52 protein-coding genes, 1 tRNA gene and 1 pseudogene (1 of these 54 only partly in view) are annotated in these 57,042 nt (G+C 64.0%); 9 read left to right on the top strand and 45 right to left on the bottom strand.

Going from position 1 to position 57,042, the window contains the following annotated elements; all coding sequences use genetic code 11:
* The 5 genes from A2Z13_08150 to A2Z13_08130 form a co-directional block, all read right to left on the bottom strand.
* Window positions 1-1,054 carry the 5' portion of a hypothetical protein gene (locus tag A2Z13_08150; protein ID OGP81141.1) on the bottom strand. It extends 71 nt beyond the left edge of the window, so 1,054 of the gene's 1,125 nt are visible here — the first part of the coding sequence; it begins with the start codon at window positions 1,052-1,054; its stop codon lies beyond the left edge, outside the window.
* 47 nt (window positions 1,055-1,101) lie between these two features.
* Window positions 1,102-2,541, bottom strand: a complete 1,440-nt coding sequence (locus tag A2Z13_08145; protein ID OGP81140.1) for an aldehyde dehydrogenase — start codon at window positions 2,539-2,541, stop codon at window positions 1,102-1,104.
* Window positions 2,542-2,583: 42 nt separating this feature from the next.
* Complete coding sequence (locus tag A2Z13_08140) at window positions 2,584-3,558, bottom strand: 2-oxoisovalerate dehydrogenase (GenBank protein ID OGP81139.1); 975 nt, start codon at window positions 3,556-3,558, stop codon at window positions 2,584-2,586.
* 4 nt (window positions 3,559-3,562) lie between these two features.
* Window positions 3,563-4,537, bottom strand: coding sequence for a pyruvate dehydrogenase (acetyl-transferring) E1 component subunit alpha (locus A2Z13_08135; protein OGP81152.1), 975 nt, complete (start codon window positions 4,535-4,537; stop codon window positions 3,563-3,565).
* 333 nt (window positions 4,538-4,870) lie between these two features.
* Window positions 4,871-6,052 carry a hypothetical protein gene (locus tag A2Z13_08130; protein ID OGP81138.1) on the bottom strand — a complete coding sequence of 394 codons (1,182 nt, stop codon included), beginning with the start codon at window positions 6,050-6,052 and terminating at the stop codon, window positions 4,871-4,873.
* 47 nt (window positions 6,053-6,099) lie between these two features.
* Here A2Z13_08130 and A2Z13_08125 point away from each other — a divergent pair, with 47 nt between their 5' ends.
* Complete coding sequence (locus A2Z13_08125; GenBank protein OGP81137.1) at window positions 6,100-6,870, top strand: hypothetical protein; 771 nt, start codon at window positions 6,100-6,102, stop codon at window positions 6,868-6,870.
* A gap of 138 nt (window positions 6,871-7,008) precedes the next feature.
* Here A2Z13_08125 and A2Z13_08120 read toward each other — a convergent pair whose 3' ends face one another.
* The 7 genes from A2Z13_08120 to A2Z13_08090 form a co-directional block, all read right to left on the bottom strand.
* Window positions 7,009-7,464, bottom strand: coding sequence for a hypothetical protein (locus A2Z13_08120; GenBank protein ID OGP81136.1), 456 nt, complete (start codon window positions 7,462-7,464; stop codon window positions 7,009-7,011).
* Window positions 7,461-8,921, bottom strand: coding sequence for a hypothetical protein (locus tag A2Z13_08115; protein ID OGP81151.1), 1,461 nt, complete (start codon window positions 8,919-8,921; stop codon window positions 7,461-7,463). Before A2Z13_08115 ends, A2Z13_08120 begins: the two co-directional genes overlap by 4 nt.
* 779 nt (window positions 8,922-9,700) lie before the next feature.
* Complete coding sequence (locus A2Z13_08110) at window positions 9,701-10,366, bottom strand: pyrimidine 5'-nucleotidase (protein OGP81135.1); 666 nt, start codon at window positions 10,364-10,366, stop codon at window positions 9,701-9,703.
* A gap of 2 nt (window positions 10,367-10,368) precedes the next feature.
* Window positions 10,369-11,703 (bottom strand): hypothetical protein, encoded by a 1,335-nt coding sequence (locus tag A2Z13_08105; protein ID OGP81134.1) that lies wholly within the window; start codon window positions 11,701-11,703, stop codon window positions 10,369-10,371.
* Entirely contained in the window at window positions 11,696-12,166 is a 471-nt protein-coding gene (locus A2Z13_08100; GenBank protein ID OGP81133.1) for a GNAT family N-acetyltransferase, read from the bottom strand. Before A2Z13_08100 ends, A2Z13_08105 begins: the two co-directional genes overlap by 8 nt.
* On the bottom strand, window positions 12,163-13,842 hold the full coding sequence (locus A2Z13_08095) for a DNA repair protein RecN (GenBank protein OGP81132.1): 1,680 nt from the start codon (window positions 13,840-13,842) through the stop codon (window positions 12,163-12,165). Before A2Z13_08095 ends, A2Z13_08100 begins: the two co-directional genes overlap by 4 nt.
* 13 nt (window positions 13,843-13,855) lie before the next feature.
* Entirely contained in the window at window positions 13,856-14,710 is an 855-nt protein-coding gene (locus tag A2Z13_08090) for an NAD(+) kinase (protein ID OGP81131.1), read from the bottom strand.
* Between the two features lie 246 nt (window positions 14,711-14,956).
* Between A2Z13_08090 and A2Z13_08085 the strand changes: the two genes are divergently transcribed.
* Window positions 14,957-15,163 carry a hypothetical protein gene (locus A2Z13_08085; GenBank protein ID OGP81130.1) on the top strand — a complete coding sequence of 69 codons (207 nt, stop codon included), beginning with the start codon at window positions 14,957-14,959 and terminating at the stop codon, window positions 15,161-15,163.
* Window positions 15,164-15,417: 254 nt separating this feature from the next.
* Complete coding sequence (locus tag A2Z13_08080; protein OGP81129.1) at window positions 15,418-15,852, top strand: osmotically inducible protein OsmC; 435 nt, start codon at window positions 15,418-15,420, stop codon at window positions 15,850-15,852.
* 135 nt (window positions 15,853-15,987) lie between these two features.
* On the opposite strand, the gene A2Z13_08075 is transcribed toward A2Z13_08080, so the two are convergent.
* Complete coding sequence (locus tag A2Z13_08075; GenBank protein OGP81128.1) at window positions 15,988-16,380, bottom strand: hypothetical protein; 393 nt, start codon at window positions 16,378-16,380, stop codon at window positions 15,988-15,990.
* Between the two features lie 988 nt (window positions 16,381-17,368).
* On the opposite strand from A2Z13_08075, the gene A2Z13_08070 reads away from it, so the two are divergent.
* A complete protein-coding gene (locus tag A2Z13_08070; GenBank protein OGP81127.1) occupies window positions 17,369-18,703 on the top strand; it encodes an AAA family ATPase in 1,335 nt (444 codons plus the stop codon).
* Window positions 18,704-18,836: 133 nt separating this feature from the next.
* Here the strand turns inward: A2Z13_08070 and A2Z13_08065 are convergent, their stop codons facing one another.
* The 22 genes from A2Z13_08065 to A2Z13_07960 all read right to left on the bottom strand — a co-directional run bounded on the left by A2Z13_08065 (window position 18,837) and on the right by A2Z13_07960 (window position 40,405).
* Window positions 18,837-19,154: a hypothetical protein gene (locus tag A2Z13_08065; protein OGP81126.1), complete on the bottom strand. Its 318-nt coding sequence runs from the start codon at window positions 19,152-19,154 to the stop codon at window positions 18,837-18,839.
* Window positions 19,155-19,164: 10 nt separating this feature from the next.
* Complete coding sequence (locus tag A2Z13_08060; protein OGP81125.1) at window positions 19,165-20,127, bottom strand: hypothetical protein; 963 nt, start codon at window positions 20,125-20,127, stop codon at window positions 19,165-19,167.
* Complete coding sequence (locus tag A2Z13_08055; protein ID OGP81124.1) at window positions 20,124-20,855, bottom strand: hypothetical protein; 732 nt, start codon at window positions 20,853-20,855, stop codon at window positions 20,124-20,126. Before A2Z13_08055 ends, A2Z13_08060 begins: the two co-directional genes overlap by 4 nt.
* A gap of 76 nt (window positions 20,856-20,931) precedes the next feature.
* Window positions 20,932-21,123 (bottom strand): ferredoxin, encoded by a 192-nt coding sequence (locus A2Z13_08050; protein OGP81123.1) that lies wholly within the window; start codon window positions 21,121-21,123, stop codon window positions 20,932-20,934.
* Window positions 21,124-21,319: 196 nt separating this feature from the next.
* Window positions 21,320-22,807: a hypothetical protein gene (locus tag A2Z13_08045; GenBank protein ID OGP81122.1), complete on the bottom strand. Its 1,488-nt coding sequence runs from the start codon at window positions 22,805-22,807 to the stop codon at window positions 21,320-21,322.
* Window positions 22,808-22,957: 150 nt separating this feature from the next.
* A tRNA-Gln gene (locus A2Z13_08040) sits at window positions 22,958-23,031 on the bottom strand.
* Between the two features lie 87 nt (window positions 23,032-23,118).
* The gene (locus A2Z13_08035) at window positions 23,119-23,403 is read right to left on the bottom strand and encodes a septation protein SpoVG (GenBank protein ID OGP81121.1); all 285 of its coding nucleotides are present in this window, start codon (window positions 23,401-23,403) and stop codon (window positions 23,119-23,121) included.
* Between the two features lie 21 nt (window positions 23,404-23,424).
* The gene (locus A2Z13_08030) at window positions 23,425-24,222 is read right to left on the bottom strand and encodes a 4-(cytidine 5'-diphospho)-2-C-methyl-D-erythritol kinase (GenBank protein ID OGP81120.1); all 798 of its coding nucleotides are present in this window, start codon (window positions 24,220-24,222) and stop codon (window positions 23,425-23,427) included.
* Between the two features lie 207 nt (window positions 24,223-24,429).
* A complete protein-coding gene (locus A2Z13_08025) occupies window positions 24,430-27,021 on the bottom strand; it encodes an ATP-dependent chaperone ClpB (GenBank protein OGP81119.1) in 2,592 nt (863 codons plus the stop codon).
* Between the two features lie 59 nt (window positions 27,022-27,080).
* Entirely contained in the window at window positions 27,081-28,544 is a 1,464-nt protein-coding gene (locus A2Z13_08020; protein ID OGP81118.1) for a hypothetical protein, read from the bottom strand.
* Window positions 28,541-28,765 (bottom strand): hypothetical protein, encoded by a 225-nt coding sequence (locus A2Z13_08015; GenBank protein OGP81150.1) that lies wholly within the window; start codon window positions 28,763-28,765, stop codon window positions 28,541-28,543. Before A2Z13_08015 ends, A2Z13_08020 begins: the two co-directional genes overlap by 4 nt.
* A gap of 228 nt (window positions 28,766-28,993) precedes the next feature.
* Window positions 28,994-31,264, bottom strand: a complete 2,271-nt coding sequence (locus A2Z13_08010) for a hypothetical protein (protein ID OGP81117.1) — start codon at window positions 31,262-31,264, stop codon at window positions 28,994-28,996.
* 28 nt (window positions 31,265-31,292) lie between these two features.
* Window positions 31,293-32,156 carry a protease HtpX gene (locus tag A2Z13_08005; GenBank protein OGP81116.1) on the bottom strand — a complete coding sequence of 288 codons (864 nt, stop codon included), beginning with the start codon at window positions 32,154-32,156 and terminating at the stop codon, window positions 31,293-31,295.
* Between the two features lie 72 nt (window positions 32,157-32,228).
* Window positions 32,229-33,227: a hypothetical protein gene (locus A2Z13_08000; protein OGP81115.1), complete on the bottom strand. Its 999-nt coding sequence runs from the start codon at window positions 33,225-33,227 to the stop codon at window positions 32,229-32,231.
* A gap of 6 nt (window positions 33,228-33,233) precedes the next feature.
* Window positions 33,234-33,686: a molecular chaperone gene (locus A2Z13_07995; protein ID OGP81114.1), complete on the bottom strand. Its 453-nt coding sequence runs from the start codon at window positions 33,684-33,686 to the stop codon at window positions 33,234-33,236.
* A gap of 83 nt (window positions 33,687-33,769) precedes the next feature.
* The gene (locus A2Z13_07990) at window positions 33,770-34,222 is read right to left on the bottom strand and encodes a molecular chaperone (GenBank protein ID OGP81113.1); all 453 of its coding nucleotides are present in this window, start codon (window positions 34,220-34,222) and stop codon (window positions 33,770-33,772) included.
* A 56-nt stretch (window positions 34,223-34,278) separates the two neighbouring features.
* Window positions 34,279-36,189, bottom strand: a complete 1,911-nt coding sequence (locus A2Z13_07985) for a molecular chaperone DnaK (protein ID OGP81112.1) — start codon at window positions 36,187-36,189, stop codon at window positions 34,279-34,281.
* Between the two features lie 31 nt (window positions 36,190-36,220).
* A complete protein-coding gene (locus A2Z13_07980; protein OGP81111.1) occupies window positions 36,221-36,544 on the bottom strand; it encodes a hypothetical protein in 324 nt (107 codons plus the stop codon).
* 270 nt (window positions 36,545-36,814) lie between these two features.
* A complete protein-coding gene (locus tag A2Z13_07975; protein ID OGP81110.1) occupies window positions 36,815-38,179 on the bottom strand; it encodes a hypothetical protein in 1,365 nt (454 codons plus the stop codon).
* A complete protein-coding gene (locus A2Z13_07970; protein OGP81109.1) occupies window positions 38,176-38,943 on the bottom strand; it encodes a hypothetical protein in 768 nt (255 codons plus the stop codon). Before A2Z13_07970 ends, A2Z13_07975 begins: the two co-directional genes overlap by 4 nt.
* A gap of 64 nt (window positions 38,944-39,007) precedes the next feature.
* Window positions 39,008-39,646, bottom strand: coding sequence for a hypothetical protein (locus A2Z13_07965; GenBank protein OGP81108.1), 639 nt, complete (start codon window positions 39,644-39,646; stop codon window positions 39,008-39,010).
* A gap of 102 nt (window positions 39,647-39,748) precedes the next feature.
* Window positions 39,749-40,405 (bottom strand): hypothetical protein, encoded by a 657-nt coding sequence (locus tag A2Z13_07960; GenBank protein ID OGP81107.1) that lies wholly within the window; start codon window positions 40,403-40,405, stop codon window positions 39,749-39,751.
* Between the two features lie 119 nt (window positions 40,406-40,524).
* Here A2Z13_07960 and A2Z13_07955 point away from each other — a divergent pair, with 119 nt between their 5' ends.
* Window positions 40,525-42,546, top strand: a complete 2,022-nt coding sequence (locus tag A2Z13_07955) for a hypothetical protein (protein ID OGP81106.1) — start codon at window positions 40,525-40,527, stop codon at window positions 42,544-42,546.
* Window positions 42,547-42,549: 3 nt separating this feature from the next.
* Here A2Z13_07955 and A2Z13_07950 read toward each other — a convergent pair whose 3' ends face one another.
* The 6 genes and pseudogenes from A2Z13_07950 to A2Z13_07925 all read right to left on the bottom strand — a co-directional run bounded on the left by A2Z13_07950 (window position 42,550) and on the right by A2Z13_07925 (window position 50,289).
* A complete protein-coding gene (locus A2Z13_07950; GenBank protein ID OGP81105.1) occupies window positions 42,550-43,299 on the bottom strand; it encodes a hypothetical protein in 750 nt (249 codons plus the stop codon).
* A 13-nt stretch (window positions 43,300-43,312) separates the two neighbouring features.
* Window positions 43,313-44,760: pseudogene (locus A2Z13_07945) on the bottom strand (RNA-splicing ligase RtcB).
* A gap of 36 nt (window positions 44,761-44,796) precedes the next feature.
* Window positions 44,797-45,216 carry a hypothetical protein gene (locus A2Z13_07940; protein OGP81104.1) on the bottom strand — a complete coding sequence of 140 codons (420 nt, stop codon included), beginning with the start codon at window positions 45,214-45,216 and terminating at the stop codon, window positions 44,797-44,799.
* On the bottom strand, window positions 45,213-45,950 hold the full coding sequence (locus A2Z13_07935) for a hypothetical protein (GenBank protein OGP81103.1): 738 nt from the start codon (window positions 45,948-45,950) through the stop codon (window positions 45,213-45,215). Before A2Z13_07935 ends, A2Z13_07940 begins: the two co-directional genes overlap by 4 nt.
* Window positions 45,947-47,257, bottom strand: a complete 1,311-nt coding sequence (locus tag A2Z13_07930; GenBank protein ID OGP81102.1) for a hypothetical protein — start codon at window positions 47,255-47,257, stop codon at window positions 45,947-45,949. The genes A2Z13_07935 and A2Z13_07930 overlap by 4 nt, the downstream gene beginning before the upstream one ends.
* Window positions 47,242-50,289, bottom strand: coding sequence for a hypothetical protein (locus tag A2Z13_07925; GenBank protein OGP81101.1), 3,048 nt, complete (start codon window positions 50,287-50,289; stop codon window positions 47,242-47,244). The genes A2Z13_07930 and A2Z13_07925 overlap by 16 nt, the downstream gene beginning before the upstream one ends.
* A gap of 228 nt (window positions 50,290-50,517) precedes the next feature.
* Between A2Z13_07925 and A2Z13_07920 the strand changes: the two genes are divergently transcribed.
* The 4 genes from A2Z13_07920 to A2Z13_07905 are packed head-to-tail and all read left to right on the top strand — an operon-like array spanning window position 50,518 to window position 53,339.
* Entirely contained in the window at window positions 50,518-50,751 is a 234-nt protein-coding gene (locus tag A2Z13_07920) for a twin arginine-targeting protein translocase TatB (protein ID OGP81100.1), read from the top strand.
* A 22-nt stretch (window positions 50,752-50,773) separates the two neighbouring features.
* Window positions 50,774-51,544, top strand: a complete 771-nt coding sequence (locus A2Z13_07915) for a twin arginine-targeting protein translocase TatC (GenBank protein ID OGP81099.1) — start codon at window positions 50,774-50,776, stop codon at window positions 51,542-51,544.
* 20 nt (window positions 51,545-51,564) lie between these two features.
* Window positions 51,565-52,119, top strand: coding sequence for a hypoxanthine phosphoribosyltransferase (locus A2Z13_07910; protein ID OGP81149.1), 555 nt, complete (start codon window positions 51,565-51,567; stop codon window positions 52,117-52,119).
* Window positions 52,116-53,339 carry a hypothetical protein gene (locus tag A2Z13_07905; GenBank protein OGP81098.1) on the top strand — a complete coding sequence of 408 codons (1,224 nt, stop codon included), beginning with the start codon at window positions 52,116-52,118 and terminating at the stop codon, window positions 53,337-53,339. Before A2Z13_07910 ends, A2Z13_07905 begins: the two co-directional genes overlap by 4 nt.
* 33 nt (window positions 53,340-53,372) lie before the next feature.
* Here A2Z13_07905 and A2Z13_07900 read toward each other — a convergent pair whose 3' ends face one another.
* The 4 genes from A2Z13_07900 to A2Z13_07885 form a co-directional block, all read right to left on the bottom strand.
* On the bottom strand, window positions 53,373-53,558 hold the full coding sequence (locus A2Z13_07900; protein OGP81097.1) for a preprotein translocase subunit TatA: 186 nt from the start codon (window positions 53,556-53,558) through the stop codon (window positions 53,373-53,375).
* A gap of 64 nt (window positions 53,559-53,622) precedes the next feature.
* A complete protein-coding gene (locus A2Z13_07895) occupies window positions 53,623-54,621 on the bottom strand; it encodes a hypothetical protein (GenBank protein ID OGP81096.1) in 999 nt (332 codons plus the stop codon).
* Window positions 54,621-55,424: a fructose-bisphosphate aldolase gene (locus A2Z13_07890; protein ID OGP81095.1), complete on the bottom strand. Its 804-nt coding sequence runs from the start codon at window positions 55,422-55,424 to the stop codon at window positions 54,621-54,623. The genes A2Z13_07895 and A2Z13_07890 overlap by 1 nt, the downstream gene beginning before the upstream one ends.
* Before the next feature lie 46 nt (window positions 55,425-55,470).
* On the bottom strand, window positions 55,471-56,532 hold the full coding sequence (locus A2Z13_07885) for a hypothetical protein (protein OGP81148.1): 1,062 nt from the start codon (window positions 56,530-56,532) through the stop codon (window positions 55,471-55,473).
* Window positions 56,533-57,042 lie beyond the last annotated feature (510 nt).

Below are 57,042 nucleotides of genomic sequence, written 5' to 3'. Positions count from 1 at the left end.
TCAGCCGGTGGTCGAAGGACAGGCTCAGGTACATCATGTCCCTCTCGACGATTTCGCCTCCTCGCACCACCGGCCGCCGGACGATCTTGTGCAGGCCGAGGATGGCCGCCTCCGGGGGATGGATCACCGGGTAGCTGAAGAGCCCGCCGATCGACCCGATGCTGGTGACGGTGAAGGTGCCGCCGGAAAGGTCGAAAATCGAAAGCTTCCCCGTGCGGGCCCCTTCCGACAGATGCTCGATTTCGCGGGCGAGTTCCACAATCGTCTTCTCGCCGGCATCCCGGATGACGGGGACGACCAGCCCGTCCTCGGCGTCCACGGCCATCCCAATGTTGAAATATCTTTTCAGGACGATTTCCCCCCTCTCCTCGTCGAGGGAGGCGTTCATCGCGGGGTGGACGCGCAAGGCGGTCACGACCGCCTGGATGAGGAACGGCAGGATCGTGATTTTCACCCCTTCGCGCTGCCCGATTTCCCGCAGGGACTCGCGCATCGCCAAAAGATTCGTGGTGTCGGCTTCATCGACCAGGAGCGCGTGGGGGATGGTGGACTTGGAGAGGACCATCTTCTTCGCCGCCATCCTGCGCTTGCCGCGGAAGGGGACTCGCTCCTCCAGCGGTTTTGCCCCCGCGGCGGGAACGGCGGCTGCGGCGGCCGTGCCGACATCCTCCTCGGTCACCCTCCCGCCGGGACCGGTGCCCGTGACCTTCGACAGGTCCACTCCGAGGTCTTTCGCGAGCTTCCGGACGACGGGGGTGGCCAGCAGCGCGCCTGCGGGTGCGCGGGACGGAGTCGCAGGCGATGTGGGGATGGCGCCGGCAGCCTCGATGAGGGCGATGACCTCCCCCACCTTCACGATCTGGCCGGGCTTCGCCAGGATCCTCGCGAGCACACCGTTGAGGGGGGAGGGGATTTCGATGTTCGCCTTGTCCGTCAGAACCTCGACCAGGAGGTCGTCCTCCTTGACCGATGCGCCTTCGGCCACCAGCCAGCGGACGATCTCCCCCTCGGCAACCCCTTCCCCGATGTCGGGCAGCCGAAGCTCAAAGGCCATTCCGGTCGCTATCCTCCTGGAGGGATCGGCAGCTATTCATAATAGCCCTACGGCTTGATCATCACCATCTTGATGTTCGTCATCTCCTCGACGGCGAACCGGACCCCTTCCCGGCCCAGGCCGCTCATCTTGTTGCCGCCGTACGGCATGTGGTCGACCCGGAAGATCGACGTGTCGTTGATCATCACTCCGCCGACGTTGATCCGCTCCACCGCGTACAGCGCCTTCCGCAGGTCGTTCGTGTAGACCCCCGCCTGGAGCCCGTAGGGGGAATCCTCCACCATCCGTACCGCGTCCTCGAACTTTTCGTATTCGTAAAGGGAAACCAGCGGGGCGAACGCCTCCTGACACATCACCTTCATCTCGGCGCGGACGTTGGTCAGGATGGCCGGGTACAGGACCCTCCCTTCGCGCTTCCCTCCGATCAGGAGCTTCGCCCCTTCCGCGATCGCCTCCTTGATCCAGGCCTCCGCGCGCTTCGCCTCGGCCTCTTCGATCATCGGGCCGACGTCGCAATCCTTCTCCAGGGGATTGCAGACCTTCAGCTTCGAGGTGGCGTCGACGAATCGCATCGTGAATTCCTTCGCTATCGATCGATGGACATAGAGCCGCTGCAGGGAGATGCACACCTGGCCGGAATTGGCGAAGGCGCTGACCACGCAGCGCGGCACCGCCGCATCGAGATCGGCGTCGGGCTCGATGATCGTGCCGGAGTTGTTTCCGAGCTCCATCGTCACTTTTTTAAGGCCTGCCTTCCGAATGATCGCCTCCCCGACCGGAGGGCTCCCGGTAAAGGAGATCTTGGCGACCCGCGGGTCGGTGGTGATCCAGTCCCCGACGGTGCCGCCGGAGCCGACGATGACGTTGAACACCCCTGCGGGCACCCCCGCCTCCTCGAGGATCTCCGCGAGGCGGATCGCGGTCAGGGGGGTTGTAGACGCGGGTTTCAGGACCAAGGTGTTCCCCGCCGCCAGCCCCGGGCCGACCTTGTGTGCGACGAGGTTCAAGGGAAAGTTGAACGGCGTGATGGCAGCCACGACCCCCACCGGGCAGCGCAGGTAGAACCCCATCCGCCCCTCCCCCGCGGTGCTGGCGTCCATCGGCACGGTCTCCCCGTGGATCCGCTTGGCCTCCTCGGCGGAGAACTGGTACGTTTCCACGGCCCGCGAAACCTCGCCCACCGAGTATTTCCAGGCCTTTCCCGCCTCCCGGCAGATGATCGCCGCGATCTCCTCCTGGTGCTTCGCCAGCAGGTTGCTCGCCTTTTCGAGGATCCGGAAACGCCGGTGGGCGGGTGTCCGCGACCAGTCGGGAAAGGCGGCGTGGGCGGCGCCGATGGCGCGGTCCACCGTCTCCCGGGAGGCCGCCGGGACGATCCCGATCGTCTCCCCCGTGTACTTGTCGATCACCGGCATGGTCTCCTTGTCGCCCACCCATTTCCCCCCGACGAACAGCCGGTACGGCCTTGCCGTCACTTTTTTCGCCATGGTTTCCTCCTTGGCTCCGGATTGCGATTTCCCTGTTTTCGGTCAGAAATTTACCGTCGCGCGGATCGCCCCGATCACGCGCAGGGCATCGGGGAGGTAGAGCTTTTCCAGCGAATACGGGAACGGCGTGTCGAATCCGGTCACCCTGGCGACCGGGGCTTTCAGGTGAAGGAACGCTTTCTCCTGGATCAGGGCGGCAAGCTCCGCACCGAAACCGCACGTCCGTGGCGCCTCGTGGAGGACGACCGCCCGGCCCGTCATCTCCACCGACTGGACGACCGCCTCGACGTCCAGGGGCCAAAGGGTCCGAAGGTCGATCACCTCCACGTGGATCCCCTCCTCCTCGGCCATCGCCGCGGCCTCCTCTGCTACGTGCACGGTTGCGCCATAGGTGATCAGCGAAACGTCCTCCCCTTCTCTCACTACGCGCGCCTTGCCCAGGGGAACGGTGTAGTCCCCTTCCGGCACTTCCCCCTTTGCGGTCCGGTAGAGCGCCTTCGGCTCCAGGAAGATCACCGGGTCAGGGTCGCGCATCGCTGCGGCGAGCAGCCCCTTGCCGTCCGCAGGCGTCGATGGCATGACCACTTTAAGCCCCGCGGTGTGGATGAAGTAGGCCTCCGGGCTCTGCGAATGGTAGTGCCCCCCCTTGATCCCTCCCCCCGAGGGGGTCCGGATAACGACCGGGGCGGTAAACTGGCCCGCAGACCGGTACCGGAACTTCGCCAGCTCCGACACGATCTGGTCGAAAGCGGGGTAGATGAAATCGACGAACTGGATCTCGGCGACGGGGCGCAGGCCGGAAAGCGACATCCCGATCGCCATTCCGACGATTCCCGCCTCCGCCAGCGGGGTGTCGATCACTCGGTCCGATCCGAACCGCGCCCATAGCCCTTCGGTCGCCCGGAAGACGCCCCCGTTCTTCCCGATGTCCTCTCCCAGAAGGACGACACGGGGGTCGCGTTCCATCTCGAGGGCCAGCGCGTCGTGGATCGCCTGGACCAGCGTCATCGTCGCCACGGGATCACCCCTTCACCGGTATCCGGATCCACTCCTGCTGCTCCTTGAGGTGCCACGGCATCTCCGCGTAGACGTCCTCGACCAGGCTCTCCGGGGGCACCGGGGGGGCCGCCTCGCACGCCGCAACCGCCCGCTGCACCTCCTCGCGGGCCTCCTCCGCGACCGCGGCTTCGGCCTGGTCGGTGAGCACCCCTTCCTTCTTGAGATAGGCGGCGAACCGGCGGATGGGGTCTTTCCGTCGCCACGCCTCGACCTCTTCCTCGGACCGGTAATGCGTCGGATCGTCGGAGGTGGAGTGGGCGCCCATCCGGTAGGTCAGCGCCTCGACCAGGGTCGGCCCCTCCCCCGCTCTCGCCCGCTCCAGGGCATCGCGGGTCACCCGGACGACCGCCAGGATGTCGTTGCCGTCCACCCGGACGCCCTGAAACCCGTATGCCGCAGCCTTGACCGCGATCGACCCGGCCGCGGTCTGCTTCGCGAAAGGAAGCGAGATGGCGTACTGGTTGTTGCTGCAGAAGAAGACGTTCGGGGTCTTGAAGACCCCGGCAAAGTTCATCGCGACGTGGAACTCCCCCGTGGAGCTGCCGCCGTCACCGAAGTACGCGATGACCGCCGACTTCTCCCCGCCCAGCTTGGCGGCGTAGGCGACCCCCACCGCCTGGGGGAGCTGGGTGGCCACAGGGGAGGACACAGAGACCACGCGCGCCGAGCGGTCGCACCAGTGGTTGGGCATCTGCCTGCCCTTCGTGGCGTCCGCGGAGTTGCCGAAGAGCTGTCCGACGAGGGAGGAAAGGGGGTATCCGTGCATGAGGGCCGCCCCATGCTCCCGATAGGAGGGGAACATCCAGTCGCCCTTCCGCAGGGCGAACCCGGATCCGATCTCCGCCGCCTCCTGCCCGGCGGCGCCGATGTAGAAGCCGATTCGCCCCGCCCGCTGGAGATGCTGCGCCTTCTCGTCCAGCGCCCTTAAGAAAACCATTTTATTGAAAAGAAAAAGGAGGGTATCCCCGTCGAATCCGGGGTCCAGGTCCGGGTCGACGGACCCGTCGTCGCGAAGCGCCACCAACAACGGCAGTTCCATGCCGGCCTCCGTGCCTGGGATCGTCCGCGCCTCTTCTTATCCGATGAATCTTCCCGCGGGAGGATTCACCCGTCCTCTTTCTCCTCGGTCACCTTCCTGCGGCAGGCTGCCTTGCTCGCCGACTTTTTCGGGTCCGGGATCACCCGACCCGGCTTCGGCATGATTCCCCGCTCCTTGACCTTGGGAAGGGGAATGACGATCTTCTTTTTCGCCTTCGACATCCCTTGCGGCTCACTTCCCCCGGATCACGCCCTTTGCCCGGAGATCCCCGATCTGCGCCGCCGTGTACCCGATCCCCGTTAGGATTTCCTCGTCGTGCTCCCCCAGGAGGGGAGAACGGCGGGGGGTCGCCTCCCCTCCCCCGGCGGCTTTGATCGGCATCCCCAGCTGCCGCTCCTTTCCCCCCAGGGGCGATTCCACCTCGATCACCATCCGCCGCGCCTGCGCGTTGGGATGCGCAAGCGCTTCAGGGAGGGAGAGAACGGGGGAGAGGCAGACGTCGTGTTCCCGGAAGAACCGGACCCACTCATCCCGGCCCTTCGCCGCGAAGAGCTTTCCCAGTTCGGCCCGCGCGCGATCCGCCTCCTCGCCGTCGGCGTACTGGCAGCTTAGCAGGTCCTCCCGGCCCAGCGCCCGGATCATTCTCTCCCAGAACCAGGCCTCCAGGGGGCCGATACTCACGTACCGTCCATCGGCGCACCGGTAGGTTTCATAGCAGGGGAATTTTCCCGTGAGGGGCATCGTCCCGCGCTCCGGCGAAATCCCGTCCGAAAAATAGGCCGCGGCGTGGATCGAGAGCATGGCCATCGCCCCGTCGGTCATCGAGAGGTCCAGCCACTTCCCATTCCCCGAAGACTGCCGTGCGAGGAGCGCCATCAGGATTCCCGACAGCGCCATCATGGCCCCCCCGAAGAGGTCGCCGATCTGGACCGGCGGAAGCACGGGGGGAGAACCCTTGCGGCCGGAAAGTCCCAGGACTCCCGCATGGGAGATGTAATTGATGTCGTGGCCGGCGATTTCGCGCATCGGGCCGGTCTGCCCGTAACCGGAGATCGAGCAGTACACCAGGCGGGGATTTTCCGCCGAGAGGATCGAGTAGTTCACGCCGAGCCGCGCGGTGACGCCGGGCCGGAACCCTTCCACGACGACGTCGGCGCCGGAGGCCAATCGCAGGAAGGCCTCCCGCCCTTCCCCCGACTTGAGGTCGAGCGTGAGGCTGCGCTTCCCCCGGTTCAGGTACCGGTCGGCCGGGGAGATCCCCGGCTCCTCCGCCGAGAAGGGGTTCCGGACGCGAGGGTTGGGCTCGTCCACCTTGATCACGTCCGCCCCGTGGTCGGCCATCATCATCGTGCAGAAGGGCCCTGGAAGCTGCAGCGACAGGTCCAGCACGCGGATCCCGGAAAGCATCAACATCCCTTGCACCTCCCCGCCGGCGAATCTTGTGCTATCGTATTCAACGTATGGAAAAGGGGTCCCCGATCTCCCCGGAGCGTGCGGTCTTCCTGTCCGACGCCCACCTGAACCAAGACGACATCCATTCCCGCAATTTCGTCGCCCTCGCCGAAAAAGCCGCTGCCGAAAACGTTGCCCTGTTCCTGTTGGGCGACGTGTTCGACCTGTGGTTCGGCAGTCCCGACCTCACCTTCGGGTTCCAGAAGCCGGTCATCTCGCGCCTGCGGGAACTGCGCCGCGGAGGACTACGTTTATATTATGTGGAGGGGAACCGGGATTTCTATCTGAAAAAGTACCACGAAGGACAAACGTTCGACTCGGTGGCCGAGGTGGAAATGAGAGCGGCCGTCGGAGGGAAGAGGCTCTACCTTTCCCACGGGGACACGGTCAACCGCGCCGACATCGCCTATCGGTTCTGGAAGGCCATCTCGAAGAACCGCCTCGCCTTCGGAGCCGTCTCCGCGCTTCCCTCCTCGGTCGTCCTTCCGCTCGCCGACCGGTTGGAGAGGAAGCTCAAGCGGACCAACCACCGCTTCCGTGGATCGTTCCCGGAAAAGGATTGCCGCGAGTTCGCGTTGCGGCAGTTCACGGCAGGCGTGGATTTCGTAATCCTCGGCCATTTCCATTCGGAGCGTCTCCTGCGATTCGCTCAAGGAGAGGCGGGAAAGGTGCTCGCTGTGCTGCCCTCGTGGCGGGAGGAGTGGCGGCACTTCTTCCTGACGGCGGAGGGCGAGTACGGCTTCCGGACCTATCATCCGTCGGAGAGGCTTCTGCCGTAGTCGCTATTTCCCGCCGATCGTCTTCCCGATCAGGCGTTCCTGAAAACTTTTGTCTGGGGACGTTCTTAAACTTTTTAATCCCTGGGCAAGGGGACATTAAAAAGTTTAAGAACGTCCCCGAACTTCAGACAAAAGTTTTCAGGAACGGCCCTGGATCGTTTTTCCCATCAGGGCCGCGAAGAGAATCCCTGCGGCGGCTTCGACGAGCCCGAAGAGGACGGAGATCCGGTCCAGCCCCAGGCCCACCGGCATCATGGCACCGACCAGCATGCCCGCCAGCCCGACGTTGGCCAGCCAGAACTGGACTTCCGCCCAGCCGATGGAGGCGACCCGGGGCAGACCGAAGAACATCGTGGGGATCAGCTTGAACCCGATGCCGTAGATCAGGAAGAGGACGAACCCGATGAGCAGCATGTGGGTGTGGACGAACTGGAAGTTGTCGTTGCCGAAGGCGAGCATCCCCGCGCCCAGGAGCAGGCCCAGGGCAAGGTAGAAAAAGGCCACCCGGATGTACCGGCGGCAGAGGCGGTGCAGCCGATCCTGCGTGGCGCGGTCCTGGACGGAGGGGTCCACCCTGTCCTTCCGTTCGATCATGTCGTCCCTTCGCCCACGGAATAAGACCCGGGGGGGAGAGAGGCGTCCACCTCGAAGACGACGCGGGCCCCGCACATTTTCTCCAGGGAGGTGACCTCCTCGCGCTTCTGGTTCAGCAGCGCCTCCAGGAGCTGCGGCGACACGCGGACCGCCAGGTCTTTCGCAGGGTCGCGCGACAGCTCGCTGTGGACCCGCCGCAGGAAACGCACCATCACGGCGTCCGGCGTGGGATGGGAGCCCGTGCCGAAGCACACGTCGCATCCCTTCATCACGACGTCGTAGAAGGAGATCCCCATCCGCTGCCGGCTGATCCCCACCAGACCGAATTTCCCCATGTTGGAGACGTCGCTTTTCGCCTTGTCCTTTTTCAGGGTGTCCTTGAGGGTCTTCTCGACGTCCTTGATATGGTTCCGGTTCTCCATGTCGATGAAATCGACGACAATCAAGCCTCCCATATCGCGGATCCGGAGCTGCCGCGCCACCTCCGATGCCGCTTCCTTGTTGGTCCGGTAGGCCGTGTCCTCGATGTCCCGGTCCTTGGCCGACCGGCCGGAGTTGACGTCGATCGACCACAGCGCCTCGGTCCTGTCGATCACGATGTGCCCGCCGGAGGGAAGCGCCACCTTGCGGGCGCAGGCCCTCTCCAGCTGCTCCTCGAGGTTGAACTTGAAGAACAGGGGCCGTTTCTGCCGGACCAGCCTGAGCTTCTGCATCTGCTTCGGATAGTAGACGTCGAAAAACGCCTGCGCCTTGCGGTACGAGTCGGCCGAGTTCATCAGGACTTCCGAGACGTCGGACGAGTACCTGTCCCGCAGCGTCCGGATGACGATGTCCTGCTCCTCGTAGAGAAGCGCCGGCGCCTTCTGCGTGCGCGCCCCCTCCACCGTCCGGTCCCACAGCTTGAGCAGGTTCTCGAGGTCCGCCTTGAGATCTTTCAGGGGCTGCCCCGCCCCCACCGTCCGGACGATGAACCCCAGGTGATCCGGGTAGGTCAGCTTCTCCATGTTCTTCCGGATCCGCTCCCGCTCCTTCTCGTTCGAGATCTTCTTCGAGATCCCGTACCGTTTCATCCCCAGCATCATCACGAGGTACCGCCCCGCGATGCTGATGTACGAGGTGAGGGCGGCCCCTTTGATGGAGGACTCCTCCTTGGTCACCTGGACAAGGATCTCCACCCCGGGCCGCAGGTGGGGGCGCTTGTCCCCCTCGTTCCACGTCCCGAGGTTCTCCATCAGCGCGCCGCCGCAGTATTCGTTCAGAGGGAGGAAGCCGTGCCGCCCGCCTCCGAACTCGACGAAGGCCGCCTCGATCGCATGGGCGACGTTGACCACTTTGCCCTTGTAGATGTTCCCCTTGAACTGCTTCCTGCGCTGGTTCTCCACCTCGAAGTAGTCGAGATTTCCGTCGCTGACGAATGCCACCCGGATCTCTTCCGGGTGGATCCCGTCGATCAGCATCACCTTCCGCGGCCCCTTGCCGGCGGTTTCGGCGGAGGCTTCCTCCCCGTACTCCTCCTCGTCCTGCCGCGCCTCGATCTCCTCGACGGCCTCTCGCGCCGCGACGGGCTCCTCGGAGGAGGTCCCTTCCGCCCCGCCGTTGAACTCTCCCTGTGCGGGAGCACCTTCGGGAACGGGTTCCCCTTCGGGCGTCTGCGGCAATCCTTTCCCGCGATGCCGTCCCCGGCGGCGACTGCGCCGCCTTCCCTTCTTCGGCTCGCCTCCGGGTTCCCCCGCCTGCGCCCCTTTCGTGTCTTGCGGATCCGCCGCGGTTTCCTCCCACCCCTCCGTTGGAAAACCCTCCGGGATCGCCGGGGTCGCACCGTATTCCTGCGGCGTTTCCTCCCCCGCGCCGGTCGCCCCCTCGGAGGAAGAACCCCCAAACGGCTGCGTCGCTTGCTCTCCCTGCGGCTGGTCCGGGGGGCTTGCCTGCGCTCCCTTGCTTCCCCGCCGGCGCGACCGGCGGCGGCGCCCCTTCGGCGCAGCGGTTGCGCCCTCGACCGTTTTTGCGACTTCCTGGATTTCCGGCCGCGTCAGCGCCTCCTGCGATTCCTCCGGCGCTTGGACCTTGTCCCCTCCTGGAAGTACGTCTTCTCCCTCAACAGACGCCCCGCTCGAGGATTCCCCCTCGCCGGGAAACTGGCCGGACTGAGGCGAAGCGGGAGGCGCGGATTCCGCTGCCTCTCCATCCTTGCGCCGGGGGCGTCGCCTCCAGTACCTGCGCTTTCCTTTCTTTTCCGTCATCGATTTCCTCCTGAAATTTTCGGCTCCAGGAACCTCGGCAGGATCCCCGGAAGTTCGCACACGTCGCTCACCACGGCATGGGCGGGAGATGCCTCTTCCCTGCCCCCCACCCAGACGGTGAACATGCCGAGCTCTCGGGCCGGAAGCAGGTTCTCGCGGACGTCCTCGCAGAACAGGGAGGCCTCCGCGCGGGCCCCGGTCGCCTGCAGGAGCTTGGCATACGGGTAGGGCGACGGCTTGGCGATGTACTCCATGAATTCGATCCCGTAGATTCCTTCCATCATGTCCGAAACGTCCAGGGCCTTGAGAACCCGGCGGGCATACGACTCCGAGCCGTTGGTGAATACCACGCTCCTCCCCGGGAGCCCGGAGAGCATGCTCCGGAGGTCGGGCCGCGGGGGGACGATCTCCGGGATCGGCACGTCATGGACGTATTCGAGATATTCTCCCGGCGGAACATCATGATAGTGCATGAGGCCGCGCAGGGTGGTCCCGAACTCCTGCAGGAAGTCCTTGCGGACACGCCGGGCGGCCTCCGGGTTCACGCCGAGCCTCTCCTGGACGTAGCGCTCGATTCGGGCGTCCACGATCCGCCAGAGGCTCACCTCCGGCGGATAAAGCGTGTTGTCGAGGTCGAAGATGAACAGCGGCTCCGCCGCCATCGCTACTCCCCTCCCACTGCGATCTCGGATACCGCCAGGGACGGCGAGCCTACGTTCCCGAACCACCGGAAGTCGGAGCCGACCTCCGTCACCTGCCGGAGAAGGGAAAGGACGTTCCCGGAGACGGCGAACCCGCGAACCGGTTCCTTCTCTTCGCCCCTCTCGAAACGGATCCCCGCCGCGCCGACGGAAAAATCCCCCGAGATCGGGTCGGCGGTGTGGATTCCCAGAAACTCCGTCAGCAGGATCCCAGACCCGGCCCGTCGCAGCATCTCTGCGGGCGTCTTGTCGCCGGGTGCGATGAGGAGGTTGGAGATCCCGACCGTCGGCGCTGTCTTGGATCCCGGGCGCCGGCAACTGGCGGTCGTCCCTGTCCCCAGCTTTCTCCCCCAGAAGGCGTCGGCCAGGTACCCTTTCAGCACTCCTTCCTCCACCAGGACGTTCCGGCGGCACGGAGACCCTTCGCCGTCGAATGCCTGCGAACCGCTCCCTTGCGCATCCAGGGGATCGTCGGAGATGTCCACCATCGGGGAAGCAATCGTCCGCCCCCTCTTTCCCGCAAGCATCGACTTCCCCTTTGCCACCTGGGAGGCGAGGAAGGAAGGGATCAGCACTTCGAGGAGATCGGCGGCGGCGCCGTTCTCCAGGACCGCGGCGTAGTGTCCGGTCGGCAGACGGCGGGCCCCGAGCATCCGGACCGCCCGCAGGCCGGCCTCCTTCGCCACCGTGTCCACCTCCAGGTCGGCGAACCGCCGGCCGAACCCGAACCCGTAGCCGATCTGCCCCTCATTCCCCTGTTCGGCCACCGACTCCACGGAAGCGAAGTAGTGCGACGCCCGCCAGCTGCCCCCGCGGCCGGCCGAATTCCAAAACCTCGCCTCGGTGACCGTCTCCTTGAGGGAAGCGGAGCGGACCCGCTTCATCCGCGGGTCGAAGGCCAGGGTCCTGCGCTCCAGGTCGGCGGCGAACCCCGCCTTTGCGGAATCCCCGACGCTCTCCCACGCAGGATCGTAGAGGGCGGGCTCCGGGAATTCGCCATCCGCATCGGGAAGGCCGTAGGCCGGATCGGGGTCCGAGGCATCGGCGCAGAAGAGCGCCGCCTCGACCATCCGGGCGATCTCGTCGCCGCTCTCGCGAAATCCGTAGGAAAATCCCATCCGGCCGTTGCGGAAGATGCGGACGCCGAGGGAGAGAGCATCGGCGATGGAAATGGAATCGATCCCCCCCCCCCGAGCGTCATACCGTCGTGCACGCTCCCTCACGAGGTACAGCTCGGCCTGTCCCCCGCCGCGCTGCGCGACTTCCCGCTCGACGAGGCCGAAAAGCTCCTCAGGCATGCCGCGTCCCGGAGAAATCGGCCACCAGCGCGACTTCGTCGCAATCGGGGAACTTGGAACACTTCAGGCAGTCGGACCAGATCTTGTGCGGAAGCTCCGATTTGTCCACCTGCTTGAACCCCAGCTTCTCGAAGAATACGGGCTTGTAGGTGAGGGCGAACACGCGCGTGATCCCCAGGACGATCGCCTCGGAGATACATGCCTCGACCAGCTGCGTGCCGATGCCGCGGCCCATCCGGTCGTCGCGCACCGCGAGCGATCGAACCTCGGCCAGATCCTCCCACATGAGGTGGACTGCCGCCGACCCGATCACCTCCTCTCCGTCCTCCTCGTACACGAAGTAGTCCCGGAGGTTCTCGTAGATCTCGCTGAGCGACCGCGGCAGCATGTCTCCCTTGCGGGCGTACTCGGCGATCAGCTTCTGGATCGCCTTGACGTCCCCCATCCTGGCCTTCCGGATCATCCGCCTGCAGCCCTCTCGATCAGCTCCCTGGCATGCGCGTGCGCCTCTCCGGTGACCTCCGACCCGGAGATCATGCGCGCCAGTTCCGTTATCCTATCCTGTTTCGCGAGCGGTTTCACGCTGGTGGTCACGGATCCCCTCCCGGAGACCTTGCTCACCAGGAGGTGGCAGTCCGCAAAGGCCGCCACCTGGGGAAGATGCGTCACGCAGACCACCTGCGCGGTCCCCGCTAGCTCTTTCAGGCGCGCACCCACCCTCTCCGCCACCCGCCCTCCGATCCCCGCGTCGATCTCGTCGAAGACGATCGTCCTTCCGCTCTGCCCGCGGGAGGAGGCGTTCCGCAGGGCCAGCATCACGCGCGAAAGCTCCCCGCCCGACGCCGTCTGCGACAGGGGACGCAGGTCCTGTCCCGGATTGGCGCTGAACAGGAGCTCCGCCTCGTCGAGCCCCGCCGCGGAAAGGGACGCGGCCGTGGGGCTCCGGGAGGCGATCTCGGCCCGGAACTTCGCGCCGGCAAGGGCCACGCGCGCCAGCTCCTTTTCCACGGAGGCGGCCATTTTCTTCGCCCCTCCCTGTCTCCCCCGGCTCAATGCCGAAGCGGCGGCGACGCACGACTCTTCCTCCGCCGCCAATGCGGCGTGCACCCTGCGCCCCTCCTCGAGGGTCGCGTCGAGGGCGCCCCGTTCCACCCGGAGGTCGTCCAGGTGGGCGATCAACTCCGGGACCTCCTTCGCGTACTTCCGTTTCAGGCGGCGGATCTCGGTCAGGCGCTCTTCGATGTGCTCGCGACGGTCGGCGTCAAGGGTCACCCTCCCCGCCCGGGAAACCAGCTCGCGCGCCAGGTCCGTAAGCTCGCTCTGGAGCCCACGGATACGCTCGCCCAGCTCCGCCAGGCGCGGATCGGCGGCGGCCGCCTCCCGCACCCTGGCGGCCGCAAACGAAACCGACGATGACGCGGAATGTTCCGCCGAGGACAGGGCCCCCTCTGCGTCCCGCAACGCCGCCTGGACCTTCGAGGCGTTCCGCAGGACGGAATGGGCCGCGGCCAGCTCCTCCTCCTCCCCCGGGACGAGGACGGCCCGTGCAAGCTCCGCGACCTGGAAATCCAGCGATTCGATCCGCCCTCGCGCGCTCTCTCCCCGTGCGCCGGCTTCCTCCGCCTGCCTCCGCAGCGCGGAAACGCGCCGGTACAGCCGGCGAACCTCCCTCGCCAAGGGAGCGGTCCCGGAGAACTCGTCGATCGAGGCCAGCGCCGCCGCCTTCGAGAGCAGGAAGGGGACGCTGTGCTGGCTCACCATCTCCACGAGCACGGGGGCGAGCTCCGTCAGCGCGGACTGTGCGACCGCACGACCGTTGAAGTAGGCGCGGCTTCTTCCGGCGGAGGGAATGACCCTGCGCAGCACGAGCTCCTCCTCCCACGGGAAGCCTGCTTCCTCCCAAGCCTCCTTCAGGTCCTCCCTGCGGGACAGGTCGAGCAGCGCGGAGACCTCCGCCTCCGGCTCGCCGCTTCGCACCGTCACCGGGTCCGCCTTCTCGCCCAGCGCAAGGCGGATCGCCTCCACGAGGATCGACTTGCCGGCTCCCGTCTCCCCGGTGACGATGTTCAGGCCCGGTGCGAAGGGGACGCGGACGTCTTCGAAGATGGCGAGGTTGCGGACGGACAGCTCGATCAGCATCGCGGGAACGGAATCACCGCTCTCCCCACTTGAGCTTGGTGCGCAGGACGGTGAAGTAGTCCTTGGAGGGGGAACGGAAGAACCGCAGGGGGGCCTCCGCCTTCTTCACCTCCACCACGTCCCTCTCGCGGAGCCCGAACCCCACCTGGCCGTCGAGCGTCAGGAACACGTCGGTCTCCCGGGAGCGCAGCTCCGCGCGGACCACCATGTCGTCCGGGATGACGAGCGGCCGGTTGGTGAGCGTGTGCGGGCAGATCGGGGTGATCAGTATCGTGCGCAGCATCGGGTAGACGATGGGGCCCTGCGCCGAGAGGGAGTACCCCGTCGATCCGGTGGGCGTCGAGATGATGAGGCCGTCGGCCTTGAAGGTGGACAGGTACATCTCTCCCGCAGTCGTCTCGATGTCGATGATCTTGGCGAGCGCCCCCTTGTTGATGACCACGTCATTCAGGACCGTGTAGTTGGCCACGCGCTCGCCCAACCGGTGGACGTGGGCGACCAGCAACATCCGCTCGTCGTAGTCGAAGTCGTAGTTGAAGATCTTTTCCAGGACGGGGTACAGCTCGTCCAGCGTGATCGCGGTGAGGAACCCCAGCGCCCCGAGGTTCACGCCCAGGATCGGCTTCCCGGAGGTCCCAACCACCCGCGCGGCGGAAAGGAGCGTGCCGTCCCCGCCGAGGACGATGAGGAAGTCGCATTTCTCTGGCAGCTTGGAGCGGACGACGGCGTCGCCGCGGGGGACGAGGGCAGCGGTCTCCCGGTCGAGGACCACCCGCCGACCGCGGGCGATGATCCATTCGCAAAGGTCGGAGACGATCTTTCCCGCCCGGGGGTCGGTGTGCTTGGCGATGATCCCGGCGCACTTCATCGGGGATTAGGATAATATATCGGAAGGAAAAGAGAAAGACCTGTAACTCCCACGCAAACCAACCCTTCAGTGCGAATGATTCACTTTCTCCGACCGTTTTCGGTGTCGCTTGAAAAGCGATTGCCGAATGATCCGGTTACGGGGATACTATAGCATCCCTGCGGATCGCCGGGATCCGTGGATTTTAGCGTGGGAGGAGCGACCACACAAGGCGGACCGGGGCCCTTTTCCTGCAAGGGGGATAGGATGAGTTCCAGGTTCGTCGTTACGGAGACCACCACCAAGGATGATATTGCGACAGCCGGATTGCCCGACCCCCTCTACTGCAAACGTAGTTTGGTCGATCATGCCCGCCTCCTTGCGGATCTTATCGATGCCGAGATGGGCGGCCAGACCAGCTGCGGTGGCGGCGGGACTGGATATGTTCCAGATGTCGTAGAGATCGAGGAATGAGGAATCGTGTAAAGAGGGGGACGACGGTTCCCTTGAGCTCTCGAAGAAGGAAGGATGGCGACCGAAAAACACGGTCTGGTGAATCGCGTTGTGCCTGACGATCCATCTGTTCGCCACCCTCTGCGCCAAGGAAGATGCCGTGGAAGGGGTGCAGGCATTCCTGGGAAAAAGAAGACCGGAGTGGAAGGAACGCCGACGCACCATTCCATTTTAGAAAAGACCTGTTTTGGACAGATACGACGGGAGGTATGAAAATGGAAGTCCGTGGCAAAGTCTACTCCTATCGTACGGCGGTGAAATGGACCGGGCAAAAGATGGGAGTGGCCTCGTCGCCGGGGAAACCCGACATCCAGGTGGCGACTCCGCCGGAGTTCAAGGGGCACGAGGGCATTTGGTCACCGGAGGATCTGTATGTTGCCTCTGTGAATGTTTGTGTCCTGTCTACGTTTCTGGCTTTTGCCGAACGGGCTGGCTTGTCCTTTACGGACTACGAGTGCGATGCCGAAGGCCGCCTGGAACTGGTTGACGGCAAGTTTCAGGTGACTTCGGTCACGCTGAGACCGAAGGTGACCTTGAAGAACAGTGAGGATGCCGGAAAGGCCAAAGAGATAATGGCCAAGGTGGAAGCCAACTGTCTGATTTCCAATTCGATAAAGACAAAGGTCATGGTCGAGGGGTTCTTTCGATAGGTGCGTGAAAGGGTCCCGATGAACCGGTCACAGGATGAACCGGTCCATTCCGTTCCGGGCCCGCACGATCTCCACGAGGCCTGAATACTTTCCTTTCCGCGGACAATGACGCATTGTTAAATCGTGTGTCTTCGGTTACTTTCTCCCCATACGCTCCGCAAGCTTATCGAGTTGTTCTTTCGTAAGAGGTTTACCAAATGCGGGATAATGATAAATCGGTTTGGAAGGATTTTTGATCGGAATCCATTTTCCTTCCTTGAAATCTTGATAGACACATTGGTAGTCCACTCCATCCACTACCGGAATAACCCCCTTTAAATTCATTACTTTTCCTTCTTCAAGCCAGGTTAAAGAAACATTCCCCTTCTGAACCTGTCTCATGGTTTCTGTGCCGTGACAATCTTCACATTTCCTGCCCATTTTCATCACAGAGTGACTCATCTGCGGGGCAAACATGAAAAATGTCTTGTCGCCTTTTACCAAGAAGGTCTGCATGTTCGCCGAAGTTACCTTTCCGCCGTAGTTCATGAGGAATACCCATCCGGAAACCGGAATGGAGACACGCTTTCCTTCTTTGACAAGGGTTTCAAAGTGACAATTCGTACAACTGACGACATGTCGAACATGGCATGATTTACAATCCAGTTTTTCCTTATGTACAGCATGAGAATCGGTTGGTTTGGTGGAGTTATGGCATTTCTCGCATTTTGTATCCATGGCCCCAGTTTGTTTCATGGAGACATATTCGATCCCATCCCCATGCACCTCTCTTTGGGAATGACAGTCCATACAAGCCATTCCCAGAGCAAAATGGACATCCTCCTGTTTCGATGCCCTGTCAATTTTAAGGATCGCCTGCTCACGGGCATGGCATTCAAGACACATCTCTTGTTTCTTTGCTGCTTTGGTGGAATAGGCTGCTTTCCCATCCTTTTCAACTTTATGGCACCGATCACACCCCGGGGTATGGCAATTCTTACACCCGAGGTTTGAATAAGGGACACCTGTAAGGATTTCCAATCCACCATTGGTCTTGTCGTACCAATAAGCCATCCCTTTCGCGGTATAATGGAGACTGGAGAAGAAAAAGCAGTCTTTCCTTGGCTCCTGACAGAATCCCTTTCCCTGTAATCCGATGACAAACAAACCCACCAGAACCAGATGGACGGTCAGCGCTTTTTTCATAGACTCCCCTTAATGGTTCTGAATTTTCAACGGAATCATATCCTGATCCGATTTCTGCCGGCGAGCTGACTGCACTACCGGAAAGATATCGCTCGCATCCATCTCCAAGATGCGTCCCAATTCCCCGGCATGTTCCCGGAGGCAGTTTAAATTTTTCCGAGGGCACTTTCAATCGCGATCTTTTCTAATTCGCGGAGAGTCCGGCGGCTCCTGATTTCACCCGCTTTGCAAATACGTTGTAAATACGAAACGTCGCCGGGGTAATCATGCTCCGACATCGCCTGCATCGCCACTTCCGACAATCCGGAATATAATGAAAAAGAGAAAGCCCATGACCGAGCCCCGGCCGCCATTTTCGCTGTTTCCCGGCGCGCAGCCGCCCCGCGCTCCCCTTGCCGACCGGATGCGCCCCAGGACGCTCCTCGAATTCGTCGGGCAGGAGGAGATCCTGGGGGAGGGGAGGTTCCTCTCCTCTGTGCTCTCGGCCCGTCCCCTTCCCTCGCTGATCTTCTGGGGCCCCCCCGGATCGGGGAAGACGACGCTCGCCCGGATCATCGCCACGGAGACGAAGGCGGTCTTTCTCCCCTATTCGGCCGTCCTCTCCGGGATCAAGGAAATCAAGGACGCGCTCTCCGAGTTGAAACGGAGCGGACGCTCCGCGGGCCGACCCGCGATCCTCTTCATCGACGAGATCCACCGGTTCAACAAGGCCCAGCAGGACGCGCTGCTCCCATTCGTCGAGGACGGCACCGTCACTCTCTTCGGAACCACGACGGAGAATCCTTCGTTCGAGATCCGCAACGCGCTTCTTTCCCGTTGTCGCGTTCTCGTCCTCACTCCCCTGGCTCCGGCCGAGGTGGAAATCATCGCGCGGCGGGCATTGACCGAAGCGGAAAGGGGACTGGGAAAGAAGGAATCGTTCCTCTCCCCCGACGCCCTACGGCACATCGTGGAGATCTCGGACGGGGACGCGCGCGTCGCCCTGAACGCGCTGGAGGCAGCGGTAGCGATCGCGGAGCACCGGAACCTCGAGCAGGTCGACGTGCCCGTGGCCGAGGAGGCGCTCCGGAGGAAGGCGCTGCTCTATGACAAGGACGGGGAGGAGCACTACAATCTCATCTCGGCATTCCACAAGAGCCTGCGGGGGTCCGACCCCGACGCCGCCCTCTACTGGCTGGCGCGGATGCTTTCGGCGGGCGAGGACCCCCTCTACATCGCCCGCCGGATGATCCGCTTCGCGTCGGAGGACGTCGGGAATGCGGCCCCGGGAGCCCTCCAGCTCACCCTTGCGGCGGCAGAGGCGTACCGCACGCTGGGGAGCCCCGAAGGCGAGCTGGCACTGGCCCAGGCGGTCGTCTATCTCGCCACCGCGCCCAAGAGCAACCGGGTCTACACGGCGTTCGGCCGTGCCATGAAGGACGTGCAGGGCGGGGGGAGCCACCCGGTGCCGATGCACCTGCGCAACGCCCCCACCCGCCTGATGAAGGAGCTGGGATACGGCGAGAAGTACCAGTACCCCCACGACTTCGCGGAGGCCTTCGTCCCGGAGAACTACTTCCCCGAGACGCTCGGCCGGCGCAAATATTACGAGCCCTCGGAAGCGGGCTACGAAAAGACGATCTCGGATCGTCTCAAGGCCTGGTGGGGAGCCGTCCGGAAAAAGTAAAGGGCGTTTGATATTGGGGACGTTCTTGTAATAAAGTTGGGGACGTTCTTGAACTTTTTATGAAGGGATGTTGTAAAAGTTCAAGAACGTCCCCAACTTTTCCAAAAGTTCAAGAACGTCCCCGATTTTCCCTTTACTCTTTCCGGACCAGCGTCGTTTCGATCCGCAGCAGGGAATTCGACACGTAGAGTTCCCGGTTGTACGTCTCGAAGCCGGCGAGCCGAATCTCCAGCTTGTGGGTTCCACTGGCCACTTTGAGATACCTCTCCTCGGTGAACTCCGAAGCCTTTCCCTGGATGACGCCATCCAGCACGACCTCGGCGTCCGGTGGGTTCACCGCGAAGATCAGTCCCCCCTCGTTGCCCACGCCGTAAATCTGCCCCCTGGGGTAGCAGCCGGCAAGGAGGGCGATCGTCAGCAGGCCGAATACGGGAAAAAGGATCCTTCTCATAGTGCGCCTCCTATCTCGCCAGCTTCACGATGTCGTTGACGGCGATCCCCTCGCCGCGATCCCGCCGGCACACCGCCGCATCCTCCCCGAAGAAGTCGGTCACGGTGATCTCTCCCTTCTCCTGGCCCGGCTTGCGCCCCAGGGACACCTTCGTGTCGGGGTCGATCACCTCGCGTCCCTCTCCGAACACCCGCAGCCGGTCGCCGACGGCAAGCCCCGTCTTCCGCCCGGCGTTGACGGTGATCTCCTCCGCATCGACGGCAGCGACTTTCCCGCTCCACTCCATCGCCTCCATCCGCTGGATCAGGTTATCGATGAACTTGGAGATCGCGGCGCGGAGCGCCTTCCCTTCCAGGGTCTCGTCGTACCCCTTGGTCCCGCCCATGCCGAGGACCTGGGTCGAGCTCTCCTCATACACGCCGTTCCCGCTGTCGGCAAAGACGACCTGGCCGGTCGTGGCGTCGATGAGCCGCACGTCGACGGTCGCCTCCGCCGTCTGCGTCTTGCTCGCCCCGACAAGGTAAGTGGCTGACTTCTGCTTCACTCCGAACTGTGAAATCACGCCTGTTACGATGGCGTTCAACCCGAGGATCTCCCCGGACTTCGCGCCGGTTCCTGCCTTGATCGTGCCGGACTTGGCGAGGTCCTGCTCGTCCAGGATCAGGTCCATGTCGGCGCCGCGCGACACCAGGATGAACAGACCGGACTTCGACAGCTCGGTGATCAGGATGTCCTGGACCGCCCCGCCCAGTCGGCCGCGTCCGTAAGGGCTCTTGTCCTGGAACTTGATGACGGCGACCCGTTTTTTGGGGCCTTTCGTCACGATGGCCCCAGGAGGCGCCTCGGCGCGGCGAAGGGTAGCGGCAGGAGCGGACGCCCGGTCCGCCGGCCCGGTGATGGGGGGCGAGGTGGCGCACCCGGCGACCGCGAAGGCCGCCGTAAGCGACAGAATTCCCAGAAAGATTCTCTTCATTTGGACCCTCCTGTGTCTTCTCCGGTGATACTCGTATTGTCAGGCAGCCCCCCCGGCGGGACGGAATTGTCCTTATGACAGGGGATTTCGGCTTTTATGAGGGCGCCAGCGGGCAGTTTCACCGCGAGATTCCGGCCTACCGTCTTTCCAACGGGCGTCATCGGTTTCAGCAGCAGGTTCGCGAGTGCGTGGCCGATGATCTCGCCGCCGATCTCCCTGCCTCCGCCGCGCGGCATATGCATCTGGAACTGGCGGTCGCTCTCCTCCCATGCCAGGGCGCCGTCGGTCCGGTAAAGTTTGAAGGCCGCGATGACGGACAGGCTGTTGTAGAGCCCGATCGTCGTCTTGTTCCACTCCTGGACTTCCCCGTAGAACACCCCCTCCACCTTGAGCGCCCGGCAGACCTCCTCCGGCGTGGATGCTTTCAGCTGCCCCCCATAGCTGATCCCCAGGCTCTCCCGCAGCAGGCGGTCGCTCTCCGCAACGGGCATCACATTCCACCCCTGCCGCGCGATCTGCTCGACAAAGGCGCCCCGGATGATTTCGGAGGCGTCCAGGTCGTTGCTCCGGTTTTCCATGGGCGCAACCGCAACTTTCGGCCCCGCAGGCGGGAGAGGCGCCTCGGGCTCTCGAACGGCGCTCTTCCTGCCCGCGCACCCCCCCACGAGGAGGAGAAATACGAGGAGACCCCGCAGGGAGATCCGGTTATGCCGTTTCGCGCCACGCATTTTCCTCTCCCGTTTTGACGATCGACAAACGGGGATCATTCAGGGGATCATTCCATGGAGGGATCCGACGTTGCGGCTATTCCTTCCAGAGGATGCACGCCACGGGGCACAGGTCCATCGCTTCCTGGATCGCCTGCTCGGTGTCCCCTGCCGGATCGAACACTTCGGCCTTCGTCTCGTCGTCGAGCTGGAATACGGTGGGGAGGGTGTCCACACAGACGCCGCAGCAGGTGCATTCTTCCTTCACCACATAGGGGATTCTGGCCATTCCTCTTCCTCCAGGTAGGTTTTTTTCTCACCGGATCTCTGCATTCCGCCGCGGGCCGTGAAATTGCCTGACGGCGGCAACGCAGGATAATTATACGACGATCGGAGGAAAATCTCCCCCAGGACCCCCCATCCAATCGGCGGATCGATAGTGGAAGTCCGTTCTCCCTCCTGGAAGTAAAAGGGACCGATGGAGATCAGCAGGCCGGGGCGAGAATGCCCACTTCGGGGTTCTCATTCAGGTAGGCGATGAAGGCGTCCACGCACTGCGGGTCGAACTGGGTCTCCCTGCAGCGGATCAGTTCTTCCATGGCGTCTTCCCGGGTCCGGGACGGCTTGTAGGCACGGGCCGAGATCATCGCGTCGAAGCAGTCTGCGACCGAGAGGATGCGCGCGGCCAAGGGGATCTCCTCACCCTTCAGGCCGTCCGGGTACCCTTTCCCGTCGTACCGCTCGTGGTGGTGACGTACGATCGGGCAGAGGCGTGCGAGGGAGCCGACCGGCCTCAGGATATTCTCGCCCCCGATGGGGTGGCCGAGGACGATCGAGACCCCGTCCGGAGGGAGCGCCCCCCTGTTGTGGAGGATATGGTCCGGCATCCCGATCTTGCCGATGTCGTGGAGGAGCGCCGCCGATTCCAGGTCCTTCACGAACCACTCGGTAAGGTTCAGCTTCCAGGCGATCTCCACGGAAAACTCCGTCACGCGCTTGGAGTGGCCCCTCGTGTACTTGTCGCGCGCTTCCACCGCCGTCGCCAGCGCCGCGACCGTCTCGACGTACGTCATCTCCATTCGGCTCTTCAGATCCGCGTTCTCCAAGGCGACCGCCACCTGGGTGGCCAGGTTCTGGATCATCAGCAGGTCGTCCCCCGTGATCTCCTTTTGACCTTCCCGGAGCCCGATACTGATGACGCCGCGGGTCTTTCCGGCGGCGCCCATGGGAACGTGGATCGCCCACGGCATGCTCTTTTCGAGCTCCGTGAGACCCCCCGGCCTCCCCCACGGCATCGACTCCGAGGTGGTCACCATCTGTCCATGGGAGGCGACCCATCCAACGACCCCTTCCCCCATCGGGATCACAGTGGACTTCATTTTCTCGCTCAGCCCCGCCGAGACGCGCACCCTCAACGCCTTCCCGTCGGAAGACACAAGAAAAATCGCCCCGACATTGAGCCCGGCCAGGGAGAGCAGCGTGTTCAGGAACACGTTGAACATGTCCGACATGTCGTGGGGCTGGCCGGTGCTGGCACAGACCTGCGCGAGTAAGGTTTGCATCTGCTTCTTGGAGGCCTGGAGGTTGTCGACCGTCTGCTGGAGCCGGCTGGTGATCCGGTTGAAGTTCTTCGCGAGCTCGCTGATCTCGGACGCCATGTTGGTGTTCAGCCGGCGGGTGATGTCCCCCTCCGCGATCGCCGCGGCGTCTTTTGCCGTGCGCAGGAGGGTATGGATGACAGACCGGGTCACGAAAAAACCCGCAATCCCGAGCAGGAGCACGAAGGCGACCAGCGCCACGATCTGGGTCGTGTCTTTGATCCAGGCGGGGGCGTATTCGGTGAACAGGTAGATCGCTAGGAGAAGAGGGATGATGAACATCGCCGAGAACGCGACGATGAACTTCCTTGCCAGCGTTTCGGTCTTCGGGCCGGTATTCGCCGGCCGGGTCTCTTTCGGTTCAACGTCGGACAATGCGTTTCATCCCCTTCGAGTCAAACCAACCGTCCCTGAACTCCTTCATTCCGTCGTTCCCTATAAGAGGTATCGACGGGCCTGGAGAAGAACTTTAGCGGGGGCCGCGAGAAGATGCGCACCGGGCGCGGGAAGGCATTCGGGGAAAGAGGGCTGGGAGGGAAGGGGTCGAACCTTCATTAGAGGCTCCAAAGGCCCCTGTCCTGCCGTTAGACGACCTCCCAGCGCAAAGCCATCCGGAGGAGTCGACCGTCATCTCCCCCCGGTGAGGGGGCTCACGCAGGCTGTCCGGTGGACGGCTCCGGAGAATCTTATCGGGCTGCCACCATGCCGTCAAGCTTGCGCATCTCGAGTTCGTACTCCGAAAGGACTGCATTCTCGATTCTGTCGCGGGTCTCGTTGTTGAGCGGGTGGGCAGTGTCCCGGTAGGTGCCGTCCTTTTTCTTCTTGCTGGGCATCGCGATGAACAGCCCGCTGTTGCCGTCGATGATCTTCAGGTCCCGCACCACGAAGCAGTTGTCGAAAATGATCGTCGCATACCCTTTGAGCTTCTCGTTGCCGGACACCGGATAAACCTTGACCTCGGTGATTTCCATCTCCCCCCTCCTTCCCCTTCCTCAGATGTTTCGGGCGACCAACAGCTTCCGCCCGTCTTCCAGCGAAAGCATCCCCCGCGCACCGCGCACGCCTTCCGCGCTCTCGAACAGCCCGAATACCGCCGAGCCGCTGCCGCACAGCCCCGCCGCCCTGGCGCCGGCGGACAACAGCTCCCCCTTGATCGCACGGATCTCCGGCCGGACGCCCTCCCACGCACTCTCGAAGTCGTTGTTGACGGCGGGAACCAGATCCTCCCAGGTCCGGAAGGCGGGAATTTCCGCCGCCACCGGGGGATCTCCCGTTCCGCGCCGAAGATTTGCGTACCCTTCCCTCGTGGAAAGCCCGAACGGCGGCTTGACGATCAGCGCGTGGAACGGGACGCCCCACTCGACCGGCGTAAGGCGTTCGCCGATGCCTTCCGCCATCGCCGGTGCTCCCAGCGTGAAGAAGGGGACATCCGCCCCGACCCGGGCCGCCATCCCCAGGAGCGTTTCCCGCTCGGGAATTCGCCCCGTGAGGGCCATCAGCCCCTTGAAGGTCGCGGCGGCGTCCGAGCTGCCGCCCCCCAGGCCCGCCTCGGCCGGAATCCTCTTCCGGATTCGTATCCGGACTCCTTTTGGTGCACCCGCCCAATTCATGAACAGCGCGGCCGCGCGATGGCAGGTGTTCGCACTGTCGGTAGGGACAACAGGGTCGTCGGTCTCTACCTGGATTCCCGCATCCGTCTCCTCCACAATGACCTCGTCATGGAGGGATACGGGGACCATGACCGACCGTATGTGGTGAAACCCGTCGGGACGCTTGCCGAACACTTTCATGGAAATATTGAGCTTGGCGGGAGCAAGAAAGGAGAATCCACTGGATGCGTTCACACGGTGCCCATATCAAACGTTGTTTTTAAAGCAACATACCCGGGTCATCGGCATTTGTCAAGCATGTGGGCGGGACCGTCGATTTCGGCAGGATCTTGTAAAAAAACCTTTACAGTACCTACTGGTTACGAGAGCCGGCGCCTTCTCTGGAATTCAACCATGCTTTTGAAACCGGAAACCCGTTTTCGCGTCGGCGTCGACCCGGACGGTATCGCCCTCGCGGAACTCTCCCTGCAGGATTTTCACCGCCAGGGGATCCTGGATCTGCTTCTGGATAGCCCGCCGCAGGGGCCTTGCCCCGTACGCCGGGTCGTATCCGATGTCCGCGAGCCGCTCCCTGGCCTTCGAGGTCAGGGTCACGGCCAGCTTCCGGTCGGCCAGCCGGAGGTTCACCTCGTGGAACATAAGGTCGACGATCGCAGACAGTTGCTCCTTCCCCAATGCCCGGAAGAGGAGGATCTCGTCCAGGCGGTTCAGAAATTCGGGCCGAAACGCCCGACGGAGCTCCTCCATCACGCGGTCGCGGATGACCTCCTCCCCCTTCCCGGCCATTTCCTGGATCCAGTGCGATCCGATGTTGGAGGTCAGGACCAGCACGGCGTTCCGGAAGTCGACGGTGCGCCCCTTCCCGTCGGTCAGCCGACCGTCCTCGAGGATCTGCAGGAGGATGTTGAAAACGTCGGGGTGGGCCTTCTCCACCTCGTCGAACAGAATCACCGTGTACGGCTTCCGGCGCACGGCCTCGGTCAGCGCACCACCCTCCTCGTAGCCCACGTACCCCGGCGGGGCGCCGATCATCCGGGCCACGGAGTGCTTCTCCATGTACTCCGACATGTCGAGCCGAACCATGGCGGACTCGTCGTCGAACAGGAACTGCGCCAGCGCCCGGGCAAGCTCCGTCTTCCCCACTCCGGTGGGCCCCAGGAACAGGAACGACCCGATGGGCCGGCGGGGATCCTTCAGCCCCGACTTGGCTCTCCGGACCGCGCTGGACACCATCCGGACGGCCTCCTCCTGCCCCACGACCCGTTTTCCCAGGCGTTCCTCCATCTTGAGGAGCTTTTGCACCTCCCCCTCGACCAGCCTCGAAACCGGGATCCCCGTCCACCGGGAGACGACCTGCGCGATATCCTCCTCGTCCACCTCTTCCTTGAGGAGCCTGCCTTCCTCCCCCGGTTCGGAGACGGCCCGGGAGATCTCCTCCGCCTCGCGCGCAAGCGCCGGGATCGTCCCGTACTTGAGCTCCGACGCCTTCTCGAGGTTCCCCTCGCGCTCCGCCCGTTGCATTCCGGAGACCGCTTGCTCGATGCGTTCCTTGACCGCCCGGCCCCTGGCGATCGACTCCTTCTCCTCCCCCCACCGGGCTCGGAGCCGCGACGCCGCATGCGACAGGGACAAAAGTTCCTCGTCGATCCGCGCACGCCGCTCCCTCGACGCCGCGTCGGTTTCCTTCGAGAGCGCCTGCTTCTCCATTTCGAGCTGGATCTTCTTCCTTTCCACCTCGTCGATCACGGTGGGGACGGAGTCGATTTCAATCTTGAGCTTGGACGCCGCCTCGTCCATCAAGTCGATCGCCTTGTCGGGGAGGAACCGGTCGGTGATGTACCGGTGGGAGAGCGTCGCCGCTGCGACCAGCGCCGAATCCATGATCCGGACGCCGTGATGCACCTCGTATCGCCCCTTGAGCCCCCGGAGGATCGCGATCGTGTCCTCCACCGAAGGCTCGTCCACGAGCACCGGCTGGAACCGCCGCTCGAGCGCGGCATCCTTTTCCACGGTTTTCCGGTATTCGTCCACCGTCGTCGCGCCGACGCACCGCAGCTCCCCCCGCGCCAGCGCGGGCTTGAGCATGTTGGAGGCGTCCATCGCCCCTTCCGCCTTGCCCGCCCCGACCAGCGTGTGGAGCTCGTCGATGAACAGGATCACGCGCCCTTCGGCGGCATCGATCTCCTTCAGCACGGCCTTGAGCCGGTCCTCGAACTCCCCGCGGTACTTCGCCCCGGCGATCAGCGCGCCCATGTCCAGCGCCAGCACCCGCTTGTCCTTCAGCCCTTCCGGGACGTCGCCGGTGACGACGCGCTGGGCCAGCCCCTCCGCGATCGCTGTCTTGCCGACGCCCGGGTCGCCGATCAGGACCGGGTTGTTTTTCGTCCGACGCGAGAGAACCTGGATCACCCGCCGGATCACATCGTCCCGGCCGATCACCGGGTCGAGCTTCTCCCGCCGGGCCATCTCGGTCAGATCCCGGCAGTATTTCTCGAGCGCCTGGTATTTGTCTTCCGGATTCTCGTCCGTGATCCGCTGGCTCCCCCGGATCGACGCGAGGGCGGAAAGGAGCGACTCGCGGGTGATCCCGTGCTTCCGGAGCAGGTCGGCTGCCTGGCCTCCGGCTTCCGCTGCGAACGCCAGGAAAAAGTGTTCGGCGGACAGGTACTCGTCCTTGAAGGCGTCCGCCTCGGAGAGGGCGCGGCTGAAGAGAGGCTCCATGCGGGGGGAGAGCCCACGGGTCACGACTCCCGAGACCTTCGGAAATGCGGCCAGAAGAGAATCCGCGGCGGCGAGAAGACGCGGGAGCGTGACGCCGGCCCGGGCGAAGAGGTCGTCCGCGATTCCGCCCTCCTGCCGCAGGAGGGCGGCAAAGAGGTGCTCCGGCTCCACCTGCGCGTGCCCACGCTCGGAAGCCATGCGGATCGAGTCCTGAAGCGCCTCCTGGGACTTGATTGTGAGCTTGTCCAGGGAAATCATCGGGTCCCCGTAAAGCGGCCCGCCCCGAGAAAGAGACCGGGCGGGCCTTAAGGGAAGATCTACTTGTTCTTCACGGCGAGGAAGATCCGCGCGTCCCCCCGCTCTACCAGGAACAGCACGGTCCTTTCGCCCATTACCTGCTTCAGCCGCTTCTGGAACTCAGCGGTGCTGGCAACCGCCTGCCGGTTGATTTGCCGGACGATGTCCCCTTCCTGGAACCCGGCTTCGTCTGCGGGACTCCCGCGATCGACGGAGGTGACCAGCACGCCCTTCCGGTTCTCGATTTCAAGATGCCTGGCGATTTCGGGGGTGATTTCCTGAACCGTCAGCCCCAGCCCCTTGGTGAGATCCGGCGCACCGGCGCGTCGCCCGGGCTCTCCCTCCATCTCGCTGATGGTCACGGGGAGCGAGAGCTCCTTGCCCTCCCGGATCACCTTGACGTCGACCTTTTTCCCAGGCTGGATGGACGCGACGATTTGGGGAAGCTCATGCTCGTCGGCAACGGGCTTCCCGTTGAACGCCACGATCACGTCCCCCGAGCGGATCCCCGCTTTTTCGGCGGGCCCGTCCTTGGTCACGTCCGCCACCAGGGCCCCTTTCTTTCCGGGGACGGCAAGTGACTCCGCCATGTCGGGGGTGAGCCGCTGGATGTAGACCCCCAGCCATCCCCGGGTGACCTTCCCCTTCTCCTTGAGCTGCCCGAGAATCGATTTTGCGAGGTGAATCGGGGTGGCGAAGCCGATCCCCTGCCCCCCCTGGATGATCGCCGTATTGATCCCTACGACCTCCCCTCTCAGGTTGAAGAGGGGGCCGCCGGAATTCCCGGGGTTGATCGACGCGTCGGTCTGGATGAAGTCGTCATAAGGGCCCGAGCCGATGATCCGCCCCTTGGCGCTCACGATCCCCGTTGTGACGGTGTGACCCAGGCCGAAGGGGTTCCCGATCGCGAGGACCCACTCCCCGATCTCCAGCTTCTCCGAATCGCCGAGCCGGACGAAGGGAAGCTTCTTGGTGGTCTTGATCTTGATGAGCGCGATATCGGTCTTGGGATCGGTTCCCACCACCTCCGCCTTGAACTCCTCCTTGTCCAGGAGAGTCACCGCGATCTCGTCGGCCTTCTCCACCACGTGATTGTTGGTGAGGATGTACCCGTCCTCCGAAACGATGAACCCGGAGCCCAGGCTCCTGCGCTTCTGCTCCCTGGGCATATGACCGAAGAAGTTGTTCCAGAACTCCTCGAAGGGGTCCTGCTGCCCGAAGGGCGCGCGCATCCGCGGCCGGTTGAACCGGACCACCTGCGTGGTGCTGATGTTGACGACTGCCGGGGAGACCTCCTTGAACAGCGTCGGGATGTCCACCGGGAGCATCCGGACCGACGGCGAGGTCGGGACCGCGGAGTCCTTGTCCTTGTTCCCCAGGAACAACGCGTTGCTGATCGGCGACAGGTTGAACGCCGCCGAAATCACGAGCCCGGCGGCCACCGCCGCCAGCACGAGGATGACGACCTTGCTCTTCCGGATCACTTCTCCTTCCCTCCTGCGCCCTGCCCCGCGTTCAGCACCGCGAGATACGCCATCCGGAGATGGTACAGTCCCTCGCCCATCACCTCGTTTTCCTCGGACGTCAGGTTTCCCTTCGTCTTCTCCTGAAGGATCACGAGGATGTCGATCGAGTCCTTGGCGGCCGGCAGGTTGACCGGCGATCGCTTGCCGTCCGGTGTCTGGATCATCCCCAGGTGGGCCATCGCACCAAACTGCAGCGTTCCCACCAGGTCCAGGAACGTGGGACCGCCCACCGCGGCGGGTTCGTCCACAGGGCTTTTCTTTCCTTCGACACCCTCGGGCTCCGGCCGGTTCCCGGTTTCCTTCGGGGGTACGGGGGGTGGTGGAGCCACGGAGGGTTTTCCTTCTCCCTCGTCGGCCATCCCCCGCTTGTCGACGATCTTGAATCCCCTCGGTTCCTGTTCAGACATCTAGGCGGGCACCTTTTGAGTGATGACGGCCACTTCCCCCCCGACCTCCTCGACGAAAAAGCGATCGGATTCCTTCCAGCGCAGGGTGATCGGCATCTTCACCTTATCGTCGATGAATCGCTTGAGGAACCGTGCGCCGTACTTCACGCTGAAGCCGGCACGCGTCAGGGCGGAGAGGGCGGCGTCGCTCACGTCCACCGTCTTCCCGTGCCCGGCCATCGTGGCCCGGATCTGGGCGACGTACAACGCGGCGATCGCCTTGACCTCCTCGAAGGAGAGCGGGGAAAAGACGATGACGTCGTCGAGCCGGTTGATGAACTCCGGCGCAAACCGGTTTTCGACCGCCTTCAGCACGCTCTTCCTGACCGGTTCGAAGTCCTCAGGGCCATGCGCGAACCCCAGCGGCCGGGTCAGTTTCGCCAGCTCCTCGGCCCCCAGGTTGCTCGTCATGAGGATGATCGCGTCGGAGAAGTAGACCTTTTTCCCCCGTCCGTCGGTCAGCCACCCCTCGTCGAACACCTGGAGGAAGAGGCTGTGCACGTACGGGTCGGCCTTCTCGATCTCGTCGAGCAGGACCACCGTGTAGGGGTTGTCCCGCACCTGGTTGGTGAGGATCCCCCCCCTCTCGGAGCCGACGATCCCCCGCGGCATCCCGATCAGCTTGTCGACGGCAAGCGTCCCGTCGCGGTACTCGGACATGTCGACGCGCACCATGTGGCGCTCGTCGCCGAAGAGGTACTCCGCCAGCGCCTTGGCCATTTCCGTCTTACCGACGCCGGTGGGCCCCAGGAACAGCAGCACGCCGTCGGGTCGGTAGACATTCGGTTTGAGCGGCCCCTTGTTGAGCCGCAGCGCCTTGGCGACCGCTGCGATGGCCTCCGTTTGTCCGACCACCCGCCGGGAGAGCTTCTCCTCGATGTCCCGGAAGCGGTCGATGACGTCCCGCTTCACGATGTCCACGGGGGTCTTCGTCTCCCCCGAGATGACGTCCAGGACATCCTTGGCCGAGACGGTCTTCTCCTCGCCCCCGCGGATCTCCACGCGGACGCAGGCCGTGTCGATCCAGTTGATGACCTTGTCGGGCAGCCGCAAGGACCGCGCATACCGGTCGGACATGGAGAGCGCGCGGTCGATCGCGTCGTCCTCGATCTCCACCCCGTAGTTGGCCTCGAGCCTCGGCTTGAGGCCGAAAAGGATCTCCCGGGTCTCGTCGATCGTGGGCTCCTCGATCTTGACCACGCGGAACCGCCTCGAAAGCGCCTCGTCCTCCTGGATGATCTCCTTGTACTCGGTGACCGTGGTGGCGCCGATGATCTGCACTTCGCCGCGGGCCAGGCTCGACTTGAAGATGTTGGCCGCGTCGGAAGGGACCCCCATCGCGGACCCCGCCCCGATCAGGGTGTGGGCCTCGTCGATGAACAGGATGATGTTCCGGCGCTCCTTGACCTCGGCGATCACCTTTTCGATCCGGTCCTCGAACATCCCCCGGAAGACGGTCCCCGCCACGACCGTGTTCATCTGCAGGTTGATGATCTGGCTCTCCCGCAGACGCTCCGGGATCCGGTGCGGCTCGTACTCCAGCCGCATCGCCAGCCCTTCCGCCACGGCGGTCTTGCCGACGCCGGGGTCGCCGATGATCATCACCGAGTTGCTGCGGTCCTTGTGGCAAAGGTACTCGACGATCTGGTCGATCTCCCGCTCGCGCCCGATGATCGGGGGGATCTTCCCCTCCCGGGCGAGCAGGTTCAGGTTCACCCCGAAGGCCCGCAGGTTCGCCGGCAGCTCGTAGCGCTTGCGGAACTCCTCGACCTTCTCCTCGCGGCTGCGCAGCTGCGAGGCGAAGCGGGACAGCGCGAGGGCGGGGTCCACGCCGTAGCTCTTGAGGATCCTCGCCGGGATGGAATGGACTTCGTGGAAGATCCCCAGGAAGAGGTCCTCGGACTCGATCTGGGTCCGGCGGTTCCTCTGGGCCGTTTCCCACGCGACGCGAAACACCTGCTTGGTGGCGGGGGGAACCTTGAGTCCCACCCCGAGGTACTGGCGGGAAATGTTCAGGTGCTCGTTCACCGAATAGAGCACCGCCTCGACGTTCAGCCCGATCGACGTCATGAGCTCCCGGAACAGCGGCTTTTCCTGTTCGGCGAACGCGATGAACAGGTGCTCGAGCCCCAGGTAATAATGGTGCCGCCGTTGCGACTCCTCGATCGAGGCATTCAGCACCCGCTGCCCGGACTCGGAGAGCTTCTCCCGGTAGAACGATATTTCCATCATGGCTTTGGGATTCTCCTCTCGGACGGCCTCACCGGGTCGTCGCAACCGCCATCGACCGCAGCCGCTCCACCCGCTTCTCGACGGGAGGATGCGTGCTGAACATCGAAAGTACCCCTTTGCCCGTCAGCGGGCTGACGATAAACATGTGCGCCGTCGCCGGCGTGGCGTCCATCGGGACCTCGCGGGAAATCCCGGAAATCTTCTCCAGCGCCCTCGCCAGCGACAACGGCTTCCCGCAGAACTTCGCGCCGGTCTCGTCGGCAAGGTACTCCCGGGAACGGGACACGGCCATCTGGATCAGCATCGCGCCGATCGGCGCCACGATCGCCAGGAACAGCATGCCGACGATCCCGCCGCCGCCTTCCTCGTCCCGGTCGCGCCCTCCGCCCCCGAAGATCGCGGCGAACTGGGCAAACCGGGCGAGCATCATCACCGCCCCGGCCAGCGTCGCCGCCACCGTCCCGACGAGGATGTCCCGGTTCCGCACGTGGGCCATCTCGTGCGCCAGCACCCCCTCCAGCTCGTCGGGGGACAGCAACCGCAGGATCCCTTCCGTCACCGCCACGGCCGCGTGCTCCGGGTTCCTCCCCGTCGCGAAGGCGTTGGGGGAATCCGTCGGGATGAGGTAGACCTTCGGCATCGGAAGCCCTGCCGCAAGCGAAATCCGCCGGACGACGCCATGCAGCTGCGGCGCCTCCGCCTCGGAAACCTCCTTGGCCCCGTACATCCTGAGGACGATCTTGTCGGAAAACCAGTACGCCCCGAAATTCATCAGCACGGCCAACCCGAAGGCCATCACCATGCCGTTCTGTCCTCCCACGGCATTCCCGATGAGGAGGAACAAGGCGGTCAGCACCGCCAGCAGCAATCCCGTCTTCAGCGTGTTGCTCATCTTTCTGGGTTCTCCCTTTCTCCTATGAGATACGAAGCGTGCCCTGCGGGTATTGATTCCATTATAGACAAATCAGTTCCAATCGCCTCTCAAATTCGGGTCCTCGAACGCAACGACCTTTTCCACGAGCTTGAGGAACTCCTCCGAACGGGCGCCAGGAACCGCTACGTGCAGAATTACGTATTGGTCTCCACGCGACGTGGTGCCCGGCGCGGGGACCCCTTTTCCCCGGAGACGGAGCTTCCTTCCGCTGGAGGAGCCCGGGGGGATCGACATCATCACCGGGCCGTCGATCGTGGGGATCGAGATTTTCGCCCCCTTCACCGCCTCGGAATAGTGGATGGGGACGTCGAGGAGGACGTCGTTCCCTTCCCGGCGGAAATACGGGTGCGGGATCATCCGGATCGTGATCACGAGATCCCCGCTCTTGCCCGTCCCGGCCGACTCCTCTCCCTTCCCCGCCACGCGGATCTTGGAGCCGTCCTGCGCGCCGGCCGGGATCTTCACCTTGACCCTTTCTTCGCCTTCCGTGATTCCCGAGCCGAAGCACTGCGGGCATCCCTTGCGTCCCGAGCGGCCCGAGCCGCCGCAAGACGCGCAAGTCCGGGGGCGGTTATAGCGGACTTCACGGACCATGCCCTGGGCCATGTCCATAAACTCGACCGCGACCTCCGCGTGGACGTCGCGCCCCTGTCCCCCCTGGGCGACCCCCCCCCGCCCCCCGCGGAGCAGGTCGCCGAGGATCTCATCGAAGTCAACGGTCTCGGTGTGGTACACCCGTCCGCCAGGCTCGAAGCCGAAACCGCCCGGCCATCCAGATGGGCCTCCCTGCCGGAATCCCCCGGAGAAGGCCCCGCTCCGGATGGCGTCGTACTCCTCCCGCTTCTTCCTGTCGCTTAAGACCGCATGGGCCTCGTTGATCTCCTTGAACCTGGCTTCGGCCGACTTGTCCCCCGGGTTGACGTCCGGATGGCACTTCCTGGCCATCCGCCGGAACGCCTTCTTGATGTCCTCCTCCTTGGCGCTTTTCGGCACCCCGAGGATCTCGTAATAGTTTTTTTTCGGATCCATCCCCGCCTACTTCACGTCGACTTTGATCTGCTTGGGCTTGGCCTGCGCCTTCTTGGGGAGCTGCACTTCCAGCACCCCGTCCTTGAACTTCGCGCTGATCTTGTCCTGCTCCACCGAAGTCGGCAGGGAGAAGGAGCGGTGGAACGACCCGTAGGCCCGCTCGATCCGGTGATAGTTCTCCTCCTTTACCTCCTTCTCGAACTTCCGCTCTCCGTGCAGGGACAGGATGCCGTCCTTGACCTCCACGCCGATCTGGTCCTTCTCCAGGCCGGGAAGCTCCGCTTTGACGACGACGGAGTCCTCCGTCTCGTAAATGTCGACCGCGGGCGTCCACATCCCCTTCGCGAGCGCCTCGTCGCGCCCCCGGGTCCGGGAAAAGGTATCCTCGAAGAGCTGATTCATTTTGTCCTGGATGCCCGACAAATCCCTCAAGGGATCCCACCAACGTACGATGGCCATGGCTTCTCCTCCTTTGCTTCGGTCTTTGATGTGAGCCGGCTTGGCCGGCCGGGCCGGCCGGTTTGCGGCGGTTTCCTAACCGATCAGGCGGCCACCTGGATCTGCTTCGGCTTGGCCGCTTCCTTCTTCGGGAGATGGACCTCCAGGACGCCGTTCTTCATCCTGGCGGTGATCTTCTCCTCATCGATGGAGCCTGTCAGCTTGAACGAGCGGTGGAAGGCGCCATAAGACCGCTCGATGCGGTGGCAGCTCTCCTCCTTGACCTCCCGCACCAGTTTCCGCTCGCCGCGCAGGGTCAGGACCCCTTCCTTGTACTCGACGCCGATCTGGTCCTTCTCCAAGCCCGGAAGTTCCGCCGTGACGACGATGTCGTCATCGGTTTCGTAGATGTCGACGGTCGGCGCCCAGCCACCAGCCGCGAGCTCTCCCTCCCGTCCGCCGCGTGCGCGGCCGACGAAGTCTCCGAACAGCTGGTTCATCCTCTCCTGAATGGTTGACAGTTCCCGAAACGGGTCCATCCAACGAACGATCCTCATGGTCGTTCCTCCTCTCTTCCGGTCCGCGCGGGGCCGGATTCTGGTTGCTCCGGGGGTTACTTTTTCCCCGGGTCTTCATATTCCGCTTCGACGACGTCCCCTTCCGCTCCCTTTCCTCCTCCCGCGCCTCCCGCAGCCTCGCCTCCCCCCGGCGGCGGGGGCGAGGAGGCCGCCTGCTGGTACATCTTTTCCGCAAGGGCATGCGCTTCCCGCATCAGCTTTTCCGAAGCGCCGCGCAGGGTCGCCTCATCGTCCGATTTGAGCGACTCCTTCGCCTCGGACACCGCGGTCTCGACCTTCGCGACCAGGTCGGAAGGCAGCTTCTCCCGGTTCTCCCGGATCGTCTTCTCCGTGTTGTAGACCAGGGAGTCGAGGTGGTTCCGCGCCTCGATGACGGCCTTCCGCTGCCGGTCCTCGGCGGAGTGCACCTCGGCCTCCTTCACCATCCGGTTGATGTCCTCCTTGTTCAAGCCGGTCGACGCCGTGATCGTGATCTTCTGCTCCCTGCCTGTCGCGGTGTCCTTCGCGTTGACATGCAAAATGCCGTTGGCGTCGATGTCGAAGGTCACCTCGATCTTGGGGACGCCGCGGGGCGCTGTGGGAATCCCCTCCAGGTGGAACCTGCCCAGCGTCCGGTTGGCCGCCGCCATCTCGCGCTCGCCCTGGAGGACGTGGACCTCGACGCTCGTCTGCCCGTCCGCCGCGGTGGTGAAAAACTCGCTCTTGCGCACCGGGATCGTGGTGTTTCGCTCGATCAGCTTCGTCATCACGCCCCCCAGCGTCTCGATCCCCAGCGATAGCGGTGTCACGTCCAGGAGGAGGATGTCCTTGACCTCGCCCCCCAGAACCCCCGCCTGCACGGCGGCGCCGGCGGCCACGACCTCGTCGGGGTTGACCCCCTGGTGCGGGTCCTTCCCGAAGAAATCCTTCACCATCTGGACGACCTTCGGAATCCGCGTGGACCCGCCGACGAGGACAACCTCGTCGATCTTGCCCACCGGAATCCCGGCATCCTTGACCGCCAGCTCGCACGGTTTCAACGTCCGGTCGAGGATATCCTGGACCATCTGCTCGAACGACGAGCGGGTGAGCTTCATCTGCAGGTGCTTCGGTCCCGTCGCGTCCGCCGTGATGAACGGCAGGCTGATCTCGGACTCCAGCACCGAGGAGAGCTCGATCTTCGCCTTCTCGGCCGCCTCCTTCAGGCGCTGCAGCGCGGTACGGTCCTTGGAGAGGTCGATCCCCTGGTCCTTCCTGAACTCGGCAATGATCCACTCGATGATCCGCTGGTCGATATTGTCTCCGCCCAGGTGCGTGTCGCCGTTGGTGGCCTTCACCTCCACGACGTTGTCGCCCACCTCGAGGATGGAGATGTCGAAGGTACCGCCTCCGAAGTCGAATACCGCGATCAGTTCGTTCTTCTTCTTGTCGAGACCGTAGGCGAGGGCCGCCGCGGTGGGCTCGTTGATGATCCGCAGGACCTCGAGCCCTGCGATCGTCCCGGCGTCCTTGGTCGCCTGCCGCTGGGAGTCGTTGAAGTAGGCCGGCACCGTGATGACGGCCTGCTTCACCTCCTCGCCGATATAGGTCTCTGCGGCCTTCTTGAGTTTCCCGAGCACCATCGCGGAGATCTGCTGCGGCGTGTGCTCCTTTCCCCCCGCGGAAACGCGAGCCTCCTGGTTGGGGCCCCGGACAACCTTGTAGGGGACGAGCTTCATCTCCTCGGTGACCTCGTCGTACCGCCGGCCCATGAATCGCTTGATGGAGAAGACCGTGTTCTCGGCGTTCAGCACCGCCTGGCGCTTTGCCACCTGGCCGACGAGGATTTCGCCGCCCTTCCCGAACGCCACCACCGACGGGGTGAGCCGGCTCCCTTCCTCGTTGATGATGATCTTGGGCTCCCCGCCTTCCATCACGGCGACCACCGAGTACGTCGTCCCGAGGTCGATCCCGATAATCTTGGCCATTGTCCGTTGCTCCTTCCGCTCGTTATTTCGATCAGATTTCCCGCAATACCTTCGCGATGAACCGCACCAGCACCTGCCCGTCGACCGGCTTGGTCACGTACCCCATGACGCCCGCCCCGACGGCCCACATGCGCCTTGCCCTGCTGTCCTCGGCGGTCAGCAGGAGGACGGGGATGCGCGAGGCGATGCGGCCAATCTCGATCTGCGCTTCCAGACCGCACAGGGACGGGGTGTCCAGGTCGACGACCAGGAGATCGGTCCCCCCGCGCACCACGCTTTCCAGCCCCGCGGTGCCGTCCGTGAACAGTTCCGTCATGGCTCCCGCCTCGGACAATGCCCCGAGGATGGGGCCCATCGGCCCGAAATCATCCGCCTGCGAATCCGCTATAAACACCACTCTTCGGGTCACGGCTCCTGCCTCCACATGAAAACACAACAAGTTCCGTGCCACGGTCGGCAACCCGGCAGAGATTGTTATCCATTGAATATTGCTTGGAAATTTTAATTACACGAAGAGAGGTCCTGACGGCAACCCTGGCGTCGAATCAAATTGAGAGTGTTTTACCTCCTTCGTACTATCATTTTGATCGTCGAATCTTCCTTCGGCAGGGGTCGCAATGCCCCATCAAGAGATGCCGTATTCCTTGACCTTGCGGTGAAGAGTGGCAATGCCGATCCCCAGGATCTTCGCCGTCTCCTTTTTGTTCCCCTTCGTTTCCTTCAGGGCTGCCCGGATGGCGTCGCGCTCGATCTCCTCGAGGGTCCTGATGGCGGGGAGCGGGATCGGCCCGTCTGCCGAGGGAGGAATGCTCCCTTCGACGATTCCGGGCGGAAGGTCCTCCGGTTCGATCGCCTCTCCCCTGGCGACGAGGGCGGCCACCTCCATCGCGTTTCTCAGCTCGCGCACATTCCCCGGCCAGCGGCAGGCGAGGAGCGCCTTGAGCGTTCCGGCGGAGAGGCGCTTCGGCGCTGCCTTGTTTTCCTGTCCGATCTCCTGCAGGAAATGGTCGGCGAGCCGCGCGATGTCGTCCCTGCGGTCCCGCAAAGGAGGCACGATAATACGGAAGACGTTAAGACGGTAGAAAAGGTCTTCCCGGAAGGCCTTCTGCGCAACCCGCTCCTTGAGATCCTGGTTGGATGCGGCCAGGATCCTGACGTCGACCTTGATCACCTGCGAGTCGCCGACCCGTGAAATCTCCTTCTGTTCGATCGCCCGCAAAAGCTTGGCCTGCAGCGGCTGGGCCATGTCTCCGACCTCGTCGAGAAAAAGGGTTCCCCCCTCCGCGGCCTCCATCTTCCCCTGGCGAGTGGCAACGGCACCGGTAAAAGCCCCCTTCTCGTGGCCGAACAGCTCCGATTCCAGCAGGCTCTCGGGGATGGCGGCGCAGTTCAGCGGGAGGAACGGCTTGTTTCGCCTGGGGCTCAAGCCGTGGATGGCCCGGGCCACGAGCTCCTTCCCCGTTCCGCTCTCTCCCTGGATGAGGACGTTCATCCGGGTCGGTGCGACGAGCCGGATCTTCCGGATGACCTCCTCCATCGCCCGCGAGAATGCGATGATCCCCTCCGGCCCGTACCGCTGCCCCATTTCCTCCCGCAGCTGTTCGATCTCCCGGTTCTTTTCCCGATCCTTCACCGCCTTGAACACCGCGGCGCGCAGCTGCGGGATCCCCACCGGCTTCTCGAGGAAGTCCGAGGCGCCCGCGCGCATCGCTTCCACCGCGTTGTAAACGGTTCCGAAGGCGGTGAGCACCACCACCGACACCCCCGCGTGCTCCGCGACGACCCGGCCGATCACCTCCATCCCGCTCAGGCCCGGCATCTTCAGGTCGGTGAGGACGACGTCCGCCCCCTCGGAGGAGAGGTACGAAAGCCCTTCCCGGGGATCCGAGAACGGGTGAACTTCGTACCCGTCCCGGCGCAGCGCGGCGGCGACGCTTCCCAGGCTGTCGGGGTCGTCGTCGATGACGATCACGCGGGGCTTCCCCCTCATCGGACCTTCTCCGGAAGCAGTCCCTTCTTCGATCTTCCCGAAAGCATCGTCTTGAACTGAGCTTCGGAGGGAAGGAGGATGGTGGCCGTCGTCCCGCGCCCCTCGCGGCTGCGGATGGAGATCTTCCCGCCATGATCACGGACGATCTGCCGGACGATGGGAAGCCCCAGCCCGCTGCCGTTTTTCCTCGTGGTGAAGAAGAGCCGGTAAATCTGACTGCGCTCCGCCCGGGGGATCCCGCGCCCGTTGTCCTGCACCCGCACGAAGGGCCGGCCCCCCGAAAGCCCCGTCACCACGCGGATCCGCTTGCAATTCTTGTCCATCGCCTCCTCGGCGTTGAGCAGGAGGTTCAGGAGCGCCTGCTTGAGCTGTTTCTCGTCGGCCAGCAGGGGAAGGGGCGCCTGGTGAAGCTTCGTGATCAGTTCGATTCCGCGGCGGGAAAAGTCGAGCTCCAGGAAGCGGACGGTCTCGGCGACGACCCGGTTCAGGTCCGCTAGGATCAGTTCCATGGAAGGGGGGCGGGCGAACCTGAGGAAATCGGTAAGAAGATCCTTCAGCCGTTGGGTAACTTTCAGGTTGGACTGGGCCATCGAGAGAAGCTCTTCCTTGCGCGCCTTGTCGCTGTCGGGGAGGTCCGAAAGCATCTCTACGAGGAGCTGGCCGTTTATGTAGAGGGAGTTCAACGGGTTGCGGATCTCGTGGGCCAGGCCCGACGCGACCGCTCCCAGGTCGGCTATCTTCTTCTTCGTCCCCGTGGTCGGCACGAGCCAATTGTACAACAAAAATGCGGGAATTCCGCCCGATACGGGGGGTGACCCCCCGCGGTCGTCACCTGTATTCCACGGTCAATATCGGAGCGGTATTCAATGAAGGCCCGTCTGAGATCTCGACAAGTCCATCGGCGCCCGGCACCAGGTCGAGCAGGAACCGGACCTGGAAGTTCTTCAGCCCTTGCCTCTGCGCTTCCAGCATCAACGAAGTAACGTCGATTCTCACGAAATTGTTGATATCGGCAGCCAGAAAATTGAACGGAGATCGCGTGGCAAAGGGGATGGAATTAAAATCTGCCGGCCTGAGATGGGTTATTGGAAAAGGAACCAGATCCACCAGCGTCGGGACGATCGAGGAGAAGCTGACGTTGAAAACAAAAACCTCTATGTCCGCCGACACGATTGTCGCACCGGACGGAACGACCCCGCCACCATTGGAGCCATCGAGCGGAAAATCCATAAATGCACGGAATTCGGTCCCTGTTCCGCCGAGACCGAACAGCACAAAGTCTGGCCTGGGGGTAATGTCCTGGGAAAACGTGAACGTGGAAGGGGGAGTGAACGAGATATCGCCGTCGGCGTTACGGTCGCTGAACGTCTGTACGATGACCGTGTCGTTGCGATTGCCGCCGCCTCCGCATCCCGCCAGGGAAACCGCCAGAATCAGCGCCAGCCCCAGAAGTAGCAGCTTCTTCATCGCCAGCCCCCTTGTCCCGCTTTTTCTGTTCGACGACCCCGATTATAAGATATTCAACTCCGGAATACGTACCAAGTTTTCCGCGTAGCCGATCGCGGTGGCTCAGAACCTGAACTGTACGGAAAGAACCGGCGCGAGCCCGGGGTCGGGAGGCAGTCCGCCGGACCGGTTACCCGCCCCGCCCACGACCTGCGCCAGCCCTCCCGTGCCGAAGATCCGCAGCTGGAAAAACCGGACGGACGGGTTGTCGACATCCGCCTGCAGTTCGGGGATCACGCCGAAGGATGCCGGCTGCGGGCTCGCCGACGGCAGCAGCCGGATGCCTGCAATGACGCTGCCCACCGCCACTCCGGGTGAGCCGAAGGCGGAAAACGCCAACACCGACCCATAGTGGACGTGATCGAGATCCAGGAGGAGATCGCCGCTCCCGGGGAGCGGATCGATCCGGTCGACGAAAAACGTAACCGTGGCCGACTCGACGAGCGCCCCGACCGGGATTCCGTCGATCGGGAAGGAGAGGAACCCCCGGTATTCCGGCCGTGGAGAAGGAGCGAAGGGGTCGAACCCGGAAAAGATCACCGCCCCCGTCGTCACGAGGCCGTCCTGGCGGATATCCCCGTCAGTGCGCGGATCGCTCGCCACGACGAAGCTGCCGGGCGTCGTGCCGCTTCCGACCGACAGGAACAGCGAGAAACTCCCCCCGCAGCCGGCGATCAGAAGGAAGTTCACCATCGCAAGCGCGAAACGGTATATCGGCATCGGACTCCCCCCGGCATCGACACCTTGGTATTTTTACATATTGGTATTGTTATAATTAACCGATTCGGCTGACCGTCAGGCGGCCCGATCGAAAATATATTTCGGGGAAAGAAGATCCGTTGGAACGCCGCAGCTCGCTCGAGGAACCGGCCGGGTTCCCCTGGAAAAAACTGTTTCTTCTGGGCTTCGTCCTCTGTCTCTGCTTCCTCCTGGGGGGGGCGGCGGCACTGGCCCTGTTGGCGCAATTCGGCGACTTCCCCTCGATCGAATCCGCCGCAGCTTACCGACCGAGTGTTTCCTCCAAGATCTACGACCGGAATAACCGAATTGTCGGGGAGATTTACCTCGAGAAGAGGACGGTCGTCCCCTACCAGGCGATCCCGAAACACGTCGTGAAGGCCTTCCTTGCCGCCGAAGATGCCAACTTCTTCAAGCATAAGGGGGTGGATTACATCGCCATCGCCCGGGCGGTGCTGAAGGACCTCCTGTCGGGCGGGTTCGCCCAGGGGGCAAGCACGATCACCCAGCAGACGGTCAAGTCGCTCTTTCTCACGCCGGAGAAGAGCATCCGGAGGAAGCTCAAGGAGATCATCCTCGCGTATCGCATCGAGAAGAAACTGACCAAAGAGGAAATCCTCTTCCTCTACCTGAACCAGATCTACCTTGGGGATGGTGCCTACGGGGTGGAGGCCGCCTCGCGAGCCTATTTCGGGAAGGGGGTCAATGCCCTGAACGTCGCGGAGGGGGCGCTGCTCGCGGGGCTCACCCAGGCGCCTACCCGCCATTCCCCGAGGAACCATCTCGACCAGGCAAAGGCGAGGCAGCGATACGTTCTCCGCAGGATGGTGGAGGTGGGATTCCTTGCCTCCCCGGAGGCGGACCGGGCCTACCAGGCCAGGATCACGCTGGCCCCGCCCTCCAGCTTCCGTTCCAAGGCAGCGTATTTCCTGGAATACATCCGGGCCTACATCCAGGAGAAGTACGGCTCGGATGCCCTCTACAAGAGCGAGATGCAGATCTACTCGTCGATCGACGGTCCCCTCCAGGAATTGGCCCACAACGCGCTGATCGAGGGCGTCCGCAAGACGGAAGAGAGGAACAAGTACAAGGGACTGCAGGGGGCCATCCTGGCGATCGACCCGCACACCGGCGGGGTTCTCGCGATGGTCGGCGGGGTGGACTTCGCGGAGTCCCAGTTCAACCGGGCGATCCAGGCAAGGAGACAGCCGGGGTCTGCCTTCAAGCCGATCATCTATACCGCTGCACTGGATAAAGGAAAGACCGTCGTCTCGACGGTGGACGACTCCCCCATCGAGTTCGATCGGAACGAGGACGAGCTGTGGAAGCCCAAGAACTACGACGGCACGTTCCTCGGCCCCATCCCCATGCTGGAGGCGCTGGCCAAGTCCCGCAACCTGGCCACCGTCCGGCTCCTCAACGAGATCGGCGTCGACACGGCGATCCAGACGGCCAGGGCGCTGGGGATCGAATCGCCGATCGAGCGGAACCTCTCCATCGCGCTCGGCTCCTCGGGGATCACACCGCTGGAGATGTGCGCGGCCTACGCCGCCTTCGCCAACGGAGGGGTACGCCCCACGCCCTACTTCATCCGGGAAGTCCGGGACGGTTCGGGAAGGATCCTGGAGAGCACCGAGCCCCAGACGAAGCGCGCGATCCCCCCGGAGACCGCCTACCTGACCGTCCGGCTGATGCAGGAGGTGATCCGGAGCGGAACGGGGACGGCGGCGCGCGGGCTCGGAAAGTACCTTGCGGGAAAAACGGGGACCACCAACGAAAACACCGACGCGTGGTTCATCGGGTTCTCCCCTGACCTTCTGGCGGGAGTCTGGATCGGCTTCGACACGCCGAAACCGCTGGGCGACCGCCAGTCGGCCGCCGTGGTGGCGCTGCCGATCTGGATCCAGTTCATGGGCCGGGCGCTGACGCAGTACCCCGAACGGGACTTCCCGGTTCCGCCGGGGGTCACCTTCGCCCGCTTCGACCCAGCCACCGGAAAGGCTCTTCCCCCGGGAGCAACCGAGGGGATCTCCCTGCCCTTCCGGCTGGGGACCATCCCCGAGGCGGGTCCCGCAGGGAAGCAGCGCTTCCCTCGCCGGCAGCCGTCCGACGACCTGCTCTAGACCCTAGGATCCCAACCGCACGGCAAGGGTCACCAACCGGGTGGATTCGTCCGTGAACGGTGCGCCCGAGAGGGAACCGTAGAAATCCCTCACCTCCATCCCCGCCCTCCGGAGCATCTTCCAGAGTTCCTCCATCGAGTAGACCCGCACGTCGAAAGCGGAGGAGATCCGGATTCCGTCGGGCCGAGTGAGCGTGTGCTCCGCCTTGGCGCGCATCGTGCGCCGGTCGAACCGCACCGACATCCGGAGGCTCCCCGAGGGTACCTTCATGGTCTTGTCCAGGTCCTCCAGGCGCAAGAGCCCCTTGCCGGCGTTGCGCAGATCGAGGAGGAGCGCCCCTCCCTGCTTGAGGCTCTTTCCGATGTTGTCCAGGACCGTCTGGTTCTCCGCGTCGCTGAAATACCCGAAGGACGTGAACAGGCTTAGGGCAAGGTCGAACGCATCCTGCCGGCAGAACGTTCGCATGTCCTCCTTCACCCACTCGACCTGGACCCCTTCCCGCTCGGCGCGGCTGCGCGCCAGGCGGAGCATGTTCTCCGAGATGTCCACTCCGGCGACCCTGTATCCCCTGCGGGCAAGCGGGATGGCGTGCCTCCCGCGCCCGCACCCCAGATCCTCCACGGCGGCCCCGGCGGGGAGACGGAGGAAACCGAGGATTTCCTCGACCTCCTCCTCGGCGTTCCCCTCGATCGGCCCGAACAGCTCCGGGTACCGTTCGTCGAAGATCGTCTCGAACCAGGGTCGCTGCTGCAACCTCTTCCCCCCGTCAGCCCTTCACGACCGCAACGGGCTTGAGCCTGGCCACCTTCCGCGCGATCCCCGCCTCGTGCACGACGTCCACGACGGCGGACACGTCCTTGTACGCCTCGGGGATCTCCTCGGCGAGGGTCTTCATGGAGGCGCAGGCGACCAGCACCCCCCGCCTTTCCATCTCCTGGACGATCGATTTCCCGCGGACGCTCGCCTTGGCCTGGGTCCTGCTCATCCGGCGGCCCGCCCCGTGGCAGGTGGAGCCGAACGACAGCCGCATCGCTCCCGGGGCCCCCGCAAGGACATAGGAAGCATTGCCCATCTCGCCGGGGATGAACACCGGCTGGCCGACCTTCCGGTACTCCCCCGGGATCTCGGGGTGCCCCGGCGGAAACGCCCGGGTCGCACCCTTCCGGTGGACCAGCACCTTCTTCTTTCGCCCGTCGACCTCGTACTCCTCGAACTTGGCGTTGTTGTGGCCGACGTCGTACACCTGCCGCATCCCGAGGTCGCGCGGCCCTATCTTAAGCACCTTGAGGAACGTCTCCCTGGCCTGGTGCGCCAGGAGCTGCCGGTTGGCGAAGGCGAAGTTCGCCGCCGCCGCCAGGGCGGAGAGGTACCGTTCCCCCTCGGGGGAGCGTATGTGTGCACATGCCAGCTGGCGGTCCGGCAGTTCGATGCGGTTCCTCCGCATGTACTCCGCCATGGTCACCAGGTAGTCGTCGCACACCTGGTAGCCGAGCCCCCGCGATCCGGAGTGGATGAGGACCACCGCCTGTCCGATGAAGAGCCCGTAAGCCGCCGCCGCCTCGTCGTCGTGGATCTCCATGACTTCGTCCACTTCGAGGAAGTGGTTCCCCGATCCGAGAGTCCCCAGCTGTTCCCTGCCTCGCTTCTTCGCCACCGTCGAGACGGCGTCCGGGTCGGCGCCGGGGTACTTTCCCCCGCTCTCGGTGAACGCGACGTCCTCGTCCGTCCCGAACCCCGCCGACGACGCCCAGCGGGATCCTTCGCTCAACACCGTCTCCACGTCGGGTCCCGAAAGGCGGACGAAGCCCGTGGAGCCGACCCCCGAGGGAACCCCGTGATGCAGGGCGCCCAACAGCTCCGGGAGTCTCGGACGCAGCGCCTCGACGGTGAGACCGGACCGCAGGAGGCGCACGCCGCAGTTGATGTCGTACCCCACGCCACCGGGGGAGATTACCCCCTCGTCGAGGTCCATCGCCGCCACTCCCCCGATGGGGAAGCCGTATCCCCAGTGGATGTCGGGCATCCCGATGCTGTACCGGAGGATCCCCGCAGGTAGGCCACGTTCATCACCTGCCGCACGGCCTCGTCTTTCAGGATGTCGCCCATCATCGCCTCGGAGGCGAAGATCAGGCCCGGGACCCGCATCCCGCCGGCCTGAGGAATTTCCCACATGATGTCGGACAATTTATTCAAAGAGACGCCGTGGTATTGCATGGCCGGCCCTCCTCTTTCTCAAGGCCGCCGAAGGGGCTAGACGTCGATCACGTACCGTGCGGCAAACCCGCCCGGGATCCTTTCCACGACCATCCCGTGGGCGGTCACCGCCTTGATCTCGCGAAATGCGTGGTGCCGGGAGGCGTCGAACGCCTCGCCCCGAACCTCCACCCGCACTCCCGATCTGTTCATCTTACCACGTGCGCTCCGGACGAGAAAACGGTCCACGGTAAAGAGCAGCAGCGCCTCGCGAAGCAGCAGGAAAAGCCGGTCCTCGAGGTCTCTCCCGGAGACCTCGAGGGTCCTCGTTTCCGCTGCGCGGACGCGGCGGCGGTCGGTGAGGAGGGAGAAGAGGGATGTGACGCTCGTCGCGAAAAGCCCGGCCAGGTCCTGTCCGCGGACCTCCAGGCGGATGTCCGCGGTGTGGGGCAGGAGGCGATAGCCCCGCGGTTTCACGTCCCTTCCGTGAGCCGCGTGGCGAAGAAGCGGGGCAGGGTCGCGTCCAGCACCTTCCGCTGGCACCCCGGAATGTCGTACGGCGTTCGGACCCAGGAGGCTGCGCGGATCCGGGTGTCGAAGAGGAGGAAGGAAGACTCCGGGTTCCGGTCGCGGGGCTGGCCGACGCTGCCGGGGTTGAGCAGGGCGGTCTCCCCTTCCTTCAGACGGTATTCGCCGGTAGGAACGGAGACGGTGCTTCCGTCCCGCCGGCGGATGACCGCCGCGGGGACGTGGGTGTGGCCGAAAAACACGACCTTCACGCTCGGGTCCTCCGTCAAGGCGTCCAGCTCTTCCACCGCGTCGTCCAGCGTGAAGAGGTAGCGGTCGGGGTCGGAGGGAGCCCCGTGCACCATCAGGAGCTCCTTCTCCACGACCAGCCGATCGGGGAGGGATTTCAGATATTCCCGGGACCGGGCGGAGAGATGCTCCGCCGACCAACGCGCCGCAATCAGCGCCGGCGCGTTGAAGAACTCCCCGTCCGCCTTCCCGCAGGCGACGGCGTCATGGTTGCCCAGGATGCCTCCGGCGGTGTGCCCGATGGCCCACTGCACGCATTTTTCGGGCTCGGCGTTGTACCCGACCAGGTCCCCCAGATGGTAGACGCGGTCAACGCGTCGCGCGGCGAGCTCCCGCGCCACGGCATCCAGTGCGTCGCCGTTGGAATGAAGGTCCGAAAGGATGGCGATGTTCAACCGGCATCCGCGCGCGGGACAGCAACCCCCACGCCTTCCGGGAGGCGGCGCAGCGTCTTTTTCCTCGCCGAATAGGCGCGCACCAGGTCCATGAAGATCTCCAGCTCGTACCTTCGGTCCACCCGCGTCCCGTCGAAATAGAGTACCCGGACCGGCAGCCCGTCGCAATCGCGGGAGACGCGGGGGTAGACCGCCTCCGATACGATTCCATTCATGCAGGAAAAGGGGTTGATGTCCAGGATTCCGTCGGCTCCTTTCCGGTGCAGGTAGACCGTCTTCCCGACGGACAGCATCATCTCGCCCAAGGCTCCCTCCGGCGGCAGGTAGGGGCGCGCAAGGTCGTAGATGACCCGGATGTCGTGCGGCTCCTCGTAGCCCCGGAAATCCCCCTGGAACACGTCCAGGAGGGCATGCTCGTCCTTCCGCTGGAAGTGCCATTTCAGCCAGGCGCCGAACATTTCCACTGTGAGATGCTTGCGGAAGCGCTTGAGCATGCGGATCTGCTCGGCGTTGGTCGCCCACACCCATTCGCTCACGTCGGAGATCCAGCACTCCCCGCCGGCCTCCTCCACCTTCCGCAGCGCATCGTCGTTGCTGAACGTGTTCAGCCGGCAGAAGATCTCCCCGACCACGCCGATGAGCGGCCGGAGGACCGAGAAATCGGCAGGGACCTGGTTCAGGAGGGCCCTCCCCTGTCGCAGGCTCTTCACGATCCGCTCGAGTCTTTGCTTGTGGGTCTCCCCCCGGACCTCGACCGCCCGGCAGACCAGGTCGATCGCCTCCTCGAACGCCGCGTCCGCGGCCCCCTTCACCTTTTCGTACGGCCGTACCCGGAGCAAAAGCTTCTGGAGCAGGTCGCCCGCCACCAGCGCGCGCCATGCGGTGCGCAGCAGCTCGTCCGCATGCTTTCCCACGCCGGAGTACCCGTCCTCGCAGGTGGGCGACAGCAGGAGCACGTCGCCGTACCCCATCTCACGGAAAACCACTTTCATGAACGAGCCGTACTGCCCGAAGCGGCAGGGACCGTCGGAAGTCGGCATAAAAATGGCCATCCTCTCGGGGGGAATCTTACTGTGTACCAGCAGCTTCAGGGCATCCCCGAGGGTCACTTTCAGCGGGAGGCATTCCTCGCCGGAGGAGTGGCGCCCCCCCAGGACCAGCGTCTCTTCGTCGGAAGGCGGCATGGTCCGGGCATCGATTCCGACCGACCGGAACGCCGCCGCGATGACCCTGGATCCCGCATCGGTCATCGTTGGAAAAAATACCGTTCGTCCCTCGAGGGAAGAGCCGCTCACGTTTCCGCCCACCAGCGCAATACCCCCTTGCTGTCGAGATAGGCCTCGCACCGGGTCATGTATCCCGCGTCGTTGCCGTGCCCGTCGAACTGCAGCGAGAGATACGGCGACTCCGAGGCGCGGGTGATGAAATGACGGATGAACGAATCCGGCCCGCACTTGAAGTTCGTGATGTAGATCAAGTGGAATTTCGGGCGGGGCCGGCACCACCTCGCCGCGGCGATGATCTTCCTCCCGTAGTTCCAGAACATGTTGTCGTGGATGTCCCGGATGTCGATGTCGTCCACGGGAAGGAAATCGATCGGGAGGACGTTGGCCCCGTACTGGTCACGCAGCTTGGAGGGGATGTTCAGGTTGATGTCGCGGTCGTACAGGTTGTACGGGCGGCCGAGCAGGACGATGGCGTTGGCCCCCGCCTTCTCCACTTCGGATACCGCGACGGCCCCCGCGCTCATCAGGAAGTCGTGGAACTTCCGCTGCTCGCGGGTTCCGGCGCGTATCCCTTCCCGGATCTCGCGGCGGGAGACGCCCAGGGAACCGAAGCACTCGAACAGGTCCTCGACGACGTACTTCTCGCCGTCCCGGAAGCGCACCGTGGGAGACAGCAGCTTCTGGCGCAGCTCCTTCTCCCACTTGGGAACGGCGCCCAGCACGAACGGCAGCGTCTGCCCCCAGGGGCAGAAGTGGGATTCGGTGTGCATGTGCTCCGTCTCCGAGTTGATGACGTTGGGGACGAACAGGAAGTCGATCCCGTCCCGAAGCAGCGCCGCCACGTGTCCGTGGGCGACCTGGATCGGGTAGCACGGCTCCGCGACCGTAAGCTCGAGCCCCTCGCGGGCGATCGTCTTGTCGGTCCGCGGGCTGACCTTCACCCCGAACCCGACGGCCGAGAGGAACCCCTTCCAGAACGGGAACCGCTCGAAGTAGTACATGGCGCGGGGATATCCCGCGATCCCCCGCGGCCCGCTCTCGGCTCCCTCGGCCAATCGGTCGAGGTACTCGGCCCGGCGCGCCGGCAGGTCGTCGATCACCGGCCGCGTCTCGGTGCGGGCGGCCTTCCGGTACTTCTCGGAGCACTTGTCGCCCCAGTAGGTGCGCGTCCCGTCGACCTGGATCTCCTGCATGTCGCAGACGTTGCTGCACCCCTTGCAGACGAACTCCCGGCGCCGGTAGTCCACCTGCTGGAGGTCGAACCCGCGGAACCGTGTGGACCGTCCGAGCGCTTTCACCTTGTCTCGCGCGAGCAGCGCCATGCCGATGGCGCCGATGACCCCGTTGTGCGGCGGGACGATGATCTTCTTCCCCAGGACGTGCGTGAAGGCGGCCGCCACGGCGTCGTTGTAGGCCGTTCCTCCCTGGAAGTAGATGGTGTCGCCGATCCTGCGCCCGCGGACCACCCGGTTGAGGTAGTTGAGGACCACGGAATAAGCCAGCCCCGCCACGAGGTCGATCTTTTCCGCGCCCAGGTGGAGGAAGTTGTTCAGGTCCTGCTCCATGAACACCGTGCACCGCTCGCCCATCCGGATCGGCGCCTTGGAGGAGAGCGCAAGCGTGGCGAACTCTCCCTTGATCTGGATGCCCAGCCGCTCCGCCTGCTCCTCGAGGAACGATCCCGTCCCCGCCGCGCAGGCATCGTTCATCGCGAAGTCCACCACGACCCCGTTTTCGAGGCCGATGAACTTGGAATCCTGCCCCCCGATCTCGAAGATGGTGTCGACCGGCTGGTCGAAGAAGCGGCGGCTGATGAAGGTGGAGCCGGTCTTGTGGGCCGTGATCTCGTCCTGGACCGTGTCCGCTCCCACCAGCTCCCCGATGAGCTCCCGGCCCGAACCGGTGGTCCCCACCCCTCGGATCGTCACCGTGTCGCCAAACTCCTCCCACAGGTCCCGCAGGCCGTCGGTGACCACCTGGACGGGGCGCCCCTGCGTGCCGACGTAAATCTCCTTCAGGAGATTCCCCTCCCAGTCGGTGAGGACGAAATTGGTGCTCACCGAACCGATGTCGATTCCGAGGAAGACTTCCGGCTTCCCCTCGATCCGGGGAGGAGGAGCCACCCGGTCCCGGAGGAAGACGACGTTTTCCGTGGACAGCCTCGGCCAGGCCGGGAAGGATTTATGGAACTCCTTCCCGACGTCCGAATCGGAGATCTCCGCAATAACGACTTTCCTCTCCGACGCCGGGATCTCCGCCGCCGCCAGCGCAGCCCCGATGGCGCTCAGGTGCGCGAAGCCGGGGGAAAGGACGACGTCCCCGGAGGCGAACCCGAATGCGTCGCAGACCGCCCGGACGACCCCCTGGTTTGCGAACAATCCGCCGGCCAGCGCCACCTTCGGTCCCGGGTCTTTCCCCTTATTGATGTTGCTCTTGAAGTTGCGGGCCACCGCCTCGCACAGACCTTTCAGGATTTCCTCGGGGGAAAACCCCTTCTGCTGGGCATGGATCATGTCGGACTTGGCGAACACGGAACAGCGCCCGGCGATCCTGGCCGAATTCGCGGCCCGTACGACCATCTCCCCGATCTCCTCCACGGCAAACTGCATCCGGTTGGCCTGCTGGTCGATAAAGGAGCCCGTGCCGGCGGCGCAGTCCCCGTTGGTGTCGTAGTCCTTGATCCGGACCGCCTCGCCCGGGCGCCCGGGTTCGAGGCGAATCACCTTGGAGTTTTCCCCTCCCATCTCGAAGATCGTGCGGACATCCGGGTAGATCGCGGTCACCGCCTTCACCAGGCAGCGAAAATCGTTTTCGTAATGGGCGGAAAGTTTCTCCGAGAGGTGCTTGCTGGCCTTCCCCGTAACGGCCAAGGACGGCACGCGGGAGGCTCCCAGTGTGCCCAGCCAGTACCGCAATCGCTCCGGAACTTTCCGGTTCGGATCCCCGAGGAGCCGATCGTAGGACAGTAGATACGCCTGCCCCCTTCCCGGAATCCCGATCGGCTCCGGATTCTGGAACGTCCCGAGAACCTCCTCGCTCACCGGCCCGCCTCCCGGCGGCACGAAAAGGGCGAATTTCACGCTGATCGATCCGATGTCGACACCCAGGAACACGCGGTTCCTCCCTGCGATCGGTGGTGGATAAGACCTCAATGGATCTTCCTATCAAATGCCGTGCCTTTTTAAAAATCCGTGTAAAACGGCGGTCTGCGCATTCGGGCGAAGGTTCGCGATCCGTTCCTTCCATCCGATCGGATAGCGGGTTTTATCCTATTGGATAACATGGATTTGGAACGGAACCCTGGGGTATAGTAGTAAAAGAAGATCGTCACGGGGGTGCAAATGTTCGGGATCGGCTTCCAGGAGATGCTCCTCATCTTGGTCGTGGTCCTGATCTTTTTCGGGCCGAAGCGGCTGCCGGACCTGGCCAAGAGTCTGGGCAAGGGGCTTGCCGAGTTCAAGAAGGCCTCGGAGGAGGTCAAGAAGAGCATTGACGAGGCCATGAAGGAGGAAGCCCCGAAGGAGGAGGCCGCGAAGGAAGAGACCACGCCCCGCCCGCCGGTCTCCCAGGGATGAGCCCGTCGGGTTTCCCCGCCGCATGAGTGAGGAAGTCCGCGAGGAAGCCCGTAATGAAGAGGAAGTCCGGCTCCCTCTCTCCGAGCACCTGGAGGAACTGCGAAAGCGCCTGATCCGCTCCCTTCTTGCGCTCGGGGTCGGGGCGGGACTCTGTTACAACTGGTCGGAGGACATCTACGAGTGGTTGCTACGGCCGCTATTCATCCACCTCCCCGGCAATTCCCGCCTCATCTTCACCGAACTCACCGAGGCGTTTCTCACCTACTTCAAGGTGGCCCTCTGGGGCGGGTTCGTCCTCGCCAGCCCGGTGATCCTCTACCAGCTCTGGCGCTTCGTCTCCCCGGGCCTCTATCGAAGGGAGCGGACGGTCGTCCAGATCTGCGTCGCGTGGTCGACGTTCGGGCTTCTCGCCGGCATGGCGTTCGGATATTTCGTGGCCATCCCGCAGGTCCTCTCCTTCTTCCTGGGGTTCGGCCGCTCCGTCATCGTCCCCATGCCGTCGATGAAGGAATCCCTGTCCTTGATCCTTCGGCTGCTCCTCACCTTCGGCATCATGTTCGAGCTCCCGCTGATGCTGTACCTCCTCGGGCGGGCCGGGATCCTTACCCCGGCTCTGTTGCGCAAGGGGAGAAAGGTGGCCGTGCTGGGGGTGCTCCTCCTGGCCGCCGTCCTGACGCCTCCGGACGTGGCCTCCCAGATCCTGATCGCCATCCCGCTCTATATCCTCTACGAAGCCGGCATCCTGCTCTGCGCCATGGGAGCGCGCCGGCACAAGGCGAGGCTGCAGGCTTGAGCAAGCGGCCGAAATTCACTATAGTCGGAAGAAGGCCGCGGTTCACCGCAGCGCAGATCCGGAGGAAGGTCGCCTCGCTCGCCCGCCGGATCGAGAAGTCCTACGCCGGAGCGGACCTTGTCCTCGTGGGCATTTTAAAGGGCGGCTTTCTGTTCCTCGGCGACCTTGCCCGGGAGCTTGCGATCCCCGCCCGGATCGATTTCCTGCGGGTACGCAGCTACGGCAACGGGGAGGCTCCGGGGAAATGCATCGAGGTCACGAAGGACGTGGAGATCGACGTCTCCGGCAGGGACGTCCTGATCGTGGAGGACATCGTCGACACGGGGAATACCATGGCGTTCCTGAGACGGCACCTGGAAGGGAAAAACGCCCGATCGGTCCGCTCCTGCGCCCTCGTGGACAAGCGTGAGCGGAGGGTGACCGGCGCGGACATCGAATTCCCGGGGTTCCGCCTGAAAAGGGGCTTCCTCGTGGGATACGGAATGGATTACGGGGAGGCGTACCGGCAGCTCCCGCAGATCTACACCTTGCCGCTTTCCGGCGGTCGAAAGGTTCTTGACGGAGGACGCAGATGATCATCGAGTGCCCCGCATGCCGGACGCGGTTCAGGCTGGACGAGACCAAGATCAAGGGGAGAGGGGCGCGGGTCCGCTGCCGCCGTTGCGGAGAGCCCATCATGGTCTTGAAACCCGAGGAACCCCAGGCGGCAGCAGCGAAGGAGGCCGGCGAAGGTTTCCTCGACCTTCGTTCCGTGATCCGGGAGTCGATGGAGGAAAAGCCGGAAGAGGCGCCGCCGGAACCCTCTCTCCCGGCCGGACTCTCCGGGGGAAAAGACGAGGTCGATGTCCCCTTCGGGAAATATCTCGCCACCAGCGGGACGGAGAAATCCTCGCCGGCGGAAGAGGAAAAAGAGTCGACCGCCCTTCCGGATCTCGCCATCGACTTTCGGCCGGAGGAAAGGTTCGACCTCGATCTTCCCGCCGAACCGCCGAAAGATGCGGCCATGCCCGATTTCCTCATCGGCACCGGAGATGCCCACGACTTTCTGAAGGAGGAGCACAGGAAAGAAGAGAAGGGGGAGAGGTTCGATCTCTCCACCCATCTCCGGCAGGAGTCCACGGAAGAGACGCCATCCGCCGCCGCCCCGGAATCGATGACGGCTCCGGCGGAAAGCGCACCGGACGCTCCTGTCTCGCCGGAATTGCGGAAAATCAGGGAAGCCCTTCCCACGAGACCGCCCGAGGCGCGGAAGGCGGCATCCCCGCCCTTGCGGCCCTCCCTGATCGCCCTTGTCCTCCTGTTCGTTGCGCTTGCGGGAGGCGGGGCCTACCTCGGGTTCACCAAGAACGGGCAGGACCTTCTGCGGGGGCTGGTGCCCGGAATGGAATCGCTGTGGCTGCCCCGTAGCGGCAAGCCCGGCCCACAATTCGACGTCAGGAACCTGATCGGCTACTACGAACCCAACACGAGGGCGGGGAACCTGTTTGTCATCAAGGGCCAAGTGGCGAACATGGGAAGAACCCGCAAGAGCGGCATCCGGATCCACGCAGCGCTGCTGGACAGCAAGGATCAGCCGTTAGCGGAGAGAACCTCCTACGCGGGAACCGTCCTCTCCGCGGAAACCCTGCGCACGGCCACCCGTGAAAAGATCGAGGAATCCCTCTCCAACCAGTTCGGCGAAAAGCTGGTCAACATGGACGTCGCGCCGGGGAAATCCGTGCCGTTCATGGTGGTGTTTATCAACGCTCCCGAAGGGATCAGCGCCTACCGCCTGGAAGCGAAGGACAGCGACTGAAGGGACGCCATGGAGGCGCCGCCGCAAGGGCGCCTATTTTTTCTGGTCGTCGGTCTTGGCAGGGGTGACGTCGACCTCGTCTTTTTGCTTCATCGATTTCTTGAAATTGCGGATCCCTTCCCCCAGGCCCTGTCCGATCTGCGGCAGCTTTCCCGCGCCGAACAGCAGGACGACGATGACCAGCAGAACCAGTAACTCCGGCAATCCGAGTCCGAACATGCTCCCTCCTCAAACGGCGACCTACGACAGAATCATTATACCTTTATGGCGTGCGGGAAATCCCTCAATTTTCGCGGATCGTCTCCTCGACCGCCACGCCGAAGTGCCGACCCGCCGCTTCCTCCGCGAGAAGAACGGCGTCCCCCTCGCGAAGCTTCGCCACGGAAACGGTCGCGCCCCCCGGACCTACCAGACGGATCGTTTCCGCGTTCTGCAGGACGACGGAGTGGACCGCCCCGGAAGGAGCCTTCGCACGGACCTGGAGAAGGGGTCTCCGCTCCACCTTGACCCGTCCGACCGTGGCGGTTTCTCCCTCGCCCACCTCGTTCACCAGGAGAACTTCGGATCCGGACGCAAGTTCGGAAAGATAGGCGGTGCGCCCGCCGGGGAGCCGGCAGTACAAATGAACCCCACCGGCGTTGACGCGGAAGGGGCGTGGAAGGACATAGGGGTTGGGAACATTCTCCGCGCAGACCAGGAACAGCCCCGCGCTCGAGTTGCCCACCAGCATCCCCCGGCTCCCCTCGATCAGCGTGCAGGTATCCACGCAGACCCGGTCGCCGATGCCGAGCGGGGAAACCCCGGTAACCCCGGCTTCGACCAGCCGGGTCGCCTCGGTCTCTTTCCGGGCTGCGGAGGCCAGTGCGCGCATCCTGCCGGGGTCGTCCGCAAGGAGAACGATTCCGTGCACGCCCTTTTCGAGGACCCCGCGGTAGAGCGTCACCTCCTCGGGGGTCCGGGCGGCGGCCAGGATCTTCCGACGCCAGGCGACCAGATTCTCGAGGGGAATCACCTCCCGCTCGCAGGGAAAGACGACCCAGATCGTCTCCGGCGGAGAGGAAAGGATCGCTCCCTCGTCCGACTTCCCCTTCATCTCGGTAACGCGGTAATCCCGTCCCTCGCGGAAGTCGCCCTCCGCGCACGCGGTACGGACCCGCCCCAGTTCCCGCGCCCTTTCGAGGCAGCCGTCGGGGATCCACAGCGTGTCGACGCCGGATTCCAGCGCGGCGACCGCGATCTCCTTGTTCCACGGGATGACCCGCGCCCAAAGCACGGGAACCATCACTTCCCCTTGGCCTTGAGCAACCCCATCGCTTCCTGAAGGGTCGCCCCGCCGTGGACGATCGCCACGATGGCCCGGACCATCGTGGCCGGAGACGGGTGCTGGAAGACGTTCCTCCCGATGGAGGCCCCGGATCCTCCCGCCGCGACGGCGTCCCGGACCATCCGCAGGACTTGCTCGTCGCTTTCCATCTTCTCTCCGCCGGCGATGACCACCGGGCTCGCGCACCCTTCCACCACCTCCCGGAACGTCTCGGGGCTGCCGGTGTAGGGGACCTTCACGATGTCCGCGCCCATTTCCGCCCCCACCCGGGCGGCATGGCGCACGTAGCGGAGGTCATACTCGTTCTTGATCTTGGGGCCGCGGGTGTAGATCATCGCGAGAAGCGGCATCCCCCACCGCTGGCAGGCGCTGGACACCGCGCCGAAATCCCGGAGCATCCGTGCCTCGTCGTCGGCCCCCAGGTTCACGTGGATGGAGACCGCGTCGGCGCCCATCTGCAGGGCATCCTCGACCGTCGCCACCAGGACTTTCCGGTTGGAGTCAGGGGAAAGGTTCGTGCTGGCGGAGAGGTGGAGGATAAGCCCCAGGTCCTTCCCGTACCCCCGGTGCCCGAACATCGCCGCCCCCCGGTGCACGATGGCGGCGTTGGCCCCTCCCTCCGCAATGAGGTTGGCCGCGGGGGGGATCTGGATGAGCCCGGGGATGGGGCCGACCGTCACCCCGTGGTCCATGGGGACGATCACCGTCTTCCGGTTGTTCCGGTCCATGATCCGCTCCAGGCGGATCTTCTTCCCGATCATCGGTCAACCTCTCCCCGCCGTGATGAAGACTCTTTCGGCCCGGTCCCTATTTGTAGACTCCCCGCACCTTGAGCTGGTCGTTCAGATACGTGATATTGTCGGCGTACTTGCACGCCTCCTCGTACTTCACCTTGCCGGAGGCGACCAGCTCCGCCAGGGTCCAGTCGATGCTGACCAGCTCCTCGACGTTCGCCTGCATCATTCCGCGCAGCTGGCTGACCTTCCCCTCCCGGATCGCGTTCCGCACGCGCAGGGATGTGCTCATCTTCTCCCATGCGAGGACCCTGCCGGTTCCGGAGGCGCGCCGGAGGAGACGCTGGGAGAAAGCGAGCAGGAGGGATTCGGCCAGCTGGGCACGGATCTGGGGCTGCTGGCTCCCCGGGAAGATATCGACGATCCGGTCCACTGCCGCCGTGGCGCTGTTCGAATGGAGCGTTCCCATGACCATGTGGCCGGTCTCCGCGGCCGACAGGGCGATGGAGACGCTCTCGTAGTCCCGAAGCTCTCCGATGACGATCACGTCGGGGTTCTGTCGGAAGATGTGCCGCAGGCCGTCGGTGAAGGACAGCGTGTCGGTCCCCACCTCGCGCTGATTGATATTGGAGCTCTTGTGCTGGTGCGTGAACTCGATCGGGTCCTCGATCGTAATGACGTTGGCCTTCCGCTCCCGGTTGATCATTTCCACGAGGCTGGCCAGCGTGGTGGATTTGCCGTGCCCGTTGGGGCCGGTGACCAGGATGAGCCCCTGCGTCTTGAGTACGTAGTCTCTAAGGAAATCCGGGAGGCCGAGCTCGGCGGGGGTGGGGATGATGTCCGCTACGTGCCGGGCGGTGAAAGCGATGGAGTTGCGCTGCCGATAGACGTTGCACCGGAAGCGCCCCAGCCCATGGAGCGAATAGGCGAAGTCGAGCTCCTTGTCCTCCACGAACGCCCGCTTCTGTTCCGGTGTCAGGATGGCGATGATCATCTGCTCGATCTCGACCGGCTTGAGCACAGGAAGGGCCAATCGCCGGATCTCGTTGTCGACGCGGATCGACGGGATCGCCCCCGCGGAAAGGTGCAGATCCTGCCCTTTCCAGGACACCAGCACCTCGAGGAGGCTCGCCATGCTCTTCTCGAGCTTGACGACCGTTTTCTTGGTTTCCTTCTCGTCCTGGAGTTTCAGCGCGACGGTGCCGTATCCGTGGGCCTGGAAGAAGACCAGTGCCTGCTCGAAATGCATCGCCGACAGGATCACCGGCTTGATGCTGTGGCCCGACTGGAACTCCACGTCCGAAAGGGCCGTGAGGTCGGTGGGGTCCACCATCCCGATCACCAGCCGCTTCCCCTCGAGCCCGATGGGGAGAAGTCGCCGCAGCCGGACGGTCTCCAGCTGGACGAGCCGCTGGATGGCGGAGGGAACTTCCACCTTCTCCAGGTTGATGTGCTGCATCCCCATTTGCTCGGACAAGCCGTTCAGGAGCACCTCTTCGCTGAGGAATCCCAAGCGAATGAGGTTTTCCCCGAGCGTCCCTCCCAACTGGTTCTGGGTCTTGAGCGCCTGCTGAAGCTGTTCCTCCTGGATCAATCCCGCCTTAACGAGAATTTCCCCGATCTTCAATCTTTTATCGGACATAAT

The organism is Deltaproteobacteria bacterium RBG_16_64_85, assembly GCA_001798885.1.
Classification (GTDB): domain Bacteria; phylum Desulfobacterota; class Deferrimicrobia; order Deferrimicrobiales; family Deferrimicrobiaceae; genus FEB-35.
This window is presented reverse-complemented; position numbering and strand designations above follow the sequence as displayed.

Excerpts from the sequence above, each read along its gene's own strand:
- A2Z13_08145 (OGP81140.1), bottom strand. The coding sequence starts at position 2,541 with ATGGCGAAAAAAGTGACGGCAAGGCCGTACCGGCTGTTCGTCGGGGGG.
- A2Z13_08135 (OGP81152.1), bottom strand. The coding sequence starts at position 4,537 with ATGGTTTTCTTAAGGGCGCTGGACGAGAAGGCGCAGCATCTCCAGCGG.
- A2Z13_08130 (OGP81138.1), bottom strand. The coding sequence starts at position 6,052 with ATGTTGATGCTTTCCGGGATCCGCGTGCTGGACCTGTCGCTGCAGCTT.
- A2Z13_08125 (OGP81137.1), top strand. The coding sequence starts at position 6,100 with ATGGAAAAGGGGTCCCCGATCTCCCCGGAGCGTGCGGTCTTCCTGTCC.
- A2Z13_08120 (OGP81136.1), bottom strand. The coding sequence starts at position 7,464 with ATGATCGAACGGAAGGACAGGGTGGACCCCTCCGTCCAGGACCGCGCC.
- A2Z13_08115 (OGP81151.1), bottom strand. The coding sequence starts at position 8,921 with ATGCTGATCGACGGGATCCACCCGGAAGAGATCCGGGTGGCATTCGTC.
- A2Z13_08110 (OGP81135.1), bottom strand. The coding sequence starts at position 10,366 with ATGGCGGCGGAGCCGCTGTTCATCTTCGACCTCGACAACACGCTTTAT.
- A2Z13_08105 (OGP81134.1), bottom strand. The coding sequence starts at position 11,703 with ATGCCTGAGGAGCTTTTCGGCCTCGTCGAGCGGGAAGTCGCGCAGCGC.
- A2Z13_08100 (OGP81133.1), bottom strand. The coding sequence starts at position 12,166 with ATGATCCGGAAGGCCAGGATGGGGGACGTCAAGGCGATCCAGAAGCTG.
- A2Z13_08095 (OGP81132.1), bottom strand. The coding sequence starts at position 13,842 with ATGCTGATCGAGCTGTCCGTCCGCAACCTCGCCATCTTCGAAGACGTC.
- A2Z13_08090 (OGP81131.1), bottom strand. The coding sequence starts at position 14,710 with ATGAAGTGCGCCGGGATCATCGCCAAGCACACCGACCCCCGGGCGGGA.
- A2Z13_08085 (OGP81130.1), top strand. The coding sequence starts at position 14,957 with ATGAGTTCCAGGTTCGTCGTTACGGAGACCACCACCAAGGATGATATT.
- A2Z13_08080 (OGP81129.1), top strand. The coding sequence starts at position 15,418 with ATGGAAGTCCGTGGCAAAGTCTACTCCTATCGTACGGCGGTGAAATGG.
- A2Z13_08075 (OGP81128.1), bottom strand. The coding sequence starts at position 16,380 with ATGAACTACGGCGGAAAGGTAACTTCGGCGAACATGCAGACCTTCTTG.
- A2Z13_08070 (OGP81127.1), top strand. The coding sequence starts at position 17,369 with ATGACCGAGCCCCGGCCGCCATTTTCGCTGTTTCCCGGCGCGCAGCCG.
- A2Z13_08065 (OGP81126.1), bottom strand. The coding sequence starts at position 19,154 with ATGAGAAGGATCCTTTTTCCCGTATTCGGCCTGCTGACGATCGCCCTC.
- A2Z13_08060 (OGP81125.1), bottom strand. The coding sequence starts at position 20,127 with ATGAAGAGAATCTTTCTGGGAATTCTGTCGCTTACGGCGGCCTTCGCG.
- A2Z13_08055 (OGP81124.1), bottom strand. The coding sequence starts at position 20,855 with ATGCGTGGCGCGAAACGGCATAACCGGATCTCCCTGCGGGGTCTCCTC.
- A2Z13_08050 (OGP81123.1), bottom strand. The coding sequence starts at position 21,123 with ATGGCCAGAATCCCCTATGTGGTGAAGGAAGAATGCACCTGCTGCGGC.
- A2Z13_08035 (OGP81121.1), bottom strand. The coding sequence starts at position 23,403 with ATGGAAATCACCGAGGTCAAGGTTTATCCGGTGTCCGGCAACGAGAAG.
- A2Z13_08030 (OGP81120.1), bottom strand. The coding sequence starts at position 24,222 with ATGAAAGTGTTCGGCAAGCGTCCCGACGGGTTTCACCACATACGGTCG.
- A2Z13_08025 (OGP81119.1), bottom strand. The coding sequence starts at position 27,021 with ATGATTTCCCTGGACAAGCTCACAATCAAGTCCCAGGAGGCGCTTCAG.
- A2Z13_08015 (OGP81150.1), bottom strand. The coding sequence starts at position 28,765 with ATGGCCCACCTGGGGATGATCCAGACACCGGACGGCAAGCGATCGCCG.
- A2Z13_08010 (OGP81117.1), bottom strand. The coding sequence starts at position 31,264 with ATGATGGAAATATCGTTCTACCGGGAGAAGCTCTCCGAGTCCGGGCAG.
- A2Z13_08005 (OGP81116.1), bottom strand. The coding sequence starts at position 32,156 with ATGAGCAACACGCTGAAGACGGGATTGCTGCTGGCGGTGCTGACCGCC.
- A2Z13_08000 (OGP81115.1), bottom strand. The coding sequence starts at position 33,227 with ATGGATCCGAAAAAAAACTATTACGAGATCCTCGGGGTGCCGAAAAGC.
- A2Z13_07995 (OGP81114.1), bottom strand. The coding sequence starts at position 33,686 with ATGGCCATCGTACGTTGGTGGGATCCCTTGAGGGATTTGTCGGGCATC.
- A2Z13_07990 (OGP81113.1), bottom strand. The coding sequence starts at position 34,222 with ATGAGGATCGTTCGTTGGATGGACCCGTTTCGGGAACTGTCAACCATT.
- A2Z13_07985 (OGP81112.1), bottom strand. The coding sequence starts at position 36,189 with ATGGCCAAGATTATCGGGATCGACCTCGGGACGACGTACTCGGTGGTC.
- A2Z13_07980 (OGP81111.1), bottom strand. The coding sequence starts at position 36,544 with ATGGGCCCCATCCTCGGGGCATTGTCCGAGGCGGGAGCCATGACGGAA.
- A2Z13_07975 (OGP81110.1), bottom strand. The coding sequence starts at position 38,179 with ATGAGGGGGAAGCCCCGCGTGATCGTCATCGACGACGACCCCGACAGC.
- A2Z13_07965 (OGP81108.1), bottom strand. The coding sequence starts at position 39,646 with ATGAAGAAGCTGCTACTTCTGGGGCTGGCGCTGATTCTGGCGGTTTCC.
- A2Z13_07960 (OGP81107.1), bottom strand. The coding sequence starts at position 40,405 with ATGCCGATATACCGTTTCGCGCTTGCGATGGTGAACTTCCTTCTGATC.
- A2Z13_07920 (OGP81100.1), top strand. The coding sequence starts at position 50,518 with ATGTTCGGGATCGGCTTCCAGGAGATGCTCCTCATCTTGGTCGTGGTC.
- A2Z13_07915 (OGP81099.1), top strand. The coding sequence starts at position 50,774 with ATGAGTGAGGAAGTCCGCGAGGAAGCCCGTAATGAAGAGGAAGTCCGG.
- A2Z13_07905 (OGP81098.1), top strand. The coding sequence starts at position 52,116 with ATGATCATCGAGTGCCCCGCATGCCGGACGCGGTTCAGGCTGGACGAG.
- A2Z13_07900 (OGP81097.1), bottom strand. The coding sequence starts at position 53,558 with ATGTTCGGACTCGGATTGCCGGAGTTACTGGTTCTGCTGGTCATCGTC.
- A2Z13_07895 (OGP81096.1), bottom strand. The coding sequence starts at position 54,621 with ATGGTTCCCGTGCTTTGGGCGCGGGTCATCCCGTGGAACAAGGAGATC.
- A2Z13_07890 (OGP81095.1), bottom strand. The coding sequence starts at position 55,424 with ATGATCGGGAAGAAGATCCGCCTGGAGCGGATCATGGACCGGAACAAC.
- A2Z13_07885 (OGP81148.1), bottom strand. The coding sequence starts at position 56,532 with ATGGCGAGCCTCCTCGAGGTGCTGGTGTCCTGGAAAGGGCAGGATCTG.